The organism is Candidatus Polarisedimenticolaceae bacterium (genome assembly GCA_036275915.1).
Taxonomy (GTDB): domain Bacteria; phylum Acidobacteriota; class Polarisedimenticolia; order Polarisedimenticolales; family DASRJG01; genus DASRJG01.
Genome location: DASUCV010000011.1, coordinates 1 through 56951, shown reverse-complemented (window position 1 = coordinate 56951; position 56951 = coordinate 1). Strand labels below are relative to the sequence as shown.

General features: G+C 68.1%; 49 protein-coding genes (1 of these 49 running past the window's edge). 21 read left to right on the top strand and 28 right to left on the bottom strand.

Annotation, left to right across the window (positions count from 1 at the left end; genetic code table 11):
- On the bottom strand, window positions 1-570 hold the start of the coding sequence (locus VFV19_09830) for a hypothetical protein (GenBank protein HEX4824604.1). 1800 nt of this gene lie to the left of the window's left edge; the window shows 570 of its 2370 coding nt (coding positions 1-570); the start codon lies at window positions 568-570; its stop codon lies beyond the left edge, outside the window.
- 352 nt (window positions 571-922) lie between these two features.
- Between VFV19_09830 and dprA the strand changes: the two genes are divergently transcribed.
- Together dprA and topA are read left to right on the top strand one after the other, a co-directional pair.
- Entirely contained in the window at window positions 923-1888 is a 966-nt protein-coding gene (gene dprA, locus VFV19_09825; protein HEX4824603.1) for a DNA-processing protein DprA, read from the top strand.
- Between the two features lie 11 nt (window positions 1889-1899).
- The gene (topA, locus tag VFV19_09820; protein HEX4824602.1) at window positions 1900-4485 is read left to right on the top strand and encodes a type I DNA topoisomerase; all 2586 of its coding nucleotides are present in this window, start codon (window positions 1900-1902) and stop codon (window positions 4483-4485) included.
- Between the two features lie 62 nt (window positions 4486-4547).
- Here topA and VFV19_09815 read toward each other — a convergent pair whose 3' ends face one another.
- Both VFV19_09815 and VFV19_09810 read right to left on the bottom strand, forming a co-directional pair.
- Entirely contained in the window at window positions 4548-7523 is a 2976-nt protein-coding gene (locus tag VFV19_09815) for a discoidin domain-containing protein (GenBank protein ID HEX4824601.1), read from the bottom strand.
- A gap of 286 nt (window positions 7524-7809) precedes the next feature.
- A complete protein-coding gene (locus VFV19_09810; protein ID HEX4824600.1) occupies window positions 7810-8286 on the bottom strand; it encodes a UPF0158 family protein in 477 nt (158 codons plus the stop codon).
- A gap of 68 nt (window positions 8287-8354) precedes the next feature.
- Between VFV19_09810 and VFV19_09805 the strand changes: the two genes are divergently transcribed.
- Window positions 8355-9035, top strand: a complete 681-nt coding sequence (locus tag VFV19_09805) for a class I SAM-dependent methyltransferase (GenBank protein HEX4824599.1) — start codon at window positions 8355-8357, stop codon at window positions 9033-9035.
- Between the two features lie 74 nt (window positions 9036-9109).
- Here the strand turns inward: VFV19_09805 and alr are convergent, their stop codons facing one another.
- Both alr and VFV19_09795 read right to left on the bottom strand, forming a co-directional pair.
- Window positions 9110-10249, bottom strand: coding sequence for an alanine racemase (gene alr / locus VFV19_09800; protein HEX4824598.1), 1140 nt, complete (start codon window positions 10247-10249; stop codon window positions 9110-9112).
- A 7-nt stretch (window positions 10250-10256) separates the two neighbouring features.
- Window positions 10257-11360, bottom strand: coding sequence for a hypothetical protein (locus VFV19_09795; protein HEX4824597.1), 1104 nt, complete (start codon window positions 11358-11360; stop codon window positions 10257-10259).
- Between the two features lie 54 nt (window positions 11361-11414).
- Here VFV19_09795 and rfbB point away from each other — a divergent pair, with 54 nt between their 5' ends.
- From rfbB to VFV19_09780, 3 genes are read left to right on the top strand one after another with little or no spacing between them, the layout of a single operon-like run.
- Entirely contained in the window at window positions 11415-12443 is a 1029-nt protein-coding gene (rfbB, locus tag VFV19_09790) for a dTDP-glucose 4,6-dehydratase (protein HEX4824596.1), read from the top strand.
- Window positions 12440-13315: a glucose-1-phosphate thymidylyltransferase RfbA gene (gene rfbA / locus VFV19_09785; protein ID HEX4824595.1), complete on the top strand. Its 876-nt coding sequence runs from the start codon at window positions 12440-12442 to the stop codon at window positions 13313-13315. Before rfbB ends, rfbA begins: the two co-directional genes overlap by 4 nt.
- Before the next feature lie 35 nt (window positions 13316-13350).
- Entirely contained in the window at window positions 13351-14211 is an 861-nt protein-coding gene (locus VFV19_09780; protein HEX4824594.1) for a DMT family transporter, read from the top strand.
- Between the two features lie 36 nt (window positions 14212-14247).
- Here the strand turns inward: VFV19_09780 and VFV19_09775 are convergent, their stop codons facing one another.
- Entirely contained in the window at window positions 14248-14661 is a 414-nt protein-coding gene (locus tag VFV19_09775) for a hypothetical protein (GenBank protein ID HEX4824593.1), read from the bottom strand.
- A 97-nt stretch (window positions 14662-14758) separates the two neighbouring features.
- Between VFV19_09775 and VFV19_09770 the strand changes: the two genes are divergently transcribed.
- Window positions 14759-16186: a hypothetical protein gene (locus VFV19_09770; GenBank protein HEX4824592.1), complete on the top strand. Its 1428-nt coding sequence runs from the start codon at window positions 14759-14761 to the stop codon at window positions 16184-16186.
- 36 nt (window positions 16187-16222) lie between these two features.
- Window positions 16223-16867, top strand: a complete 645-nt coding sequence (locus VFV19_09765) for an ankyrin repeat domain-containing protein (GenBank protein ID HEX4824591.1) — start codon at window positions 16223-16225, stop codon at window positions 16865-16867.
- Here VFV19_09765 and VFV19_09760 read toward each other — a convergent pair.
- The 6 genes from VFV19_09760 to VFV19_09735 are packed head-to-tail and all read right to left on the bottom strand — an operon-like array spanning window position 16864 to window position 22738.
- The gene (locus VFV19_09760; GenBank protein ID HEX4824590.1) at window positions 16864-18273 is read right to left on the bottom strand and encodes a M23 family metallopeptidase; all 1410 of its coding nucleotides are present in this window, start codon (window positions 18271-18273) and stop codon (window positions 16864-16866) included. The genes VFV19_09765 and VFV19_09760 overlap by 4 nt on opposite strands.
- Window positions 18270-19397: a hypothetical protein gene (locus VFV19_09755; GenBank protein HEX4824589.1), complete on the bottom strand. Its 1128-nt coding sequence runs from the start codon at window positions 19395-19397 to the stop codon at window positions 18270-18272. Before VFV19_09755 ends, VFV19_09760 begins: the two co-directional genes overlap by 4 nt.
- The gene (locus VFV19_09750) at window positions 19394-20500 is read right to left on the bottom strand and encodes a 5-(carboxyamino)imidazole ribonucleotide synthase (GenBank protein ID HEX4824588.1); all 1107 of its coding nucleotides are present in this window, start codon (window positions 20498-20500) and stop codon (window positions 19394-19396) included. Before VFV19_09750 ends, VFV19_09755 begins: the two co-directional genes overlap by 4 nt.
- Window positions 20497-21012 (bottom strand): 5-(carboxyamino)imidazole ribonucleotide mutase, encoded by a 516-nt coding sequence (purE, locus tag VFV19_09745; protein ID HEX4824587.1) that lies wholly within the window; start codon window positions 21010-21012, stop codon window positions 20497-20499. Before purE ends, VFV19_09750 begins: the two co-directional genes overlap by 4 nt.
- Window positions 21009-22040 carry an MBL fold metallo-hydrolase gene (locus VFV19_09740; protein HEX4824586.1) on the bottom strand — a complete coding sequence of 344 codons (1032 nt, stop codon included), beginning with the start codon at window positions 22038-22040 and terminating at the stop codon, window positions 21009-21011. Before VFV19_09740 ends, purE begins: the two co-directional genes overlap by 4 nt.
- Window positions 22040-22738: a hypothetical protein gene (locus VFV19_09735; protein ID HEX4824585.1), complete on the bottom strand. Its 699-nt coding sequence runs from the start codon at window positions 22736-22738 to the stop codon at window positions 22040-22042. The genes VFV19_09740 and VFV19_09735 overlap by 1 nt, the downstream gene beginning before the upstream one ends.
- A 152-nt stretch (window positions 22739-22890) precedes the next feature.
- Between VFV19_09735 and VFV19_09730 the strand changes: the two genes are divergently transcribed.
- The 4 genes from VFV19_09730 to VFV19_09715 all read left to right on the top strand — a co-directional run bounded on the left by VFV19_09730 (window position 22891) and on the right by VFV19_09715 (window position 29017).
- Complete coding sequence (locus VFV19_09730) at window positions 22891-23259, top strand: hypothetical protein (protein ID HEX4824584.1); 369 nt, start codon at window positions 22891-22893, stop codon at window positions 23257-23259.
- A gap of 75 nt (window positions 23260-23334) precedes the next feature.
- Window positions 23335-24582 carry a TolC family protein gene (locus VFV19_09725; GenBank protein HEX4824583.1) on the top strand — a complete coding sequence of 416 codons (1248 nt, stop codon included), beginning with the start codon at window positions 23335-23337 and terminating at the stop codon, window positions 24580-24582.
- A complete protein-coding gene (locus VFV19_09720) occupies window positions 24579-25847 on the top strand; it encodes an efflux RND transporter periplasmic adaptor subunit (GenBank protein HEX4824582.1) in 1269 nt (422 codons plus the stop codon). Before VFV19_09725 ends, VFV19_09720 begins: the two co-directional genes overlap by 4 nt.
- Window positions 25844-29017 (top strand): CusA/CzcA family heavy metal efflux RND transporter, encoded by a 3174-nt coding sequence (locus VFV19_09715; protein HEX4824581.1) that lies wholly within the window; start codon window positions 25844-25846, stop codon window positions 29015-29017. The genes VFV19_09720 and VFV19_09715 overlap by 4 nt, the downstream gene beginning before the upstream one ends.
- On the opposite strand, the gene VFV19_09710 is transcribed toward VFV19_09715, so the two are convergent.
- A complete protein-coding gene (locus VFV19_09710) occupies window positions 29018-29500 on the bottom strand; it encodes a PDZ domain-containing protein (protein HEX4824580.1) in 483 nt (160 codons plus the stop codon).
- A 150-nt stretch (window positions 29501-29650) separates the two neighbouring features.
- On the opposite strand from VFV19_09710, the gene VFV19_09705 reads away from it, so the two are divergent.
- Both VFV19_09705 and VFV19_09700 read left to right on the top strand, forming a co-directional pair.
- Window positions 29651-31270 (top strand): HAMP domain-containing sensor histidine kinase, encoded by a 1620-nt coding sequence (locus VFV19_09705; GenBank protein HEX4824579.1) that lies wholly within the window; start codon window positions 29651-29653, stop codon window positions 31268-31270.
- Complete coding sequence (locus tag VFV19_09700; protein ID HEX4824578.1) at window positions 31270-31950, top strand: response regulator transcription factor; 681 nt, start codon at window positions 31270-31272, stop codon at window positions 31948-31950. The genes VFV19_09705 and VFV19_09700 overlap by 1 nt, the downstream gene beginning before the upstream one ends.
- An 81-nt stretch (window positions 31951-32031) precedes the next feature.
- Here VFV19_09700 and VFV19_09695 read toward each other — a convergent pair whose 3' ends face one another.
- The 3 genes from VFV19_09695 to VFV19_09685 form a co-directional block, all read right to left on the bottom strand.
- Window positions 32032-32529 carry a PDZ domain-containing protein gene (locus VFV19_09695; protein HEX4824577.1) on the bottom strand — a complete coding sequence of 166 codons (498 nt, stop codon included), beginning with the start codon at window positions 32527-32529 and terminating at the stop codon, window positions 32032-32034.
- Window positions 32530-32687: 158 nt separating this feature from the next.
- Window positions 32688-33770: an AI-2E family transporter gene (locus VFV19_09690; GenBank protein ID HEX4824576.1), complete on the bottom strand. Its 1083-nt coding sequence runs from the start codon at window positions 33768-33770 to the stop codon at window positions 32688-32690.
- 23 nt (window positions 33771-33793) lie between these two features.
- Window positions 33794-34327 (bottom strand): thermonuclease family protein, encoded by a 534-nt coding sequence (locus tag VFV19_09685; protein ID HEX4824575.1) that lies wholly within the window; start codon window positions 34325-34327, stop codon window positions 33794-33796.
- Window positions 34328-34382: 55 nt separating this feature from the next.
- Between VFV19_09685 and VFV19_09680 the strand changes: the two genes are divergently transcribed.
- Window positions 34383-34916: a hypothetical protein gene (locus VFV19_09680; protein HEX4824574.1), complete on the top strand. Its 534-nt coding sequence runs from the start codon at window positions 34383-34385 to the stop codon at window positions 34914-34916.
- On the opposite strand, the gene VFV19_09675 is transcribed toward VFV19_09680, so the two are convergent.
- On the bottom strand, window positions 34913-35341 hold the full coding sequence (locus VFV19_09675; protein ID HEX4824573.1) for a hypothetical protein: 429 nt from the start codon (window positions 35339-35341) through the stop codon (window positions 34913-34915). The two genes, VFV19_09680 and VFV19_09675, sit on opposite strands and share 4 nt — an antisense overlap.
- A 175-nt stretch (window positions 35342-35516) precedes the next feature.
- On the opposite strand from VFV19_09675, the gene VFV19_09670 reads away from it, so the two are divergent.
- The 3 genes from VFV19_09670 to VFV19_09660 all read left to right on the top strand — a co-directional run bounded on the left by VFV19_09670 (window position 35517) and on the right by VFV19_09660 (window position 40370).
- Window positions 35517-36743 carry a helix-turn-helix transcriptional regulator gene (locus VFV19_09670; protein HEX4824572.1) on the top strand — a complete coding sequence of 409 codons (1227 nt, stop codon included), beginning with the start codon at window positions 35517-35519 and terminating at the stop codon, window positions 36741-36743.
- A 424-nt stretch (window positions 36744-37167) separates the two neighbouring features.
- Entirely contained in the window at window positions 37168-38604 is a 1437-nt protein-coding gene (locus tag VFV19_09665) for a TM0106 family RecB-like putative nuclease (GenBank protein HEX4824571.1), read from the top strand.
- Window positions 38601-40370, top strand: coding sequence for an AAA domain-containing protein (locus VFV19_09660; GenBank protein ID HEX4824570.1), 1770 nt, complete (start codon window positions 38601-38603; stop codon window positions 40368-40370). Before VFV19_09665 ends, VFV19_09660 begins: the two co-directional genes overlap by 4 nt.
- A gap of 56 nt (window positions 40371-40426) precedes the next feature.
- On the opposite strand, the gene VFV19_09655 is transcribed toward VFV19_09660, so the two are convergent.
- A complete protein-coding gene (locus tag VFV19_09655) occupies window positions 40427-41551 on the bottom strand; it encodes a thioredoxin domain-containing protein (protein ID HEX4824569.1) in 1125 nt (374 codons plus the stop codon).
- A gap of 183 nt (window positions 41552-41734) precedes the next feature.
- Between VFV19_09655 and trmFO the strand changes: the two genes are divergently transcribed.
- The 3 genes from trmFO to VFV19_09640 are packed head-to-tail and all read left to right on the top strand — an operon-like array spanning window position 41735 to window position 44759.
- Window positions 41735-43054: a methylenetetrahydrofolate--tRNA-(uracil(54)-C(5))-methyltransferase (FADH(2)-oxidizing) TrmFO gene (trmFO, locus tag VFV19_09650; protein ID HEX4824568.1), complete on the top strand. Its 1320-nt coding sequence runs from the start codon at window positions 41735-41737 to the stop codon at window positions 43052-43054.
- Entirely contained in the window at window positions 43051-43983 is a 933-nt protein-coding gene (xerC, locus tag VFV19_09645) for a tyrosine recombinase XerC (protein ID HEX4824567.1), read from the top strand. The genes trmFO and xerC overlap by 4 nt, the downstream gene beginning before the upstream one ends.
- Window positions 43980-44759, top strand: coding sequence for an inositol monophosphatase family protein (locus VFV19_09640; protein ID HEX4824566.1), 780 nt, complete (start codon window positions 43980-43982; stop codon window positions 44757-44759). The genes xerC and VFV19_09640 overlap by 4 nt, the downstream gene beginning before the upstream one ends.
- A 16-nt stretch (window positions 44760-44775) precedes the next feature.
- Here the strand turns inward: VFV19_09640 and VFV19_09635 are convergent, their stop codons facing one another.
- The 10 genes from VFV19_09635 to atpA form a co-directional block, all read right to left on the bottom strand.
- Complete coding sequence (locus VFV19_09635) at window positions 44776-45201, bottom strand: RNA chaperone Hfq (GenBank protein ID HEX4824565.1); 426 nt, start codon at window positions 45199-45201, stop codon at window positions 44776-44778.
- 73 nt (window positions 45202-45274) lie between these two features.
- The gene (locus VFV19_09630) at window positions 45275-46267 is read right to left on the bottom strand and encodes a peptidyl-prolyl cis-trans isomerase (protein ID HEX4824564.1); all 993 of its coding nucleotides are present in this window, start codon (window positions 46265-46267) and stop codon (window positions 45275-45277) included.
- A 4-nt stretch (window positions 46268-46271) separates the two neighbouring features.
- Window positions 46272-47195, bottom strand: coding sequence for a SurA N-terminal domain-containing protein (locus VFV19_09625; protein HEX4824563.1), 924 nt, complete (start codon window positions 47193-47195; stop codon window positions 46272-46274).
- 14 nt (window positions 47196-47209) lie between these two features.
- On the bottom strand, window positions 47210-50659 hold the full coding sequence (mfd, locus tag VFV19_09620; protein ID HEX4824562.1) for a transcription-repair coupling factor: 3450 nt from the start codon (window positions 50657-50659) through the stop codon (window positions 47210-47212).
- The gene (locus VFV19_09615) at window positions 50656-51429 is read right to left on the bottom strand and encodes a dolichyl-phosphate beta-glucosyltransferase (GenBank protein ID HEX4824561.1); all 774 of its coding nucleotides are present in this window, start codon (window positions 51427-51429) and stop codon (window positions 50656-50658) included. Before VFV19_09615 ends, mfd begins: the two co-directional genes overlap by 4 nt.
- Window positions 51426-52571: an ABC transporter substrate-binding protein gene (locus VFV19_09610; GenBank protein HEX4824560.1), complete on the bottom strand. Its 1146-nt coding sequence runs from the start codon at window positions 52569-52571 to the stop codon at window positions 51426-51428. The genes VFV19_09615 and VFV19_09610 overlap by 4 nt, the downstream gene beginning before the upstream one ends.
- Before the next feature lie 7 nt (window positions 52572-52578).
- Window positions 52579-53001 carry a F0F1 ATP synthase subunit epsilon gene (locus VFV19_09605; protein HEX4824559.1) on the bottom strand — a complete coding sequence of 141 codons (423 nt, stop codon included), beginning with the start codon at window positions 52999-53001 and terminating at the stop codon, window positions 52579-52581.
- Entirely contained in the window at window positions 52998-54440 is a 1443-nt protein-coding gene (gene atpD, locus VFV19_09600) for a F0F1 ATP synthase subunit beta (protein HEX4824558.1), read from the bottom strand. Before atpD ends, VFV19_09605 begins: the two co-directional genes overlap by 4 nt.
- 11 nt (window positions 54441-54451) lie before the next feature.
- Entirely contained in the window at window positions 54452-55309 is an 858-nt protein-coding gene (atpG, locus tag VFV19_09595; GenBank protein HEX4824557.1) for an ATP synthase F1 subunit gamma, read from the bottom strand.
- Between the two features lie 7 nt (window positions 55310-55316).
- Complete coding sequence (gene atpA / locus VFV19_09590) at window positions 55317-56882, bottom strand: F0F1 ATP synthase subunit alpha (GenBank protein HEX4824556.1); 1566 nt, start codon at window positions 56880-56882, stop codon at window positions 55317-55319.
- Window positions 56883-56951: the final 69 nt, after the last annotated feature.

Here is a 56951-nt window from a genome sequence, read left to right as displayed (position 1 = left end):
CCAGAGCCTCCGCGCGCCCGCGAGCGCGTTGTGCGTCGAGAGCGCGCTGTAGAACTCCGGCGGCATGAGCGTGTAGACGCGGACCACGTTGCCGCCGAGCTCGGCGATCGTGTCGAACCACTTGAGATAGAGCGAGAGATCGCGAGGGAACTCGGTGGGGTACTTCCCGGGGAGCGCGGCGCCGAGATTGACCCCCTTGATGAAGATCGGCTCGTACGCGCCGGACGAGGTACGAACCTCGAAGACGTCCTTGAGCGCGCGCGCAGGGACCGCGATCGGCCTCGCCGGGTCGGCGTCGCGCTCGAATCGCAGCTCTTCGACCGGCTCGCGCAGCGCGGCGAGGGCCAGACCGTGCCGCGCGTCCTTCTCGTCCGGATGGAGCTTCAGGATCCCGCGGAACCGCGCGCGTGCGGCTTCGACCTGGCCGAGCTGGAGGGCGGCGTACGCGCCGCCGACGGAGAGGGGATCGGAACCGAACGCCTCGGCAGCGTCCTGGAAGTCACCCGCGCGGTAGAGGCACCAGCCGCGGTCATCGCCGTGCAGCTGCGCGCAGGGCGTTTCGGCCGCCATGGAAAAAAGGCCTCCAGTGACGAATATGTACAATGTCATTATTTCCATATGCATCTTGCTTTGAACAGCATTGGGGAACGTTCGGCGCATTGGGTTCATTGGCTGCAACGGACGTTCGGCCCCCGCGCCTTGATCTTACGGCGAGGCGATCCGATAGTGGTGGTGCCTCCTCCGGAGGTTCTTTCGATTGCCCCCGGAGCGTTTGATCCCCTGGTTAGCCCTTCATCTCCTGCCGGGCATCGGGCCTCTGACGGCCCGGCGCGTTGTCGAACTCAGTGGAGATCCCCTCGATGCTGCCCTCAACTGGTCACCGTCGGCTTGGAGGGAGCTGGGAGTCGACGGTGCGAAGATCGTGGAGAAGCGCCCCAAGCTTCTCGACGAGATTGCGAACGAGTGGGAGGCTGCCGTTCGCGCGAACGTCAGCATCCTATCGCGGGACGACCCTGACTACCCGCCGCTTCTGGCCGAGCTTCCCGACGCGCCGCTCGTGCTCTACGTGCGTGGATCGCTCCCGGCGGCCCGGGTCCGGGTCGCGATGGTGGGATCCCGGCGCTCGACCTTCTACGGCAAATTCGCCGCCGGACGCCTTGCCGCAGGCCTCGCTGCCGTCGGCGTCGAGATCGTCTCGGGAGGCGCGCGCGGCATCGACACTCTCTCGCATCGCGGCGCGCTCGACGCCGGGGGGACGACGGTCGCGGTCATGGGAAACGGCCTGGGGCGCGTCTATCCGCCCGAAAATGGGTCGTTGTTCGAAAAGATCGCCGAGAACGGTGCGCTTGTGAGCGAATTTCCGATGGAGATGGCCTCGCATCCCGAGAACTTCCCGCAGAGGAACCGGCTCATCGCCGGCCTCTCGGCGGCGACGGTCATCGTCGAGGCTGCGGGTCGTTCGGGGTCGCTCATCACCGCGCGCTTCGCGCTCGAGCAGGGGCGCGAGGTCATGGCCGTCCCGGGCCGGATCGACTCCGAGCAGTCCACGGGCTGCCACCGCCTGATCCAGGCGGGGGCGAAGCTGGTTCAGTCACCCGAAGAGATCCTGGAGGAGCTGTCCCCGATGTACCGGAACGTGCTGCCCCAATCCGAGGCCGCTCAGGTCGACGACACGCCCCTGACCCCGGACGAGCTGGCCGTTCTGGGCCTTTTCGCCGGCCATGACGAAGTCCACGTCGACATTTTGGCCGACGCGGCACCTTTCGGAATCGCCCGGCTCCAGGCCGCGCTCTTCGGCCTGGCGGTCCGCCGGCGTATTGATCCCTTGCAGGGTGGGTACTATGTTGCGCGGCCCCGAGTCCCCGGGCACGGGCCGCAAGAAAGGTGAGGAACGGACCCATGGCACGGTCGCTCGTGATCGTCGAGTCCCCCGCGAAGGCGAAGACGATCAACAAATTCCTCGGACGCGGCTTCGTCGTGAAGGCCTCGATGGGCCACGTCCGCGATTTGCCCAAGCGCACGCTCGGGGTCGACGAGAAAACCTTCGAGCCCACGTACGTCGCCCTGGCGGAAAAGAAGAAGACCCTCACCGAGCTGAAGAAGGCGGCCAAGGAAGCCGACACGATCTTCCTCGCCGCCGACCCCGATCGCGAAGGCGAAGCGATCTGCTGGCACCTCAAGGAAGAGCTCGAAAAGGACGCGAAGGTTCCGTTCCAGCGCGTCCTCTTCAACGAGATCACGAAGAAGGCGATCCTGGAAGCCTTCGAGCATCCGCGCGAGATCGACGAGCACAAGGTCGACGCCCAACAGGCGCGCCGCATCCTCGACCGCTTCGTGGGCTACAAGATCAGCCCGCTCCTCTGGGACAAGGTGCGCCGTGGGCTCTCCGCCGGCCGCGTCCAGAGCGTCGCGATGCGGATCATCGTCGAGCGCGAGCGCGAGATCCAAGCGTTCGTCCCGAAGGAGTACTGGTCGCTCACGGCGCAGGTCGCCGCCTCGGAGCCGCCGCCGTTCGGCGCGAAGCTCATCGCCAAGGGCGGGAAGAAGGTCGAGGTTGTCTCGCAGGACGAGATGACGTCGGTCCTCCGCGAGCTCGGCTGGGAAGTCGCGGCCGCGCGCCCGGCGGGTGAAGACACGACGGCGCTCGTCCTCGACGTGCGCGCGGCGCGGCCCGACCCGACGCCGTTCAAGGTCGTGAAGATCACGGCGCAGGAAAAGAAGAAGAACCCGGCGCCGCCGTTCATCACGTCGAAGCTCCAGCAAGACGCCGCGCGCCAGCTCGGCTTCCCGGTCGCAAAGACGATGCGCTTGGCGCAGGGCCTCTACGAAGGCCGCGAGATCGGCGACGCGGGCACGGTCGGCCTCATCACCTACATGCGTACCGACTCCACGCGGACGTCCGAGGAAGCCCTCGCCGCCGTGCGGGAGTACGTCGAGGCGACCTACGGCGCGAAGGCTCTCCCTCAAGAGATCCGCCGCTTCAAGGTCGGCAAGGCCGCGCAGGAAGCGCACGAGGCGATCCGTCCGACGTCGCTCGACTACGCGCCCGACCGCGTCAAGGATTTCCTTGGCCGCGACGAGTTCCGTCTCTACCAGCTCATCTGGAACCGGTTCGTGGCGTCGCAGATGGAAGCGGCGGTCTTCGACACGACGCGCGCCGACATCGACGCCGGCCCGTACACGTTCCGCGCGACCGGCTCCGTCCTCAAGTCGGCCGGCTGGCTCGCCGTGTACCAAGAGGGCAAGGACGAAGACGCCCCCAAGGAAGACACCCGTGTCGCCGACCAAGAATCGGACGACGAGGAGGAGCGCCGGCTCCCGCGCCTCAAGGAGGGCGACGAGCTCGACCTGAAGTCGCTCCTCCCGCGCCAGCACTTCACGCAGCCGCCGCCGCGCTTCTCCGAAGCGACGCTCGTCAAGGAGCTGGAAGAGAACGGCATCGGCCGCCCGTCGACGTACGCGGCGATCATCAGCACGATCGTCGACCGCAACTACGCCGACAAGGAGAAGGGCCGCTTCCACCCGACCGAGCTCGGCTTCCTCGTGAACGACCTCATGGTCGCGTCGTTCGGCGATATCGTCGACGTCGGCTACACCGCGCGGATGGAAGAAGAGCTGGACGAGATCGAGGAAGGGCGCCTCAACTGGATTCAGGCGCTCAAGGAATTCCAGAAGAAGTTCGAGTCCGACCTGAAGCGCGCGAAGAAGGAGATGCGCGACGTCAAGCGCGAGGCGATCCCGACCGACCAGATCTGCGACAAGTGCGGCAAGCCGATGGTCCTCAAGTGGGGCCGTTTCGGCCAGTTCCTCGCATGCTCGGGATACCCGGAGTGCAAGAACACGCGCGAGATCGGCGGCGTCGCGGATCCGTCGGCGCCGACCCCGGATGCGTCGGTCCCCGCCGCCGCGAAGACCGCGAAGATCAAGGCCGCCGCCCCCGACCCGATCGAGACCGAAGCCGAGCCGTGCCAGAAGTGCGGCCGGCCGATGGTCCTGAAGCGCGGGCGTTTCGGCGCCTTCCTCGCGTGCTCCGGTTATCCGGAGTGCAAGACCACGCGCAAGATCGTCGTCGGCAAGGAAGGCAAGGCCGAGGCGAAGGCCGAAGTGCTCCTCGACGAGCTCTGTCCGAAGTGCGGCAACAAGCTCGCCGTCAAGCAGGGCCGCTTCGGCGAGTTCACCTCATGCTCGAACTACCCGAAGTGCCGCTACATCAAGATGAAGGAAACCGGCGTCGACTGCCCCGAGTGCGGCAAGGGCAAGATCGTCGAGCGCAAAAGCAAGCGCGGCAAACTCTTCTTCGGCTGCGACCGGTATCCCGACTGCGCCTTCGTCCTGTGGAACCGCCCTGTTGCCAAAGCATGCCCCGAGTGCAAAGCCCCCTACCTCGTCGAGAAGGTCACCAAGAAAGACGGGCGACGCTTGATGTGCGAGCAGGAAGGGTGCGGCTACGTCGAGCAGGTCGAGGAGACGCCGGCGACGGCGTAGCGGACGGACAGGCGGGGTCCCGCGAGCGCACGCGCGAGACCCCGCATCGAAACTGACCTAGCTCAGTAGCAGCACCACAAGGACATTCCCGGTCCGCACCGGGTCTCGCCCGTCCTGTCGCAGATCACGCACTGGTTCCTGGGAATGTTGACGGTGGTGTACTGGCAGTCCTGCGGACAGCTGTCGCACCATTCGCCTTCATCGGGCTCGCAGATTCCGTTCCCGCACGTCGACGGCCCCATCACCTTGACTTCATAGAGCGACAGGTAGACGACGGTCGTCGTCTCGACCTTGACGTAGCGGGCCAATCGGCCGGTGGGAACCGTCAGCCCGCTCGGGCTGGTCGTGTCCGCCATGAAGTAGTCGAACCAGCTCACCCCATCACGCGAGAGCCGCAGCTTGAGGTTCTGCGCCTGCGTCAGCGCCGTGTCGCGCCGTCCGTACACGATCACGCTGTTCACGCTCTTGAGCTCGCCGAGGTCGATCTGGAAGAAGTTCCCGACCGCTTGGGCGTGGCCGGGGTCGCAGGCGATGGCGCAGTACCCTTGCGCCCCCTCGCACGTCGACGTCGTTCCCGTGTTGTTGTCGTTGAGTTTCGTCGCGGGGCTGTTCGTCGGATCCCAGAGACCGGAATCGCTGACCGGCTTGCCAAGGGCGAGGTCGGCGCAGCCCGATCCGCAATCGACGTAGCCGACGTCGACCGGAAGGGTGGCCGTGCCGGTCGAGCCGTTGGCGCCCTGGGCTTCGAGCTTGATGCAGAAATCGGAGGTGGCCGAGGTCGAGAAGGTCGCCGACGTCGAACGAAGGGTCCACGTCCCTTGGCAGGAATACGGTCCCGTATACCACCGGAAGGCGTAGGGGGCCGTTCCGCCGCTCGCGGCGCCGTTCCAGCTCGCCGTGACACCCGTGGCGATTCCCGGCGGGCCGGTGATCGCCGGAGCAGGAGCCTCGGGCCAAACCGCTTGGGCCAACGGGACGGACTCGCCGGTCGCGTTGTACGCGACCACGACATAGCTCTGGGCCGTCCGGTCGTTCAGCGTGTGGCTGAAGGTCGTCACGTTGGAACCGGTCGTGCCCACCAGCGTGTAGCCGGTCAGCGTGCCGTCCCAGGTGCCGCCCCCCGCCTTTCGGTAGACGTGGAATCCGCTCTCGTTGTTCTGATCGGGGTAGACCGTGTAGCAGGAATACGGCACCGATGCCGGCGACGTGTCGTCGCTCCAGGTCAGGGTCCGCGCGAGGTCCGATCCGCTCACGGCGACGGTCGACGGGGTCGCCGAGTACGGGGGCGAAGAGGACGCGCCGATGAAGTAGTTGTACATCGCCTGTACCGACGGCGCCCAACGCGATCCCAGCGCGGATTGCATCCGACTGTTGAACGCCGCGACCATGTTCGTGCAGAGGCTCGTCTGGACGTTGCAGCTGTCGAACTCCGCGGCATTCCACGCCGACAGGATCGTGCTCCCGGATGCGCCGATGTTGTCGTTGTCGCCGCGATAGCCGGGATGTCGCGGCGAGACCTTGTCGTAGAGGTTGAACGCGAACGACGCGATCGCGCCTTCCACCGTCTTCCGATCGACGCCGGTCGGCAGGATCGACTGGGTGTCCTCGAGGAACTGGTATTCCTTTCCGTACACGTTGCTGTACTCGATGTACGCCGGCTGCTCGACCCCCGCCCAGTAGAGCTGCGCCGCCGCGTTGTAGAACTCCGCCCAGCCTTCGACCCAGGCGGTCTTCTGCGTGGTCGACAGCTCGAACCAGTGCGCGCCGCCGTCGGTCGGGATGTGGTACTGGTTGTACCAGTCCACGAAGTGTCCCTGCTCGTGATAGGCGAGGTCCGCGTTGGGGGTGTAGTTGAAGAGAATGTAGGGAACGCCGGGGCTGGGGCCGCCGGGGCACCCGCTGCCGGCGCCGCAGAAGTACGACGTCGACGCGCTTTCTCGAATGTAATAGCGGTTCTGATTCGACGTCGACCATCCCATCTCGGCGCTGCAGAACAGACGCACGCGATAGAGGTAGCGCAACGCACCGCCGTCGGGCGCCCAGACGTTGACGTTCGCCGCGCCGTCGCTGATCGAATCCACCGCTTGGGCGATGTTCACGTAGTAGTAGGACGGGAAGTAGAGCCCGACGTCGTCGCCGTTGTAGGCGTGCCCGTTGTACTTACCCGCGTAGACGCGAATGATGTCCGAATAGGCGCTCGCGGGCACGCTGCTCGTGAAATGGAAATAAAAGTAGTAAGAGCCGTCCATCGCCGTGTCGTCGTAGCCGGCGTGCCGGATGTTGTCGGCGAAGTAGGGCGTGTAGCCGGTCGTGGTGTCATGGTCGTAGTCCCAATCGAGGTACACGCGCGAATTCGGAACGCCCTGGTACGGGTCCCCGGCGCACGGCCCGTCACCCTGGGGAAACTGGATCCTGCCCGCGATGTAGACGTAGATGTCGTACGAGGCCAGCGATCCGGGCTGGGTGATCGTCTTCTGCTGGATTCGCACCACGGTGTCCTTGGGATCCGACCGAACGGGAGCGGCCGAGGACTTCGAGAACTCCTTGCGATCGAGGATCCGCAGCGGCTCCTTGAGCTTGGGATTGGGCGCGTTGTCCTGCCACCTGATCGAGCCCTGGTCCATTTCGACGTACAGCGCGAACGTTTGGAACCCCACGAACTCGCGCGTCGCGATCGGCGCGTCCTGCGGAACCCGCAGGAGTGCCTGAAGGAAGTACTCACCCTTGGCCGGCAACGCCACGCTCCACGTCGCTTTGATCCGGGCGGGCGTGGCAAAAGAGGACTGCATGTCCTTTGCGACGATTCCGACGTCCTTCGGAACATCCAAGTCGAGCGTCGCGCTTCCGGGCGCGAGCACGTCCACCTCGATTGAGACGTCGGCCATCCCCTTGACGGGCTGGCCGACCGAGAACGAGACGAGAGTCGCCGGGGATCTCAGGTTCTCTTGCGCCGCCGCCGTTCCGGCGACGAGCGGCACGATCAAGAGCGGCAGGAGCGCTGGCGGAGCGAAGCGACGCAGCCATGTGCGGGCACTCATGGAACCACCTCCTGGGTAGGCGGGCGTGGTGACGGCCTCGTCCTACTAGTCGGTGGAGATCCGGGGATCTGACGAAATCAGGGGCAGCTGGTGCGGTGGCTCCCGAGGCCGCACGTGGTGATCGAAGGTGGCCGCTCGTTGTTTGAAGAGTCGGTCCCGTAGCTGCCCTCACGCGTGAGGTCGAGGGGTAAGACGAGGGAGTAGCTTCCGGCGGGGCGGTTGAGGCCGCGTGATGTCGGTGGAGGGACGGTTCGGAGGGGGTCGGCTTAACCGACTCTGCGCTGCTTCACTTCCAGGGCGGCTTACTCGCCGGGTTCACCTTGTGCTCGTCGAGCCAGGCGTCCATGACCTCGTGGAGGCGCTCGGTGCGGAAGAGGAACCAGCGGTCGCGCACCTCGGCGTGGTTCCGGAGGCCGTCCTTGAACGCCTGCGGTGATTCCTGGGTGACGCACTCGATGAGCTTGTCCTTGAGACCGTCTTCGAGCTTGCCGTCGCCTTCGAGGAACTCGTCCATCCAGTCGAGCTCGTCGTCGTTCGTGAAGGTCACGACGTAGAGGCGCGTCACCTGGGGACGGTTGGTGCCGTTGCCTTCGTCGACGGCTTCGTCCATCTCATCGTCATCGTCGAAGTGGGCGTCTTCGCCTTCCCCTTCGAGGACGATCTGGCCGGTGACGAGGTCGAGGTAGTAGACGAGGTCGTCGCTGCGGTTCTCGAACGCAGCTTCCAACTCGTCCCAATTGATGTGGAGGGGCTTGTGCTTCATGCCGCCCGGAATTTAACGCTGTCCGTGGATGAGAATCAAGCCGGATAGAATGGCGCGGCGGAGGGGCGATGGTCGGTTTCGACGATTTGTACCGTCAGGGCGGCGCGGTCACGTGGCAGGCGGGCAAGGAAGACGTGGTCCGCCAGGTCGTCGATCTGCTGATGGGGCTGTCGCCTTCGGCGAGGGTTCTCGATTTCGGGTGCGGGACGGGGTGGACCGCCCCGATCCTGACGGCGAGCGGCGCCCGTTACCTGGGTGTCGATCCTTCGAGCGAGGGGATCGCTCAGGCCCAGAAGCGCTCGGCCGGGGTCCCGCACGCTCGGTTCCATCGGATCGAGATGGGACAATCGTTGACGGACGCTCTTCACGGGGCGAAGTTCACGCACGTTTTCGCGCTCGATGCTCTCTACTTCGTGCCGAACCTCGAGTCGACGCTCCTCGCCTTGGCCGAGGCCCTCGAGCCGGGCGGCCTGCTGTGCTCGATCTCTCACATCTACCGGGAGAGCCGTGTCGCCGACTCGTTGATCGACGATGTGACGCGCGAGCACGGTTACCCGCAGTTCCTGTCGGGGGTGCAGTGGCAGCTGCTCCTCGACAGGGCCGGCCTCAAGGACGTGCATCGTTATCGTTTCTACGATCGCCGGCCGTTCAACCCTGCCGCCTTCCTGGGCCAACCGTGGTCGGCGATCCGCCTAGCGCGCGAACTGTACGAGCGCGAGGGCGCGTTGGTGGTGACGGCGAGGCACTAAGAGGGCGTGCGCGCATTGCGGATCCCATCCTCGTTCTCCAGCTCGGCGCACGGGACGATGTAAGAAAAACCCGGTTACTGTCCCACTAGAACTCTCGGCAAGCTGGGGTGGATGCGCGAGACGATCTCGTAGGAGATCGTGCCGCACCAGGCGGCGAGTTGCTCGGCGGTGAGCTTTTCGTCGCCTTGTTTGCCCAGGAGCACGACCTCGTCTTCCAGTGATGCGCTCGGGATGTCGGTCACGTCAACCATGCACATGTTCATGCAGATGCGGCCGCGGATCGGGGCGCGCTTGCCGCGCACGAGAACGTGGGCGAGGCCAGAGAGCTCGCGGTTGAAGCCTTCGTAGTAGCCGACGGGGAGGACGGCGATCCTCGTCGGGCGCGTGGCGCGCCAGGTGAGGCCGTAGCCGACGTAGCCGCCTTCGGGGACGTCTTTCACCTGGGCGATGCGCGTCTTCCAGGTGAGGACCGGCTTCAAGTCGAGCGAGGCCTTGCCGCGCTCGAGGCACGAAACGTAGGTCTCTTTCGAAGGCCACAGGCCGTAGAGCGAGATGCCGACGCGGGCGAGGTCGAGGTGGGTGCGGTTGAAGAGGAGGACGGCCGCGGAGCAGGCCGAATGGCGCAGGAGCGGCCACGCGCCGATCACGGAGATGCTCTCGAGGATGCGCGTGTAGGCGGCGATCTGCTGCTCGGCGAAGCCGTGGTCGGTCGTGTCCTCGATGTTGGCGAAGTGCGTGGAGACGCCGGCGAGCGTCAGGGCGTTGCTCTTTTGGATTCGCTTCACGAAGGCCGGGACATCTCTTTCCAGCACCCCTTGGCGGTGCGTTCCGGTCTCGACCTTGACGTGGACGCCGATCTTCTTTCTCGCGGCGGCGGCCAGCGCTTCGAGCTTGTCCAGCGTCTCATCGTTGTAGACGATGGGATCGAGCTGGTTCTCGACGACGGCGTGGAGCGACGCGAGCTCGACGTAGCCCATGATGAGGATCGGCAGCTTCGTGCCGGTGGCGCGGAGCGCGACCCCTTCGTCGATGTTGTTGACGCAGAGCCAGTCGGCGCCCGCGCTCTCGACGATGCCTGCGACCTCGCGCATGCCGTGGCCGTAGGCGTTCGACTTCACGACCGCGCCGAACTTCGGGCCCGTGCCGAGGCGCCGCCTGAACTCCGCGACGTTGTTCGTGAGGGCCGCCGCGTCGACCTCGACCCAGTTCAGCACGTCGCTCCTACCACAGGACGTACGCTCCATCCCTGATGATCGAGATTCGGTTGCCGTTCGCCTCGACAAGGTCGGCGCGCTTCACCGCGATCGGGCTGTCCTTGGCGTAGACGATGTCCTGGTGGACGAGGTTCGCCGGCGACTTGAAGTCCTTGATGCCGATCTTGCCGCCCAAGTGGTCGCTCCGGCCGTACGCCCAGTGGAAGCCGGCTTTCTCGTCTTCGAGGACGTTGCCGGTGACGCGCGCGTCGTCGTTGCAGCCGAACGCCATCTCGGCGACGTTCGCGCGTGCGGCGTCCAGCGCGAAGAACTCGCGGTAGCGCTCGGCCGCTTTCCCAGTCCCCTTCACCTCGACGATCTTGTTGCCGGCCACGAGGAAGACGAGCTGCTCACCGTCTTCGTGAACGGGAAGCTCGCCGGCGGTGCGCGACGCGTCGCCGGCGATCTCGCCTTCGTAGGGGACCTGGAAGGTCTCGCCGCTCGGGAGGTTGATCACCGGGATGTCGTCGTCCTTGTCGCGGTGCAGGTAGCCGTCGTCGGCTTCGCAGACGCGGTGGCGGAGGTCGAAAAGGCACTTGTGTCCGGTCGAGAACTCGACCTCGGCGTGATCGGCCTTGAGGAACGCTTGCTTCAAGAGGCGGCAGCGTTTCGCGACCACGTTGTAGTCGGCGGCGAGCGACGTCTCCTCCATCCACTTTTGGACACCGGGCATGCTCGCCGAGCGGAAGACGTGCGCGCCGGGCCGCCGCGCGCAGACGTCGCAGAGGGCGGCGGTCATCGAGTATTCGGTGAGGACGAGGAGGAGGCTCGTCCCGTCGAGAACATCGGCCATCTTCGCGGCCTTGCCGCCGATCTCGCCGATCTCGGGAAAATCGGCGCCGCTCGTCCCGTTGCACGGGAAGGTGACGAGCGGGAGGGTCTCGAAGCCGATCTTCTTGCCGAGCTTCTCGAGGCCGTCGCGCCACTCCGCCGCCATCGCGCGCCGTTCCTTCCAGGCCGGGTTGTCGGGCGTCTTCGCCGTCGGCGTGTCGATCACGACGCCGGTCTTCTCGCCCGCGACCGGCGCGAAGACGTCGATGAGGAACTTCTCGAGATCGAACGCGTGCTTCATGAGAACCTCGATTCGGGGCGGCAGTCTACAATGCCCGGCCTCAGGGAGGCTGGGGTGGACTGCTGGCTGATCACGGGCGGCGCGGGTTTCATCGGCTGCCACTTCGTCAGGGCCGCCCTCCGTGAGCCCTCCCGCCGCGTCGTCGTCCTGGACAAGCTCACCTACGCGGGCAACAAGCTGAACCTTTCCGACGTGAGCGGCGACTCCCGCTTCACGTTCGTCGAAGGCGACATCGCGGACGGCGCTCTCGTCGAGAAGCTCCTGGCGGAGCACACGCCGTCGGCGGTCGTGAACTTCGCCGCCGAGAGCCACGTCGATCGGTCGATCGACGGGCCGAGAAACTTCGTCGCGACGAACGTCGTCGGTACGTTCGAGCTGCTCGAGGCGATGCGCCGCCGGCATCCGGCGGTACGCTTCGTCCACGTCTCGACCGACGAGGTGTACGGCGCGCTCGGCGACGATGGGTCGTTCCTGGAGTCGACCCCTTATGCGCCGAACTCGCCGTACGCGGCGACGAAGGCGGCGGCCGACCACCTCGTGCGCGCCTACGCACGGACCTACGGCCTCTCTGCGGTCATCACGAACGGGAGCAACACGTACGGTCCGTATCAGTTTCCCGAGAAGCTCATCCCACTGACGATCCTGAACGCGCTCGACGGGCGTCCGCTGCCGATCTACGGCGACGGGCTCTACGTGCGCGATTGGCTGCATGTCGAGGATCACGTCGCGGGGATCCTCGCCGCGCTCGATCGCGGCAAGGCGGGCGAGCGCTACAACATCGGCGGTGGGAACGAGCGGACGAACCTCGCGCTCGTCGACATGATCTGCGGCGCGCTCGAGTCGATCGTGCCGTCGGGCAAGCGTCCGTACCGCGAGCTCAAGACGCACGTCGTCGATCGCAGCGCGCACGACCGCCGCTACGCCGTGGATTCCAAGAAAGCGCGTCGCGAGCTCGGCTGGGCGCCGTCGCGCGAGTTCGCCGCGGGTCTGGCCGAGACCGTTCGCTGGTACGTCGAGAATCGCGCATGGGTGGATGCGGTGCAGGCCAAGGCGCAGTACACGCGGGAGCGGCTCGGCGCATGAAGGGCATCGTCCTCGCCGGCGGCGCGGGCACGCGCCTGTACCCGGTGACCCGCGGGATCAGCAAGCAGCTCTTGCCGGTCTACGACAAGCCGATGGTCTATTACCCGCTCTCGGCGCTCATGCTCGCCGGGATCCGCGACATCCTCGTCATCACAACGCCCGAGGATCGGCCATCGTTCGAGCGTCTGCTCGAAGACGGGCGATCGCTCGGCCTCCGCATCGCGTACGCCGTCCAGCCGCGGCCCGAGGGGCTGGCGCAGGCGTTCTTGATCGGGCGCGCGTTCGTGGGGAGCGATGCGGTCGCGCTCGCGCTCGGCGACAACATCTTCTACGGTCAGGGGTTCGCCGCCGTCCTGAAGCGCGCCGCGGCGCGCACGTCGGGAGCGACGGTCTTCGCCTACCGCGTCCGTGATCCCGAACGGTACGGCGTCGTCAGCTTCGATCGCGACGGCCGGGCGCTCGCCATCGAGGAGAAGCCGGCCCACCCGCGTTCGAGCTTCGCGGTGACCGGTCTCTACTTCTACGACAACGACGTCGTGAAGATCGCGGAGCGGCTGAAGCCGTCGCCGCGCGGCGAGCTCGAGATCACCGACGTCAACCGCGCGTACCTCGAGGCGGGCACCCTCCAGGTCGAGATCCTCGGCCGCGGGTTCGCGTGGCTCGACACCGGCACGCACGACTCGCTGCTCCAGGCGTCGAACTTCATCCAGACGCTGCAGGAGCGGCAAGGGCTCCGCGTCGCATGCCTCGAGGAGGTCGCGTTCAAGATGGGGTTCATCGACCGCGCCGCGGTGTCCCGGCTCGCCGAGCGGATGGGCGCGGGCGCGTACGCCGACTACCTCCGCCGCATGCTGGACGAGGAGAGCGCCTGAACCCCGGCCGCCGCGTCGTCGCGGCCGTCTTCACCGTGCTCACGCTGGTCTGGGGAACGACGTGGGCCGCGATCCGTGTCGGTCTCGCGGGGCTTCCGCCGTTCACCGCGGTCGCGATCCGGTTCGCGATCGCCACGACGATCCTGCTCGCGATAGCCCGAGCCTCGAAGGTCGAGCTCGGGAGGCAGCCGCACGAGAAGACGCTGTGGTTCGTCAACGGCCTGCTGTTCTTCTCGGTCTCCTACGGCGTCGTCTACTGGAGCGAGCTGTACGTGCCCTCCGCGCTCGCGTCGATCCTCTTCGCGACCTTCCCCCTGCTCGTCACCCTCTTCGCGCACTGGATTCTGCCGCACGAGCCGCTCAGGGCCGCCGCCGGCGTCGGCGCGGTCGTCGCGTTCGCGGGGATCGTGGTGATCTTCTCCGAGGACCTCGCGAAGATCGGCGGTCCGAAGGCGGCCCACGCCGCGGCCGTCCTCTTGCTCTCCCCTCTCGTGTCGTCGCTGTCGAGCGTGCTCGTCAAACGCTACGGTGCCGCGATCCATCCGATCTCGCTGGCCGCGGTTCCGATGGCGATCGCGGCTGCGGTCATGGGAGCGCTGGCCCTCATCTTCGAGCGCGGACAGCCCATCGCCTGGACGCCTGCGACGATCGGATCGCTGGCGTACCTCTCCGTGTGCGGATCGGCGGTCACCTTCACGCTGTATTACTGGCTGCTCCGCCACGTGCGCGCGAACCGCGTCGCGCTCATCGCCTATCTGACGCCCGTCATCGCGGTCGTCACCGGCGTCGTGGCGCTCCACGAGCATTTCACGGTGCGTTTCCTGATCGGGGGGCTGCTCGTCATCGCCGGGGTCGCGGTCGCGGCGAAATCGCCGCCGGTGCCGATCAAGAGCTGACCGGCACCAGCGGCACCCCCAGTCCTTCGACGGCCCTTATTGGATCTCGTCCGGGCCCGGCACGATCGCGCGATCGTGCTCTCCGGGGACGAGTCGCAAGCTTTTCCCGTCGCCGATCGCGACGCGGCGCATGTCCGCGCTCTTGCGCTCGAGCGAATCGCGCAGCGCGCGCAGGCGCCCGAGCTGGCCCTGGAACGATTCCCCCATCTCGGCGAGGTTGGTGTGGAGCTTCACGAGCGAGGCGCGCGCGTCGTCGAGCTGCTGCCGCAGGCTCGCATGGCGGCGGAAAGCATCGACGAGGGCGTGCGTGTAAGGCTCCGAGCTGTCTTCGAGATCGATCCCGCGACCGAGGAACAGCGCGCGCACCTTCTCGACGAACGATTCCGAAGCGCCGGTCTCTCTCGCGAGACGCGCGATCGATTCTTCGAGCGTGATCTTCCGCGCCGCCATGGATCTGATGTACGGTGAATCGACTTTCCGTCAAGCGGGCGCGCATCTTCTACGTCGCGCCTGCCCGTTGCCGAAAACGCCGACCCATAATGCGCGCATGAGCGTCCCGGTATCCCGGATCAGGAAGGAGAACGAGGCACCCGTGCGGCCCGAGCGCGCGTTCGTTCTCTACTGGATGATCGCCGCGCGCCGAACCCGCTCGAATTTCGGCCTGGAGCGCGCGATCGAGGCCGCGCTCGCGATCGGGAAGCCTCTCCTCGTGCTCGAGCCGCTTCGCTGCGGGTACCGATGGGCGAGCGACCGCTTTCACAATTTCGTCATCGACGGGATGGCCGACAACGGCAAGCGGTTCGGCGCTGCCGGGATCACGTATCACCCGTATGTCGAGCCCGTGCCCGGAGATGGGTCGGACCTCTTGCCCACGCTCGCGCGTGACGCCGCTCTCGTCGTCACCGACCGATATCCCTGCTTCTTCCTGCCACGGATGATCCGGCGCGCGGCGGAGCGGCTCGACGTGTCGCTGGAATCGATCGACTCGACCGGCCTGCTGCCTCTCGACGATGCCGAGAAGGAATTCCCGACGGCGTATGCGTTCCGGCGCCATCTTCAGAAGCGGCTTCCCGAGCGCCTCCACGAGCTCCCGGCGGGCGACCCTTTGGCACGCGCGGCCCGTGTGCGCGGGGCATCGATCCCGAAGGAGATCCTCGCGCGATGGCCGGCGGGAGGAGCTCCGAAGTTGAACGGCGTTCCACCGGTCGAGGATTTCCGCGGCGGTGCGGAGAGCGCGCGAGCACGCCTCGAGCTGTTCATCGAGGAGAAGCTCGACCGCTACGCCGACGACCGGAACGACGTCAATCTCGACGTCTCGAGCCGGCTCTCGCCGTACCTCCACTTCGGCCACCTCTCGATCCACGAGGTCTTGACGGCGATCGCGGCGCGCGAGCAGTGGACGCCCGATCGTCTCGGCAGGGAGCGCGCCGGAAAGCGCGAGGGCTTCTGGGGCATGTCACGATCGGCCGAGGCGTTCCTCGACGAGGCGGTCACGTGGCGCGAGCTGGGCTACCACTTCTGCGCGCGCCGGGACGATTACGATCGCTTCGAGGCTCTGCCGCCTTGGGCGCTGCGGACGCTCGCCGAGCATGCGAGCGACCCGCGCGACGCGACGTACACGCTGGACGCGTTCGAGGCGGCATCGACGCACGATCCGCTCTGGAACGCGGCGCAGCGCCAGCTCGTTCGCGAGGGACGGATTCACAACTACCTGCGCATGCTGTGGGGGAAGAAGATCCTCGAATGGACCCCCGATCCCGAGACGGCGCTCTCGGTCCTCATCGAGCTGAACAACAAGTACGCGCTCGACGGCCGCGACCCGAACTCGTACTCGGGGATCTTCTGGGTGCTCGGCCGGTTCGACCGGCCGTGGGGCCCCGAGCGGCCGGTCTTCGGCGTCGTGCGGTTCATGAGCTCCCGGTCCACCGCCCGGAAGATGGACGTGAAGCCGTACTTACGAAACTTTGCATCGTAAAGTAGTTTGCAGTATGTTGGCCGCGGAGGAACGGCCATGAACATCCGCACGCTCGCCTTGCTCGCCCTCGCGGGGTCCCTCACCTTCGGCTGCCGCGCCACGCCCCTCGGCGGCGCCGCCGCCGGCGGCGATCTCACAGCGATGAAGACCCTTCTCGACGCCGGCGCCGACCCGAACGCCGGGGGACATTTCACGATCTCCCCGCTCGCGCTCGCCGCCCGCACGGGACACGTCGATGCGATCGAGCTGCTCCTCGCCCGCGGCGCCGATCCGCACCGCGGCAGCGGCGTGAACGGCTGGACGCCGCTCCTTCACGCCCTTCACAAGGGCCAGATGCCCGCGGCGATCCGCCTCGCGGCGACCTGCACCGCGCCCTCGCACGAGCTGGACCAAGCGCTCTTCATGGCGGCCGGGTACGCCGAGGCCGAAGCGGTCCAGGCGCTCCTCGCACGCGGCGCCGATCCTCACTACGCCAAGGACGGCGAGACACCGCTGTCGGTCGCAACCGCCGGCGCCTTCGACATCGACTACGCGTACGGCTCGTGCGAGGCGCACGTCGCGACCGTCAAGGCGCTCCTCCGCGCGGCACCCGACCTCGCGCTCACCGGCGAGGCCGGCAAGAAGGCACGCCGCGCCGCCGAGCAGCGCGGATGCTCCGACCTGCTCGCGCTCGTCCGCTAGGAGCCGAGCGGGAAGCCGCGCCCCAGCTTCCGGGCGATGCGGTCCTGGAGCCAGTGCGGGTCCCACCACTCCACCGGGCTGACGGGGAGCCCCTGCAGAAGAATGGCGAAGTGGAGATGATCGCCGGCGGCGAGGCCGGTGTCGCCGCTGTGGCCGAGCACCTGGCCGCGGGTCACGGTCTGGCCCTCCTTGACGTCGATCGACGAGAGGTGGCCGTAGAGCGACATGAGCCCGTAGCCGTGGTCGATGACGACGGCGTTGCCGTAGATCCCGAGGAAGCTCGCGAGCACGACGACGCCGTCGTTCGCCGCAGGCACGGGCGCGCGCGAGACCCCCGCGAGGTCGAGCCCGAGATGGTCCTGCTGATCGACGCTCTTGCCCTTGTACACGTAGCTGCGGCGGTCGGCGAAGTGCGCCATGACCTTGGTCGAGCCCATCGCCTGGAACGGCTTGTTCCAGAGGAACTTCGCCTGCGATCCCTTCGCGAGCTCGATGAGCTTGGCGTTGTCGATCTTCCGCAGGTTGCGGTTGATCTCGAGGTAGTTGTCGAGCGGGTTGCCCTTGTCGGCGAGCTCGGGGGTCTGCGACATGATCGGCCCCACGACCTTGGCGAGGAACTTGTCGTCGAGCGGGATCGTGTCGCGGTGGAGCGGCTTCGCGAAGAACTTGTCGATGAAGGCGACGTGCGACGCATTGCCGACTTCGTCCTCGGCGGTCAGGCGCACTTCCGACGCGTCGCCGAGATCGTAGGGAACGGCGAAGAACGCGAACCGGTCGTCCTTGCCGCCCCCGGGAAGCGGGAATCCGGGGAAGAACCATGACCCGGCGACGACACCGTCCTTGACCGATGTCTCTCCGACCCGGTAGACGACCGCCTCGCAGCCGCCCTGATTGATGTAGGTGAACGACGAGACGACCGCGAGCGACGGCGGCGTGAGACGGACCGGGAGCGTGACCTCCTGGCTGACTGCCTCGGGGTGGCGGAGCCAGCTCCCGGCGCGGGAGGCGGTCACGCGGACCGTCGCATTGCCGGCCTTGAGCCCCTTCTGGGCATCGCGCCCCAGCTCCAGCTTGAACGTGTCCTCCGGGGTCTTGGCGCCGCCGAACGACCACGCCGCCTCCGGAACGTACGTTTTTTCCGCGAGGACGTCTTTCCGGTCCCCTTGAACGAACTCGATCTTCACGCCGGTCAGGCCGCGCGCCGGCTCCTTCACCGTCACCGTGACCGGAGTCTTGGCGCCGATCGCTTTGGCGGCCGGCACGATCGCGATCTCCGGAACGCCGCCGGTGCGCACTGCGCCGCGCACGCCGAGCACCAGGCCCGCGAGCAGGATGAGGACGAGGAGAACCTTGGGCAGGAGGCCGCCGCCGCGCGAGCGGCGATCGTAGGAGGAGCGTCGTTTCATCGCGCGGCCTGCGCGTCGCGAAGAATCGCTTGCATCATCGGCACGTAGAACCTCCAGTAGAACGCGGTCTCGGACGGTGCCAACTTCATCCCCTCGGCGAAACGCCGGAAGACCGTGTACCCGAGGAACGGGACGGGCCTCGGGTCCATCGGATTGTCGGCGAAGTCGCCGGCAAAGTACCAGGCCGTTCCCATCCGGGTCACGGCGGGAAAGCGCGCGGGGAGCTTCCGCGCCGCCAGCCGGCTCCTCCCCGCCTCGGTGAGATGCCATTGGAACGAGGCCAGGCGCGTGGCGCCGCGCTCCTCGACAACGTCGAACCAGTAGGGGTACGGGACGAGATCGGCGGCGTGGTCGAGCGTGCCTTTCTTCTCATCGCGCTCGATCGTGAGGCCGATCGCCTCGGCCTCCGGGCCGATCCGCAGGACCTCGCAGTGCTCGTCGTCCTGCATGAGGACGTAGCCGGGCCCTTCGAATTGCCACGGCTTCTTCCACTCGCGCTCGTAGTCCTCCCTCATCCACTGCGGCACCTCGGCGCGATCGTCGAGATGCGGGAAATACCGGCCGATCCAGCGCGTCCACCTCACCCCGAGTGCCGACTCGAGGATGCCGCGTGCGTCCGCGCCGGTCGGGCTTCCGAGCGTGTTGAACTCCGCGACGAGCGTCTTTCCCTGCCGCGGCGCCTCGGCCGCGGCCTCGGCCTCGGCCGTCGTGAGCCCGCCGTAGATCTTCGGGCTGCGCTCGAGGGCCGCCGCCATACGGGCTCCGCTCCTGAGATCGTCCCGGTAGACGCCGTAGGTGTCGGCGAGATAGACGAGGCGGGCGCCGCGGACGTCCTCGGCGGCAAGGTCACGCGTCCGCTCGGGTGGGTCGCCCGCCAGGGGCGGTGGATGAGCCCCGAGATAATCGCGATCGAAGGCGTACGGTGTGCCGTCGGCGTGGACGATCCGGTCGTGCTCGAGCAGCCAGAACAGCGAACGGTGCTCGATCCAGTTACGGAACGGCACGGTCTTGTCGAGGACGACGAGCGGGAGCGGCCGTGCCGGGCGCCACTCGTACCCGGCCCAGGGGATCAGCACCGCGAGGGCGACCGCCAGGAGCGGCCAGATCCACCGGAGGGCACTCATCGAGACAACGAGGGCTCGTCCACCACGCTCGCGACGCGCGCGAGCGCCGCGCCAAGCGCCGTGCGATCGGGCTCGACCAGGGTCACGTGGCCGAGCTTCCGTCCGGGTCGCGCGGGCTTCCCGTAGAGATGGAGATGCGAGCCCTCGATCTCAAGGAGCGAGGCCGGGTCCGGGGTCTCCCCGATCAGGTTCACCATGGCGGCGACGCCGTTCATCGCGGTGTCGCCCAGGGGAAGGCCGAGGAGCGCGCGCAGGTGGTTCTCGAACTGGCTCGTGCGCGAGCCCTCGATCGTCCAGTGCCCCGAGTTGTGGACGCGCGGAGCCATCTCGTTCGCGACGAGGCGCCCCTCGTGCTCGAACAGCTCGATCGCGACGACGCCGACGTAGTCGAGCGCCTCGAGCGCGCGACCGGCGAGGCCCATCGCGCTCTCTGCGAGCGTCGGGGCGACCTGTGCCGGCGCGACCGAGAGGCGCAGGATGCCGTCGCGGTGGACGTTCTCGACGAGCGGCCAGAAGGCGGTATCGCCGTTCCGCCCGCGCGCGGCGAGGATCGACAGCTCGCGCGTGAACGGAATGAACCCCTCGAGGATGAGCGGCCGACCTCCGAGCGCCGCGAACGCGGGGTCGAGGTCGCTCGGGCGGCGGAGCACGCGCTGGCCCTTGCCGTCGTACCCCTCGGTGCGCGTTTTCAAGACGGCGGGAAGTCCGAGCGCCTCCACCGCACGGGAGAGATCGTCGCGCGTGTCGACGGGGGCGAACGGCGCCGTTCCGAAGCCGAGGTCGCGGAAGAGGTGCTTCTCCTTGAGACGATCCTGCGCGACCTCGAGCGCCCGCGGCGACGGGTGCACGGGAACGCGCTCGGCCAACCGGCTCGCGACCGCGACCGGGACGTTCTCGAATTCGTAGGTCACGAGATCGACCTCGCCGGCGAACGCGACCAGCGCGTCGTGATCGTCCCACGACGACGAGCGAAGCTCGGCGAGATGGCCCGCGGGAGCTTCGGCGCTCGGGTCGTAGAAGACGAAGCGCAAGCCGAGGGGATACCCCGCCAGGGCCAGCATCCTTCCGAGCTGACCCGCGCCGAGCACGCCGACAACCGTCATGTCGTTCTTCGGGCCTGGCCTTCCGGCTGGCGCGGGTCCGGGCTGTCGAGGACGCGCTCGGTCTGCGCGACGCGGAAGTTCTTGAGCGCCGCGCGGATCTCGGGGTGGTGATTGCCGAGAATCGCCGCGGCGAGGAGCGCCGCGTTCACGGCGCCGGATCTCCCGATCGCGAGCGTCCCCACGGGCACGCCGGCCGGCATCTGGACGATCGAGAGGAGCGAGTCGACCCCCTTGAGCGTCTTCGACTCGATCGGGACGCCGAGGACCGGGAGCGAGGTCTTCGAGGCGGTCATGCCGGGAAGATGGGCCGCCCCACCCGCGCCCGCGATGATGACCTCGAGCCCGCGCGCCTCGGCGGACCCGGCGTACTCGAACAGGAGATCGGGAGTGCGGTGGGCCGAGACGACCTTCACCTCGTGGGCGATGCCGAGCCGCTCCAAGGTCTCCGCCGCTTCCTGCAGAGTCTCCCAATCGGAGCGCGAACCCATGATCAGGCCCACGAGCGGCTTCATGCGCGGATTGTAGCAGCCGGAACGACCGGCATTTCGAGGGTCGGGGCCCCGAACGCCTCGGCGGCTTCGTCGAAGAGATCGCGCTCCCGCCCTTCGTAGCGCGGCGAGAGATGGAAGATCGCGAGGCGCTTCGCGCCCGCGTCCCGCGCGAGCCGTCCCGCCTGGGCGGCGGTGAGGTGATGCCGCTCCGATGCGAGATCGCGATCGGCATCGAGGAACGCCGCCTCGCAGAGGAGGAGGTCGACGTCGCGGACGAGCTCGGCGGCGCGCGCCAGGTTCACCTCGGTCCCCGCCAGATCGGTGAGGTAGCCCAGCGCCTGGCCCGGCCCGCGCCGCACGACCTCCGGGCCGATCTCGCCGAGGGACAGCGTGACGGAGGTCCCATCGTCGCGCTCGGCGGCGATCGGGGTGTCGCCGGCTTCGCCGCGGCGGATCGCGTCCTTGAGGCGCGCGAGCCACGGCCCCGGCACGAGCCCCCGGCGATCGAGCCGGTCGCGATCGACCGCGAGGTGCTCGACCTCGCGTACCGCGATCCCGAGGACGGGAAGACCGTGATCGAGCGTCGCGACGTCGACGCGAAAGGCCCGCTCGGCGTGCACGGTCCCCGTGAACGGGACGTCGGGGAGCGGCTCCGGCCGCATCTCCGAGGCGCCGGAGTACTCCTCGGCGCGGAGGACGGCGCCCGCGACCTCCTGAACGCGCAGGCGGACGGGATAGCTCGCGATGAGGTTCCACGCGTATGCCGCGACGCGCCCGCGTACGCTCGAGAGAAATCCCTCGGGGCCGGTGACCGTGAGCAGGTCCTCCCGGCGGAGCGCGATGCGGAGGAGATGATCGAAGCCGACGAAGTGATCCATGTGCGTGTGAGTGACGACGGCGTGGGCCACACGGAGCAGCTTGCGGTGCGTCACGTGGGTGAGAGCGGGGAGGTCGAGGAGGAGCGCGCGCCCCTCGTCGGGCATGTCGACCCAGACGCCCGGGTCGCCGGTCGGCGGGTGCAGGAACGCCGGATGGAAGAGCCCGCGCATCACTCGAGGTGGAGCGCCAGCGTCGGCTGGACGAAGCGGTTCTCTCGCGCGGCGGCGAGATCGATCGACGAGGCGAGCGCGCGACCGAGCGGGCGCGAGAGCGCGAGCTTCAGCGTGAGATCGAGGACGGCGCCGGCGGCGCCCGCGATCGCCAGCCCTCGCATGGCGGCGGCGTCGACGCGGAACGAGAGGAAGCGCAGGACGAGCGAGCCCCCCGCCGCTCCGAGCGCGATGTAGGCGGCGACGCGCACGACGCTCCAGACGTTCCACGCGAGCGCGGCGGCGCGGAGAGGCCTCGTGGCGGCGCGCACGATCGTGGCGACGTACGCGTTCATGTAGTTGAGGAGGATCGCGCCCATGACGAGCGCGCCGAGGTTCGCGGTCATGACGGCCGCGGCGACGTACCAGATCAGCTCGCGCGTGTGCCTGGCGAGCGTCTCGAGCGGCCGCGCCTCGGGGCCGCGACCCGACTCGAGCCACGTCAGCATCTCCTCGCGGTACGGCTTGGCGCGGAGGACGCGATCGTCCACCTCGGTGGCATTGCGAAAGAATACGTAGGTCGACGCGACCGACGTTCCCACCGCCCAGGCGCCGACCGCCGCGGCCGACCACGCCGTTCCGAGGAACGACCCGGCGGCGAGATAGGCGACCCACCCGAGGACCCCCTGGGACAGGGGAAGGGCCGCGCGGCTGTTCATGCGCCATCCCATCCTGAATCCGACGACCCCACAAAGGAACGAAAACGCGAGGAAATACGGGGGTGACAGGGTCCAGGAGCCGGCCATGACGCCGATTGTCCCACGCTCGCGCGCTTGCCCCCGGCGGGGGGACGCCGGTATCTTCCCTCTCGATGCCGCGCTCCCGATGGCTCGCCGCGCTCCTCCTGTCGTGCGTGCTCGTCCCCACGCTGGCGGCGGCGCGTCCCGCATGCTGCCTCAAGCTTCAGACGCCGAAGCGTCCCGCATGCTGCGCGACCACGGCGGCGTCCCCCATGCCGAAGGGTTGCTGCAAGGCTCCGGCGACCCCGCGGCCCGCGGCGCGCGCCAAGGACACCCTTGCCGGGCTCGCGGCCGCGGCGACGTCGGCTCCCGTCACGATGATCTCGTTCACGATCACGCCGACGGAGGCCGCGCGTCTTGCGCGCCGCAGCCACCGCGCCGCTTCGCCCGACGATTCCCCGCCCGATCTCCTGAGCCTGAACCGCTCCCTCCTGATCTGACCCCTCGCGCGAGACCCGTGAGCCGCGCGGACGCCGCCGTCCGCGAGACCGTGTCGTCCGTGGAGGAGTCGATCCATGAGAGTCGTTGCCGCAATCCTGTTCGCCACGTCGCTCGGCCATGCCGCCGATCCGCCGCCCGCGAATCTCGCCGCGATGCTCGCCGAGCTCGACGCAGCGAATCCCGACCTGCTCGCGGGAATCGCGCGCGCGCAGGGCGCGCGGGAAGTGCCCGAGAGGCGGCAAGCGCTCCCGGAGCCGAAGCTCTCGGTCTCGTACACGAACGACAGTCTCGATCGGCTGACGCTCGGCAGCTCGGAGTTCTCGAACGTCACGGTCGGCTGGGAGCAGGACGTCCCGCGGAGGAGCGTGCGCGACGCGGCGTCGGGTGTCGCGAAGGCGGACGCCACGATCGCGAGCCTGTCGGTCGAGTCGATGCGTGCACGTCTTCGGGCGCGCGTGATCGGCCTGTACGCCGATCTTTACCGGCTCGATCGGACGGCGGCTTTTCTCGGGGAGACGGGAGAGATCCTCGCGACCGAGCTTGCGGCGGCGAGGGCACGCTACGAGTCGGGAATGGGGACGCAGGAGAGCCTGTTGCGCGCGCAGACCGCGAAGCGCCGGCTGGATGTGCAGCTCGAAGAGACCGCCCGTGACCGGCGCGATGTCGAGCTGGAGCTCTGCGCGACCCTCGGGCGCGACGCTGGAGCCGCCATCGGTGCGGCGGCGTCGCTGCCTTCCGCGACGCTCCCCGCGGATGCGACGTCGCTCGCGAATGCGGGGTCGGACTCCTCGCCCTTCGTCCGCGAAGCCGCGGGGCGGACCGCGCGTGCCGAGGCGGCGTTGACCGAAGCCAAGTCCGCCGGGAAGCCCGAGCTCTCCTGGCTCGCCGCGTACCAGTACCGCGGCGGGCTCGATCCGATGGTCGTCGGCGGGATCTCCTTGCGCCTCCCGGTGTGGAAGTCGCGGGACCAGGCACGCGGGATCGTCCAGTCCGAGGCCGATCTGACCGCCGCGCGCCACGACCGCGACGCGGCCGCCCTCAGGGCCCGCGCCGAGACGCTCGCGGCGGTCAACGACGTCGCCTCGGCCGACCGACGCCTCGTCCTCTACCGCGAGGCGTTGATTCCCGAGGACGTGGCAGGGCTCGAGGCCGCGCGCGCGCAGCTTTCGGCGGGGCGGTCCGAGCTGGGCGTGGTCCTCGATGCCCTCAACCGTCTTCTCGCCGACCGCCGCGACGCGACCGATCTCGAAGCGGCGCGCCTTCAGACTTTGGCGCGTCTCGAAGCGGCGACGGGAACCACGATCGTCGAGGTGACGCCATGAGGAAGCTCGGGGTCGCGCTGGCCGTGGTGGCCGCCCTCGGTGCGGGCGCTCTCGGCGGGTATCGCTACGCGGTCGCGCATCGCGCCGGTGGGACGGTCGAGCAGGCGAGCTCCGCCAAGGCGCTCTATCACTGCCCGATGCACCCGAGCGTCGTCTCCGACCGTCCCGGGGCCTGTCCGATCTGCGGGATGACGCTCGTCGCCAACGCGACGAGCGATGCCGCTTCAGCGGGCGTCCCGGTCGCGGGCCGGGTCCCCGTCACGATCTCCGAGACGGGGCGGCGTCTGATCGGCGCGCGCACCGAGACGGTCGTGACCATGCCGCTCTCCCGCACGATCCGGACGGTCGGAAAGGTGTCTTACGACGAGACGCGGATGTTCCACGTCCACACGAAGATCCAGGGCTGGATCGAGCACGTCTTCGCCGGCGCCGCGGGGGACGCCGTCCAGCGGGGCGATCCGCTCCTCGAGATCTACAGCCCCGAGCTGCTCGCGAGCCAGCAGGAATACCTGGTCGCGCTCGATCACCGCTCCCGCGCGGTGACGTCGTCGGTCCCGGGCGTGCGCGAGGACGCCGAGCGGCTCGTCGACGCCGCGCGCAAGCGCCTCGTGCTCCAGGACATGACCGAGGGGCAGATCGAAGACCTCGTCCGTACGCGGCAAGCGCAGCGGACCGTCATCCTCTATTCGCCCCTCACCGGAACCATCACCGCGAGGAACGTCAGCCACGGCGAGAGGATCGAATCCGAGACGAGCCTCCTCGACATCGCCGACCTCTCCTCGGTGTGGCTGCAGGCCGCGATCTACGAGTCCGATCTCCCGTTCGTGCGGGCGGGCCAGCCGGCCACGATCACGCTTTCCTTCCTGCCGGGAAGGACGTATCGCGGGCGCGTCGAGCTGGTCTCGCCGCTCGTCGACGAGCCGACGCGGACCGTCGCCGCGCGCATCGTCCTCGACAATCGCGATCTCGCCTTGAAGCCGGGGATGTTCGCGGACGTTGCGCTCTCCGGCGATCTGGGAGCGCGGCTCACCGTCCCGAAGGACGCCGTCCTCAGGACCGGAGAGCGCGATCTCGTCTTCGTGAGCCCGTCCGCCGATCAGTTCGACCCGCGGGAGGTCAAGCTGGGCATCGCGCTCGCCGACCGTTACGAGGTCGTGTCGGGTTTGAAGGCAGGCGAGCGCGTCCTCGCCGCGGCGAGCTTCTTCGTCGACTCGGAGTCGCGGCTGCGATCGGCGTTCCAGGCCGCAGGCGGCCCCACGCCATGATCGCGCGCGTCATCGCATGGTCGGCGAGGAACAAGCTGCTCGTCATCCTCCTGACCCTGGTCGCGGTCGGCTTCGCCGTCCAGGCGGTGAAGACGATCCCGCTCGACGCGATCCCGGACCTCTCGGACACGCAGGTCATCGTCTACTCCCGATGGGACCGGAGCCCCGACGTCCTCGAGGACCAGGTGACCTACCCGATCGTCACGTCGCTCCTCGGCGCGCCGAAGGTGAAGGCGATCCGAGGGTTCTCCGACTTCGGCTACTCGTTCGTCTACATCATCTTCGAGGACGGGACCGACCTCTATTGGGCGCGGAGCCGCGTCGTCGAGTACTTGAGCAAGATCCTGCCGCGCCTCCCCGAGGGGGTGCGGACGGAGATCGGCCCCGACGCGACCGGCGTCGGGTGGGTTTACCAGTACGCGCTCGTCGACCGCACGGGCCGCCACGACCTCGCCGAGCTGCGCTCGTTCCAGGACTGGTACCTGCGCTACTGGCTCCAGAGCGTCCCCGGCGTCGCCGAGGTCGCGTCGATCGGCGGATACCAAAAGCAGTACCAGGTCCAGGTGCGGCCCGAGCGGCTTCGGGCCTACGGGGTCTCGCTGGAGCGCGTGATCGAGGCGGTGCGTGACGGGAACGCCGAGACCAGCGGGCGTCTCGTGGAGATCGCGGGGTCCGAGTTCACGGTCCGCGGCCGCGGCTACGCGAAGAGCGTCGCCGATCTCGAGTCGATCGCGCTCGGCGCTTCCGCGTCCGGGACTCCGATCCTCGTCCGCGACGTCGCGGAGGTCTCGATCGGACCGGAGATGCGGCGCGGGATCGCCGATCTCGACGGTCGCGGCGACGCCGTCGGCGGCATCGTCGTCATGCGTAGCGGTGAGAACGCGCTCAACGTCATCGAGCGAGTCAAGTCGAAGATGCGCGACGTCCACGCCTCGCTGCCGGAAGGGGTCGAGATCGTCCCGACCTACGACCGCTCGGGGCTGATCGTGCGCTCGATCCACACGCTCGAGCACGAGCTGATCCTGGCCCTCGTCATCGTGAGCCTCGTCGTCCTGATCTTCCTCTGGCACATCCCCTCGGCGATCGTGCCGATCGTCACGATCCCCATCTCCGTCCTGCTCGCGTTCATCCCGATGTCCCTCCTCGGCGTGACGTCGAACATCATGTCGCTCGCGGGGATCGCGATCTCGATCGGCGTGCTCGTGGACGGCGCGATCGTCGAGGTCGAGAACGCTTACAAGAAGCTCGAGATCTGGCAGCACGGCGGGGGGAAGGGCGACTTTCACGCGATCCGCCTCGCCGCACTCCAGGAAGTGGGGCCGTCGGTCTTCTTCTCGCTCCTCGTGATCGCGGTCGCGTTCCTTCCGATCTTCACGCTCGTCGATCAGGAGGGGCGCCTCTTCAAGCCGCTCGCCTACACGAAGAACCTCGCCATGGCGATCGCGGCGATCCTGGCGATCACCTTCGATCCCGCCGTCCGGATGATGTTCACGCGGATGCACGAGTCGGTCTTCCGTCCGCGGTGGGCGGCGTGGCTGTGGAACAGGGTCACTGTGGGAACCTATTACCCCGAGGAGCGGCATCCGGTCAGCCGTGTCCTGTTCGCCGTGTACGAGCCGGTCTGCGACTTCGTTCTCCGTTGGCGCAAGACCACGATTGCCGCCGCGCTCCTGCTCGTCGCGATCACGGTGCCGGCCTACTTCAAGCTCGGCCGCGAATTCATGCCTCCCCTCGACGAGGGCGACCTCGTCTACATGCCGATCACGCTTCCCGGTGTGTCGGTCACGGAGATGGAGCGCGTCCTCCAGCGCATGGACGCGCTCCTCGCCGACACGCCGGAGGTGATCCGGGTCTACGGGAAGGCCGGACGAGCGGAGACCTCGACCGATCCTGCGCCTCTCTCGATGGTCGAGACGACGGTCATGCTGAAGCCGATGTCCCGGTGGCGGCCCGGGATGACTCGCGAGAAGCTCGAGGCCGAGCTGCACGCCAAGCTCCAGCTCCCGGGGGTGACGAACGCCTGGGTCATGCCGATCCGCAACCGCATCGACATGCTCTCCACCGGCATCCGGACGCCGATCGGCGTCAAGATCTTCGGGGGTGACCTGGCCGTCATCGAAGAGGTCGGCGCGTCCGTCGAGGCGGCGTTGCGCGACGTGCCGGGGACCCGCAGTGTCTTCGCCGAGCGGACGACCGGGGGGAACTTTCTCGACTTCGATCTGAAGCGCGACGCTCTCGCGCGCTTCGGCCTCTCGGTGAGACAGGCGGAGACCGCCATCACCTCCGCCATCGGCGGGGAGCCGGTGACGACGATCCTCGCCGGGCGCGAGCGGTACGGCGTGAGCGTCCGTTATCCGCGCGAGCTGCGCGACGACCCGTCCGCGATGCGGCAGGTCTTGATCTCGCTCCCCTCGGGGGGCTCGGTGCCGCTCGAGCAGATCGCCGAGATCCGGACACGCACCGGCCCGGCGATGATCCGCGACGAGAACGGCCTGCTCGCCGGCTACGTCTTCGTCGACGTCGCGGGCCGCGACATCGGCGGATACGTCGAGGAGGCGAAGCGGCGCGTTGCGGCCTCCGTCCACCCTCCGGCCGGCACCTCGCTCCAGTGGAGCGGGCAGTACGAGAACATGGAGCGCGTGAAATCGCGCCTGAAGCTCGTCGTCCCGCTGACGCTCGCCGTCATCATCGTGCTGCTCTACCTCAACACGAAGTCGGCGGCGAAGACGACGATCGTCATGCTCGCGGTCCCGTTTTCCGCCGTCGGCGCCGTGTGGCTCCTGGCCGCGCTCGGCTACAACGTCTCGATCGCGACTTGGGTCGGCCTCATCGCGCTCATGGGGCTCGACGCCGAGACCGGCGTGTTCATGCTGCTCTTCCTCGACCTGGCGTACGACGAGCGCGTCGCCGCGGGGACGATGCGGACGAAGGCCGACCTGCGGGAGGCGATCATCCAGGGTGCCGTCAAGCGTGTCCGGCCGAAGCTGATGACGGTGACCGCCGCCTTCGCGGGACTGTTGCCGATCATGTTCTCGACGGGGACGGGCGCCGACATGATGAAGCGGGTCGCGGCGCCGATGATCGGCGGCCTCGTGACCTCGTTCATCCTCGAGCTTCTGGTCTATCCGCCGGTGTACGCGATGTGGCGCGGGAAGTCGCTGCCGGCGTAGCTACTTCGAAGCGACGTTGTTCGCCGCCACGTGCTCCATCATGTGCTCGCCGATCCACTTCGCCATGATGTCGGCGGGCATGGGAGCGAGCGTGAGCGTGATGTCGCGGTCCTGACCCTGCCGCTTCACCGTGTACGTCACCGACTGTCCCGGCTTCCATCCCTGCCGCACCTTCTGGAGCGCGGCCTCGTTGTCCGTCGCGAGGCGGACGCCGTTCAAGGCGGTGAGCACGTCGCCGGGCTGCAGGCCCGCCTTTTCGGCGGGGCTTCCCGGGACGACCTTGTTCACGTAGTAGCCGCCGGCGGCGCTGGTGCCGGGCTCGTACTCGATGCCGACCCAGCCGCTCTGTTTGAGGACCGACGACATGTGATTCAGGCACTCCTGGATCGGGACGTTGCACTTCGCCCCGGAGCCTCCGGCGCGCGCGACACCCGCCGCGATGACGATCGTTCCAAGGGCCAGGAGGGCCCTGCGCATGGTCATGACTCGACCTCCGGCTCGCCGCTCATCGTAAGGCCGAAGGAAACCGAATGCCTCCCCCGCCCTGTAAAAACATGTGCGAGTTGTCAAAGCGCTGTAAAGACGTGGGCGCGCGGGGCTGCCCGGGCCGGAAGTCGAGGCTATAGTCCGTCGATGGGGTTCGGCGCATTCCTCAAGCGGCATACCCTCGTCGCGGGACTCCTCGCCGTCGTCCTGCCCCTCGTCGTCCTCCTGGGCGTGCAGTTCGTCTGGCTCGTGCGCCTGGAGCGCGCGCAAGCGATCGCGCACGAGGCGGCGCTCGAGAGCTTCCTCGGGTCGGTCGGAACGCAGATCGAATACGCGTACCGGGAGACCGCCGAGCGCAGCCTCAACCTGCCGGCGAGCCTCTTCACCCAGGACCACGTGGCGAAGGCGGCGTACTACTGGAAGCAGCGGCCCGCGAAGGGCGCGAAGCGCCTCTTCCTCGTCGACTTCACGCAGGAAGAATTCGGCCACTTCCTTGCCTTCGACCCCGACCAGGCGAGCCTCTACACGCCGGTCGCCTCGGACGAATCGCTCGCGATGATCCTGGCGGCGAACCCGCTGCACATGCTCAACATGCGCCAGCACGGGATGGAGTCGGCGGCGCTCACCGTCTACGAGAGCAATCCGGACTACCGCATCGTGCTGAATCCGATCCTCGACGACGCCGGGCGCGTGGTCGGGCTCGCGGGGATGATCCTCGACGAGGACTACTTCCGGACGACGCTCCTCCCCGCGGCGATCGACAAGGCGATCGCCGCCTACTTCCCGTCGGCGCGCGACGAGCTGGCAGTGATGGTGAAGGACGGCAAGGGGCAGCCGGTCGTGTGCGTCGGCGATGCGAACGGCCGGAAGGTCGTCGCGAAGACGCGCCTGGGGTTCGTCTTCACCGATTGGGAGATGGCGCTGTACAGCCCGCGCGCGACGCCGGAGCAGTGGGCGCGCGCCGGGTTCCTCTTCAACGCGTCCCTCGCCGGCCTCCTCGCGGCGGCGCTCCTGGCGGGCGTCGGCCTCGCGCTCCGGGCCGCGGATCGCGCGGTGAAGCTCTCCGCGATGAAATCCGATTTCGTCTCGAACGTCAGCCACGAGCTGCGGACGCCGGTCGCCTCGATTCGCGTCTTCGGCGAGCTCCTGCGCACCGGGCGCGCGCAGACGGCGGAGAAGATCCGCGAGTACGGCGAGTACATCGAGGCCGAGAGTCGCCGCCTCTCGCGGCTGATCGACAACATCCTCGACTTTTCCCGCATCGAGTCGGGCCGCAAGGAGTACCGGTTCGAGGAGTCCGACCTGCGCGCGATCGTCGACGACGTCGTCCGCACGTTCGAGGTGCGGCTCGCGCCTCTCGGCTTCACGATCTCCGTGACCGTGGAGACGGAGCCGTTGCCCCCGGTCAGGCTCGATCCGGATGCGATCGCGCAGGCGTTCCACAACCTTCTCGACAACGCGGTCAAGTACTCGGGCGAGTCCAAGAGCGTCCTCGTCCGCCTCGGGCGCGAGGGCGCCGCGGTCTCGATCGCGGTGCAGGATTTCGGCATCGGCATCGCACCGGAGGAGCAGCGCAAGGTCTTCGAGCGCTTTCACCGCGTCGGGACGGGCCTCGTGCACGACGTCAAGGGCAGCGGCCTCGGACTCTCCCTCATACGCCACATCGTCCAGGCGCACGGGGGTTCGGTCGAGGTCGCGAGCAAGCCCGGCGACGGCAGTGTCTTCACGATGCGCCTGCCCATCTCGGGGCCGAAGGGGCGCGTCTGATGGCGAAGATCCTGATCGTGGAAGACGACGAGGCGATGGGCACCGCCCTCCGCGACGGGTTCGCGTTCGAGGGGCACGAGGTCCTCCACGCGAAGGACGGCGAGGCGGCGCTCGGCCTCGCGCGCGAGCGCACCGCGGACCTCGTCATCCTCGACGTCATGCTGCCGAAGCTCTCGGGGCTCGACGTGCTTCAGCGTTTGAGAGCGGAAGGCAGCGCGATCCCGGTCATCATGCTCACCGCGCGCGGGCAGGAGATCGACAAGGTGCTCGGCCTCAAGCTCGGCGCCGACGACTACGTCACGAAACCGTTCGGCTTCATGGAGCTGCTCGCGCGGGTCGAAGCGCTGCTCCGCCGCGTCGCCGGCGCCGGCCGGCATGCCGACGTCTGCTCGTTCGGCGACGTCGTCGTCGACTTCAAGAAGGGTGAGCTCCGCAAGGCAGGCGCGCTCGTCGAGATCACGGCGCGCGAATTGAAGCTTCTCGAGTTCTTCATCGCCCACCGCGGCGAGGTCGTCGCGCGGGAGCGCCTGCTCGACCGCGTCTGGGAGTACGACGGCGCACCCTTGACCCGCACCGTCGACATGCACGTCGCGAAGCTGCGGAAGAAGATCGAGACCGATCCCGCGGACCCGAAGCACATCGTGACCGTCCACCGGATGGGCTACAAGTTCACCGGATAACGGAAACGGCCTCCGGAGCGGGCGCACCGGAGGCCGTTCGTGTTTTCGCCTAGAGCAGGGAAAGAGGATCGTTGGGGCGGCTCACTTCGCCGCGACGTCGACGTGCTCCTTCATGTGCTCGGTGACCATCGCCTGATAGACATCGTCGGGCATCTTGCCGAGGGTGGCGCTCACGTCCTTGGAATAGCCGTTCCGCTTGATCGAGTAGGTCACGTTCGAGCCGGGCCAGAGGTCCTTGCGGGCGGCCGCGAGCTTGTCCTTGTTCGCGTCGGTGAGCGCGATGCCGTTCAACGCGGTGAGGACGTCGCCCTTCGCGAACCCGGCCTTCTCCGCCGGGCTGCCTGAAACGACCTTCCCGATGACCATGTTGCCGTTCTCGGTCTGGTCGTACTCGATGCCGAGCCAGCCGTGGTTGCGGGCATCCTGCATGTACTTCATGCACTCTTCCTTGCTGGCCGTGCAGTGCTTGTGATCCATCCCGGCGGTCTGGGCCGCCTTCTGGCACTCGGCGCCGCCGGCGAGAGCCGGGGCGGCCAGGGCGAACATCGCGAGCGGGGCGAGCAACAACGCGTGGCGCATCGGGATCCTCCTTACGTTCGCGACCCGCGTCGTTGCGAATCGCGCGTGCGAGAACGAGGCTACCGAGCGCCCTCGTAAATGTCGCACGGGGCTCCGTAAAGAAGGGTCAAACTTGTCAACGAGTCGTAAACGGAATTGGGGACAGTCCCCATTTTCTTTCAGAGCTTCGAAGCGGTGACGTCCTGGCCGGCCGGCGCGTAGATGTCGCGACGGAGGATCGCGACCAGCTCGCGCGTCATGTAGAGCGCGATCGGTCCGAGGAAGAGCCCGACGAGACCGAACGAGATCATCCCGCCGAACATCCCGAGGAAGAGGATGACGCCCGGGAGCTTCACGCCTTTACCCGCGAGAAGGGGCCGGAGCACGTTGTCGATCGTTCCGACGACCCCGGCGCCCCACGCGACCATGAGAATCGCCTTGACGGTATGACCGTCGGACGCGAGCCAGATCGCGCACGGAATCCAGATCAGGCCCGGGCCTCCCGGAATCAGCGCGGCGAAGAAGGTCGCGGCGGCGAGCGGGATGACGCTCGGCACGCCCAGCACGAGGAGCGCGAGCCCCATCAGCGCCGCTTGCACCGCGGCGGTCACCCCGACGCTGATGAAGACGGTGCGCGTCATGTCCCGCAGCTCGGCGAGAATGCGCAGCGCGTCGTTCTCAGGGACCGGCAGCGCCTCGAAGATCGCGCGGGAGAACCGCTGCCCGTGCACGAAGAAGAGCGGCATCCCTCCCAGCATGACCAGGAACGACCACGCCATGTTGAACGCGCTCCCCATGAGCGCCGGGCCCTGCACGGCGGCGAACTGCGCCACCTTCTTGAGCGCGTTCACTCCCAGCGCGTTCAAGTCGACGTTCGCCAGCCCGACGAGATCCTTGGCCCTCGTGACGAGGTCGTTGAGCCAAGGCCAGCGATCGGTGAGCCCGAGGTCGGTCCCACTCGCCTGGTAGTTCGTCATGATCCACTGATAGGCCGCCACCGCGCCCTGCGTCGCTTGCGTCGCCGCCATGACGAGCGGCACCACGACGAACGCCGCCGCGAGAATCGTCACGATGGCGGAGGCGATCCACCGCCGCCCGCCGAACTTCTTCGCCAACCATTCATGGAATGGGCGGAACGTGACGACGAGCACCGCCGCCCAGGTGAACCCCGCGATGAACGGTCCGATGACCTTGAGGGCGGACCAGAAGACGGCCGCGAGGATGACGACGAACAGGAGCCGGACGCTCGGATCTCGATTCATGGGGCGTGCCTCCGCGGGCGTCGTCATGGTGTTCGCGGCGGCGAGGCCGGCGTCTGCCGCGGCTTGCCCGGCGGCAGCGCCCAGACGCCGATGTGCTCGCGCTTCGCCTCCGCCTCCGACCGCTTGAACTGCGACTTCATCGTGAAAGAGAAACGATCATAGACGCGGGCGTAGCCCTTGCGGACCAGCTCGTCGTTGAAATCAGTGCCGTCCGGCAGGATCACGTAGCGCAACAGGCGCCCGTAGTCGTCCCGGTCGCCCTGATGTCCGTCGCGCTCGAGGGAGATCGACTTGCCCTTGAGCCGAAGCCTCACGAACTCGCGCGCGGCCACCGCCTCGTCGCGATATGCGTCGCGCTCGTCGTCGAGCTCCGGCGTGTCGATCCCGACGAGGCGGACCTTCTCCGTCCGGCCGTCGGTCTTCACGGTGATCGTGTCGCCGTCGTGCACCGAGACGACCCGGACGTCGGTCTCGAGCGGAAAGCCCGTACCGTCGGGCGACGCCAGACGCACCGGATCTCCGGCGAGACCGGTCGCGAGCAGAAGTGCCGCGAACATGCGCGCAGTATAGCGACCACTGGACGCGATCACGGCGTGATGTGAGGATGAAGGGATGCCGATCACCCCTTTTCACTTCGGACCCGGCTTGCTCGGGAAATCGCTCGCGATTCGCCGGCTGTCATTCACCGGATTCGTCGCCAGCCAGATCGTCATCGATGCGGAAACCGCGACGAACATCCTCCGCCATCACTGGCCCGCGCACGGACCGTTCCACTCGCTGCTCGGCGGCACCGCCGTCGGCGTGGCAACCGCCGCGCTGACTTGGCTCGCGATCAAACCGCTTCGAAAGTCGATCGAGAAGTTCAGACCGTCTTCACCGGCCCTCAAGGATGCGGTCGATTCAGATCTCACCCTCGACGCGATGCTGCTCGGCGGCGCCTTCGGCGGCGCCAGCCATTCCATCATCGACGGCGCGATGCACTTCGACGTCCACCCGTTCTGGCCGTTTTCGAAGGCCCAGCCGTGGTTCGGCTACATCTCCGGCGGCAGCGTGATGATCGTCTGCGTCATCTGCGCCATCCTCGGCTTGATGATCCTGTGGGCGAATCTCGGCACGAAGCGAACGACGGAGACGGAGCCGACTTAGACGCGGCCGCGCGCGCTCGCTCGATACCAGAGCCCGCCCAGCCATGCGCACGGCAACGCGGTGATCCAGATCGCGACCGGATACCACAGTGGTCCCGGCTTCTGCGCCATCATCATCGTGCCCGCGACACCCAGCCCGCTCAGCAGGAAGCCGACGATTCCGACGATCATCGCGTGCTTCATCGGCCGCCGCGGCGCCAACCGCGCGGCGAGATACGCACCGAACGTGTCGTAAACGAGGCGATACGACAAGGCGAGCGCGTTCAGATGTGGACTCCACATCGGCTCTCCCCAGGGCGGATAGACGTTCGCGATGTGGAACACTTCGTCGGTGAGCAGCGACAGCGCGATGACCGAGAGCATGCCCGCCAGCACCGCCAAGACGCTGCGTCCGAGATTCCGCTGCCCGTCGTCGATCGCGGCCATCGTCGCCCCCTGTGTCGATCCGTACGTCGGTCGGAGTGCGGAGACACTGCCACGGATCACACTTCGATCCAAGAGCTAATGCCTTTCTTGACTTCAGCCGTTGCTTCCATGCAACCCACTCCGATTCCTCCCCTACCCCGTTGCGGCTAGACTTCCGTCAGAGAGGGCGGGACTGATGGCCGAGAAAATGCTCCTCGCCTTCGGGCGCTACCTGAAGCTCGTGCGCGAGCGGCGCAAGCTCTCGCTCGAAGACGTCGCCACCCTCACGAAGTCCTACCCCGAGCCGATCAACAAGGGCTACCTCTCGCGCGTCGAGCGCGGCCTCGCCCGCGTCGGCTTCTCGAAGATGGTCGCCCTCTCCCACGCGTACGAGATGTCGCTCGATGCGTTCGGCGAGAAGCTCGCGCTCGACTTGGAAGTTGACCGGATGCGGGATGCGCCGGAGACGAAGGGGAAGACGTTTGGGGAGTTGACCGACCTCGCGATCAACTTTGATCGGCGGGGACTGAGGTGGCACAAGTACGTTTGCTTGCGGGATGCGCTTCCAAGGGCGGAACGTGACTCTCTTTATGGCAACTTCAAATCGAGCGCTGCGCAGTCAATCGCGGGCACCCTCTCCTTTGGCTCGTCTTCCGTGGGACTGGGCCGATATTCGCTCGGCCTTTCGGAGTTGGGTCACGTCGCGTCGCGCATTGAGGAGCTGCCGGAGGAAAACCGTCCGACTGTTTATCAACAGCTTGCGACCGTTTGCGTTCATACCGGAAGAATCTCTGAGGCGAAGCTACATGCCGGAAAAGCTGTGATGTTGGCGGAGAATGCACCAAAGCGGTTCTACCTGGGCGGTGCAATCGAGACACAGGCAATCATCGCAGGCCGCGAGGGGAACTTCGCGCTCGCTATCGAACTTGAAAAGAAGGCATTTGCGGCTTACAAGGTCAGCGGCCGTCGCGTTGATTGCGCGCGCGCTCTAAACAACCTCGCCCAGAGCTACTTCGATCTTCGCCGGTTCCAAGCTGCACGCCGCGCACTACGGTCCGCTGATCGGCTCGCGGCCACACTCGATGCGGATTCGATCCGCTCACGTTCGCGCATCCTGTTGGGAGAGATAGAGCTTCTCGAGAATCGCCCGGCCCGCGCGTCCGCGTTGTGGCACGAGGCACTTGAAATAGCGAGGACAACGCGAGATGCAGTTGTGCATTTCAAGGCTGAGTTTCAGCTATTCAAGCTCGCGATAGAGCACGACAACAAGACGGTGCTTTACGCACTAGGTCGCCGACTCGACCGAATGGCTCCGTGGATCTCACCAAGCGAGCCAGAGGTCCCTGAGTTCAAGCGACTCTACGCGATTCACCGTAAGCCAAAACAGCGGAGCGTTGCCGGCTCGCAACATCGCGAGTCCTAGTTCGCAACCCATCGTCCTGTGAGCAATTGCTGAAGCGACACGCAGGTCGTATTCCCTTCTGTGGTTGTGGAGGGATGCGTCATGTATCGAGTCCGCATCGGGCCGCTCTTTGCATCGCTGGTGGTGACAATCGGCGTAACTGCCGCAAGCGCATCACAGGGATCTTGTGTCCACGATCCGACGCCCGGACCGCCGCCAGAAGGACCATTGGTGGCATGCCAAATCACCGACGATGAGATCCCGGTAACTGTTACGAACCCCGTCCGCCACTGGTACCGTCTTGTTTGGCTTCGTGTAGTTGCCGAAGCGACTCGGTTCGCACGAGTAGCGACGCAACGAAGTTAACCCCCCAACGGGAGCGTAGCCGGACACCACCCACACGCACGCACTGGCCCCCCAATGTCCGTGCTACGCTCCCGGCCTCATGGCGTCGCCGACACGCACTGACGCGACGATCCTCGCTCATCATCTCTACGACTTCGCCGAGTGCGAGCATCGGATCACGCTCGACACGCGGCTCGACAAGTCTCGACGCACGCCGCCCGATGCGGCGATGGAGCTGCTGTTCGAGCGCGGACGGCGGTTCGAGCGTGAGGTCGTCGAGCCGCTCGGGTATCCCGCGGTCGACGTGCGGGGCGGCGAATGGGATGAGGCGTTCGAGCGCACGGTGGCGCTCATGCGCGAGGGCGTCGACGGGATCGACCAAGGCGTGCTCATCGATGGGCCGCGGCTCGCGCGGCCGGACCTCCTGGAGCGCGTGAGCGGGGCATCGGCGCTGGGTGAGCATCACTACCGCCCGGGTGACGTGAAGTCGGCTCGCATGGCTCGAAGCGATGCCGTACTCCAGGTGGGTTTCGCGGCGCTGTTGCTCGAGACCATCCAGGGTCGGCGGCCGGAGAGCGGGTTTCTCATTCTCGGCGATAGGCGGCGAGAGGAGCTCGATCTCGAGGCGATCCGCTGCACGATCGACGATGCGGTGGAGCGCGCCGAGGCGATCGCGCGGGGTGAAGCGGAAACGACCGCGTCGTACTCGACCGTATGCGCACGTTGCCGGTGGCGCGGCGAGTGTCTGCCGGTCTTGCAGGACGCGCACGACGTGTCGTTCGTTCATGGGCTGACGCGCGCGCGGCAGCGCGTGCTTCGGCGGCACGGGATCGGCTCGATCGATGCGCTGGCGGGAGCGGATCTCGGCGCGCTCATCGATGCGGGCGTGCCGGCCGACGGCCTCGAGCGCGCTCAAGCGCAGGCTCGCGCGATGCTCGATGGGCAGCCGCGGCTTCATCGGGTTCGGTTGCCGCGCGGGGTGCGACGCGAGGCCTATCTCAAGATCGAGATCGATCCGCTCGAGGGCGGCGAGCCGTGGTTGATGGCGTGGGCCGAAGCGGCTTCGGATGCACGAGCAGTCGGTGAGGTGAGCGTCGCCGGTGTTGCCGCGCCTGCCGATCGCGCGCCCGCGTTCGAACGTCTCATGCGCTTCCTCGAATCTCCGGCGGTTCGCGAAGCACCGGTGTTCACGTACGGGTCCACCGGCGTGCGCGCCTTCGATGCGTTGGCCGAGGCCAATGGCGTGTCGCCGCAGCGCGCCGGCGAGATCGGTGCGCGCTTCGTCGACTTGGCACCTTGGGTCAGGCGCGCGGGCGTGCTGCCCGTCTTCCACTATCGCTTCGACGAGGTCGTGGCGGTGGCGCGCGGCGGCGCGCGGCCCGCGCCGGGTGCGGCGGAAGACGCAGGCTTCGTTCGGTTGCAGGCGTGGCGCGAGCGCATCGCCTCCGGCGAGACGGTGGAGTTCCCGTTCGATGCTCTCGGTCGCGAGGCGGTGGAGTCGTTGTTCCTCGTTCGCGCTTGGTTGACCGGGCGATGAGCGCCGGCTTGCTCGATCGCCTCGAGGCGCTGCTCCATCGCGAGCACTACGCGATCCACACGGGACACCGCGAGCTGATGGCGATGCCGATCGACGAGCGGGTCGATCGAGGCGACAGCCTGAGCGAGCTCGTGTGGGACGGCGAGGCCGACGGCGAGATCCGCCTTCGGTGCGGGGACAACCTCGCCAAGTACCGCAGCGGCGATCCGCTGCGCCTCGCGAACGTCGATGCGGAGGAGCGGGGTGCGGGCGCCGGCGTCGTCTACGCATCGTTCCATGACGCTTCGGGAACACTGATCGTTCGCCGCGATCCGTTCCGCCCGGGCGGGACGTTCGATCCGTTGCGGCCGCTGCGGCTTGACCCGGAAGTGCAGTCGCTCACGGCGCTCGCGCTCGAAGCGCTGGGCCGTGTTCGAGGGGGACGGAGCGGTGCTTCGATCACGGCGCGCGCCGTCCTCGAAGGCGCGGCCGAGCGCGTCGTGGATGAGAACGCGCGCACCCGTGCGCTCGCCGCTGCGGGAGCGGCCGGCGGCTCGCTCGACGCGAGCCAGCGGGAGGCGTTCGTCGAGGCGATGAGCGCGAGACCGGTCGCCCTCGTGCAAGGACCACCCGGCACCGGGAAGACACACGTGCTGGCGCGGATCGTTCGCGCGTTCGCCGATTCGGGACGGCGCGTGCTCGTCACCGCCTACACGCACCGCGCCGTGAATCAGGCACTCCGCAAGATCGTGGAGACGGGGACCGAGGTGCCGGTGATCAAGGCCGGGAAGTCGGACGGCGCCGACGACCTCCGCGGGACGCGCGTCGTCCCCGTCCCGTCGATGAAGAAGGTGCCAAAGCCGAACGGCCGCGGGCAGATCGTCGGGACGACGATCTTCGGCGCTCGGGCGGCATGGGAAGCCGGGACGTACGACGTGGTCGTCGTCGACGAAGCGGCGCAGGTGCCTCTGACCTTCGCCGCTTGCGCGCTCCTCGCCGCCGAGCGGTACGTCCTCATCGGCGACCATCGCCAGCTCGGACCGATCGTCCAGGGGCGGCACGCGGATCCGCTCGCCGGGTCGTCGCTCTTCGGTCATGCGGCCGCGTCGTATCCACCGGTGGTTCTCGAGACGACCTACCGCATGAACGAGGCGTTGAACGCGTTCCCGAGCAGGATGTTCTACGGAGGCCGGCTCGTGGCGTCACCGGCCACGGCCGCCGCGCGTTTTCCGGCGACGGCCGGCGGGCCGTTCGACGACCTGTTCGATCCCGAGCGCCCCGCGGTCCTGGCACTCGTGAGCCACGAAGGGTTTCGCATGCGGTGTCCGGCGGAGGCGCGGCTCGTCGCGGATCTCGTCCTCGACCGGATCGTGCGCCAGCGTGGGGATCCACGGCAGATGGCGGTCGTCTCTCCTTACCGCGCACAGCTTCGTCTGATCCGGACGCTGATCCGCCGCGGACTCGACGCGGCCGGCGTGCGATGCGTCCTCCCGGTCATCGACACGGTCGAGCGGATCCAGGGGCAGGAGCGCGAGCTCGTGATCGTGTCGCTCGCCGGCTCCGATCCCGATTACCTCGGGGGCGACGCGGCGTCTTTCTTCTTCGCGCCTGCGCGCTTGAACGTCACGCTCACGCGCGCGCGGACGAAGCTGATCGTCGTCGGCAGCCCGCTCGCGTTCGAGGCGTTTCCCAAGACGCTCGCCGGCCTCGCCGGCGTCGAGCGCTTTCGCCGCCTCCGGCGGGAGCTGCCCGCGGTCGACTGCACGGCGCGGGCGACGCCGGCCTGAAACGAAAACGCCGCCCTTGCGGGCGGCGTCGTCTTCGTTCGTGCGTTAGATAGCGATCAGTTCGTGCCGGCCGTCGCGGCGGGCGCCTTCGGAACGGGAAGGCCCTTGCGCTCGAGCTCGTCGTTGATGACGCCGCGGAACGTATCGACCGGCTGAGCGCCGACGAGCATGCGGCCGTTGATGAAGAACGCGGGAGTGCCCGTCACGCCCACCGCGGCGCCGTCGTTGTAGGCGGCGTTGATGAGCGCTTCCGGCTTCTTCGCGTCCATGCAGGCACCGAACGCCTTCGAGTCGAGGCCGAGATCGGTCGCGCGCTTGGTGAGGTCGGCCTGGCTGAGATCGCCCGGGTTGTTGAAGAGGTTGTTGTGATAGTCCCAGAACTTGCCCTGCTCTTCCGCGCAGTGCGCCGCGATCGAGGACGGCATCGCCTGCTGGTGGAACGGGAGCGGGTAGTCGCGGTACACGAAGCGGATCTTGCCCTTGTACTCGCTCAGGATCTGCTCGACGGTCGGCGCCGCCCGCTTGCAGAAGGGGCACTGATAGTCCGACCACTCGACCATGACGATCGGCGCGTCCGCGGGGCCCATCGAGGGCGCGGTCGGCGGGATCGCGAGCGCGACGCGCGGCGGGTCGAGGAGGATCTTGACCTCGTTCTTGCTCGCGAGCTCCCTGAGGAATTGCGCCTTGCGGTCGTTCTGCTTCTGCATCCCGAGCGCGCGCTCGACGTCGGGCTTCGCGTCTTCGAGGGTCTTGTTGCCGAGACGGGGCTTCATCTTCTCGTAGTACTGCGCGATCTCGTCCTGCGTCGGCGCGGGCGTCTTGTCGACGACCTCGGCCTTGAGGAGATCGTCCTGCGAGACCTTGCGCGCGGCCGCTTCATCGTCGAGGAGCTTGTTCTGGATGAGATCTTCGAGGATGTCCATCTTGACCTGGTATTCCTGCTGCTTGATGCGCATGAGGGGGTTGGCGGCGGCTTTGTTGAGCTCGTCCACCGTGATCTTCGTGCTCCCCACCGTCGCGGCGAGATCGGTGCCGGCCGGAGTTGCGGCTGCGGCGGGGGCCGCTGCCGTCGTCGTGGAGGCCGCCGGTGCCGGGTCGGCCTTCTTGTCCTTCTTCGCGAACGCGGGCGCCGCGACCGCCGCCAAGACAAGCAGAATCGCCGTGGACTTGTTGAGCTTCATCGGTCCTGTTCTCCCATGCCGGGGTGCTCGCGATCGTACGGGTCGACGATCCGGTCCCGAAATCCCTCTTAATGTACACGGCGAACCATGTGTCGTCCACGCGTGGCGGCCCGCCCTCGTCGCTGCGCTATCATCGGCGTCCGGGCGCAGTTTGGCGCCATTTTTTCGGAGGTCGGGAGGATCTTGGACCCGGTCATCGTCGTGGGCGGCGGCCTTGCGGGCAGCGAGGCCGCCTGGCAGATCGCCCGCCGCGGCGTGCCGGTCCGGCTCTTCGAGATGCGCCCCGCCGTGGCGACCCCGGCGCACCGGACCGCCGATTGCGCCGAGCTCGTCTGCTCGAACTCGCTGAAGTCGACCGACCTGTCGAACGCGCACGGCCTCCTCAAGGCGGAGCTCGCGGAGCTCGGCTCGTTGATCGTGGAAGAGGCGCTCGCCCATAGCGTCCCGGCCGGCGCCGCGCTCGCGGTCGATCGCGAAGCGTTCTCCCGCGCGGTCACCGCTCGTCTCGAGGCACACTCCGCGATCGAGATCGTGCGCGAGGAGGTGCGATCGATCCCGCAGGACGGCCTGGTGATCCTCGCCGTCGGGCCGCTCGTCTCGGAGGCGCTGTCGGCATCGATCGCCGCATTCACGGGCGAGGGGCACCTCCACTTCTTCGACGCGATCGCTCCGGTCGTGGAAGCGGACACCCTCGACCGGAGCGTCGTCTTCGCGGCGTCGCGGTACGGGAAGGGCGAAGGAGCGGACTATCTCAACTGCCCGATGACCGAGGAGGAGTACGTTCGCTTCGTCGACGCGCTCATGGCCGGCGAGAAGGCGCCGCTGCACGAGTTCGATCGGACGCCGTTCTTCGAGGGGTGCCTCCCGATCGAGGAGATGGCGCGCCGCGGGCGCGACACGCTCAGATTCGGTCCGATGAAGCCGGTCGGGCTCGTCGATCCCCGCGATGGCCGGCGGCCGCACGCCGTCGTCCAGCTCCGCCAGGACAATCTCGCCGCCGAGCACTACTCCATGGTCGGGTTCCAGACGCAGCTCCGGTGGCCGGAGCAGAAGCGGATCTTCACGACGATCCCCGGTCTCGCCGGGGCCGAGTTCGTGAGGCTGGGCCAGATCCACCGGAACTGTTACATCAACGCGCCGCGCATCCTGAGACCGACCCTTCAGACGCGGGAGCGCGCGGGTCTCTTCTTCGCGGGACAGATCTCCGGCGTCGAGGGTTACACCGAGTCCGCGGCGACGGGGCTCCTCGCCGGAATCAACGCCGCTCGCCTCGCCGCCGGCGAGACACCGATCGTCCTCCCGGAGGACACGATGCTCGGCGCGCTCGCACGCTACGTCTCGAGCGCGGATCCGTCCGGCTATCAGCCGATGAACGCGGCATTCGGCCTGCTCCCCGACGTCGAACTGCCGAAGCAGCGCAAGCGCGAGCGCCGGGAGGCCCGCGCCCGGATCGCGCTCGCGTCGCTCCGGAAGTTTCTCGAGGCCGAGGTGCCGGCCCGATGAGCGATTTCGACGAGGGCGTCGCCCGCTTCCTCGCCGCTCTTCGCGACCAGAGGCACGTCTCGCCCGAGACCTACCGGGCCTACGCGAGCGACCTCGACCAGTTCCGCGCGCACCTCGCCGAGCGGCACGGCGGCGACCTTCCCTCGATCGAAGCGCTCGATGCGCTCGCGGTGCGCGGCTTCGTCGCGCGCCTCCACACGCAGGGGATCGCGAAGAGCTCCGTCGCGCGGAAGCTCTCCGCCGTTCGGTCGTTCTTGCGGCACGCGGTGCGAGAGGGCCGCATCGAGACGAGCCCCGCCGCCGGGATCCCCACCCCGAAGCGGCCGAAGCTCCTTCCGAAGAACCTGACCGTCGACGAGGTGTTCGCGCTTCTCGACGGGATCGGCGACGCCGATCCGGCCGCGCTCCGCGACCGCGCGCTCCTCGAGTTCCTCTACGCCACGGGCCTGCGCGTCGGCGAGCTCGAGCGGCTCGACCTCGAGGACATCGATCTTTCGGGAGGCCTCGTGCGCGTTCTCGGAAAAGGGAACAAGGAGCGGATCGTGCCGTTCGGTGGGAAGGCGGCCGCCGCGCTCAGGCGCTGGCTCTCCGCTTCGGAGCCGATCCGCCGGCCGGGTCGTGACGCGGCCGCGGTGTTCTTGAGCTTGCGAGGCTCGCGCCTGACGGCGCGCAGCGTCCGCCGGATCCTCGACCGCCGATTGCGCGACGCCGCGATCGCCGCACGAGTCTCGCCGCACGCCCTCCGGCACACGTTCGCGACGCACATGCTCGGCGCCGGCGCCGACCTGCGCGCGATCCAGGAGCTCTTGGGACACGCGTCGCTCTCGACGACCCAGCGCTACACCCATGTCGGCGTCGAAGGGCTCATGGCGGTGTACGACGCCGCCCACCCGCGCGCGCGCCGACGCGCCAGGGAGCACGAACGTTGAGCTCCGAAGAGGTCGCCCTCGAGGCCGCGGCCGCGGGCGGCGAGGTGCTGCGGCGGCGCTTCGCCGAGCACCGGGGTCTCACGATCGAGACGAAGGCGCGGCACGACTACGTGACCGAGGTCGATCGCGAGGCGGAGGCGGCGATCGTCGAGGTGCTGAGGCGGAGAACGCCCGGTCACGCCATTCTCGCGGAGGAAGGATCGCTCGGCGCGAAGGACTCCGAGCACCGCTGGATCGTCGATCCGCTCGACGGAACGACGAACTTCATCCACGGCGTTCCCACCTTCGCGGTCTCGATCGGCCTGACCGACGCGAACGGCCTTCTCGCCGGTGTCGTCCTCGATCCGTGCCGCGACGAGACGTTCCACGCCGTCCGCGGCGGAGGTGCGTTCCTGAACGGCGTTCCCATCCGGTGCGCGGCGACGCCCGGCCTGGAGTCGGCGCTCCTCGCGACCGGGTTTCCGTTCCGCGAGATGTCGAACTTGCCGGGGTACCTCGCGGCGTTCGAGAGGTTCGTCCGTGTCACCGCGGGTCTGAGGCGCGCCGGCTCGGCCTCGCTCGATCTCGCCTACACCGCGTGCGGACGCTACGACGGCTTCTTCGAGGTCGGCCTCTTTCCGTGGGACCTCGCGGGCGGTTGCCTCCTCGTCGTCGAGGCGGGCGGGATCGTGAGCGATGTGCACGGGGGAGCGGACGCTCTTGCGGCCGGGTCGGTCGTCGCCGCGGGCGCGGCTCTCCACGCGGCGATGCTCGAGGTGACGCTGCGGACGCTGTGAGGGGGGAGGCGGGTGCTCAGCGCGCCTGGGTTTCTTCTTCCTGCTTGTACATGTAGCGGATGGCGTGCTTGTAGACGAGGAGGTTCGGCGCCCCCTCCCGATTGACCTTGATGCAGTTCCGGTCGTACCACTCGATGTGGCCGCGAAGCTCTGTACCGTTGTCGAGGATCACGACCATCGGCGTGCGGCCGGTCATCTGCTTGACGTAGTAGAACGCCTCTGCGCTCGTGTTCTCCGGCGGGACCTGGCGCCGCTTGTGCTGGTCGCGCGGCCCGCCTTGAGGGGCCCCGGGGCCGGGAGCGCTCGCCGGAGCATGCTCCGGCGCGTCGCGCTCGGGAACGGGCACACCCGCCGGCGCCGCCACACCTTGCGGCGGACGGGGCGGGGCGAAGCGCTCTTTCATCTCCGCCAAGTTGGGACGTACGAGCTTTCGGTTGACCATCGGAGTTGTGGTTAATGTAGCCTCGCGGGCCGGGGCTCGCAAGGGGTTTGGCCTCGGTCGAATTTACGAAGCGTTAATCTGCGGGGGCGAGCCGCGCCTCGTACTTCGGGGAGACCCAGATCGTCGCCTGAGTCCACGCCTTCTGAAGATAGACCTTCGACTCGGCCTCGAACCGCTGGTTCCGCAGCTTCGTCTCGATCTCGTCTTTCACGTCGTCGAACGGCTTCTTCCCGGCCTCGGTGCGCGCATCGACTTTGAGGATGAAGAAGTTGCCTTCGACCTCGATGACGGGGCTGATCGATCCGACCGGCTGCGAGAACGCCGCCGACTCGAGCGGTGCGGCGAGGTCGCCGTGCTTGATCGTTCCGAGGAGGCCTCCGGACGCTTTCGTTCCCGCCTCCGACAGCTCGGACGTGAGCGCGTTGAAATCCGCCCCCGGCGCCGTCACCTTGTCGTGCGCGGCGGCGGCGCGGGCGCGGGCCGCCTCGGCGTTCGAGCCGCCGGTGATGACGATCTCCCGCACCGTCGCCACGGCCGGCACCGCGAAGTCGTCGGCATGGGCGTCGTAATAGGCGCGAGTGTCGGCCTCGGAGATCGCGATGTGATCGCCGACCTCCGCCCGTAGGACTTCTTTCGGCGCGAAGTACTCGACGAGCTTCTGCTTCCACTCGGCGAGGGTCATCCCCTCCTGCGACAGCATCTTCTCGAGGTCCTTCTCGCTCTTGATGTTCTGCTGGCTCATGAACTGCTGGAGGTAGAAGTCCTTCATCTTGGTGGTGTCGAAGAGGTGGCTCGCCTGCTGGAGGAGGACCTTCCGGTCGATGAGCTGGCGGAGCACGAGCTTCTTCGCCTTGGCGACCTGCGCGTCGAGCTCCGCGCCGGAGAGGCTCCGGTAGAGCTCCTGGAGGATCCCCTGCTCCTCGGTGTCGAGGTCTGATTTCGTGACGACGTCGTCGTTGATCTTCGCGACGATCTCTTCGATCACTTCGGCACGCGGCCGGCCCGACGCCAGCAAGGCGACGGCGATCGCCGGGACGAGCGCGCGGCGGAGGCCGGAGCGGATCATCCCCTCATTGTGCACGGGCGGCGGAGCCTTCCGCCACATAGGGGAACGGGAGCCGGTCCGCGTGCCGGACGACCGGGGTCGTCTTCCGGAGATCCTCCAGGAGCGCGTCCGCGATCTTCTCGGACTCGTCGAGGGAAATCGCCTGCCGCGCCTGCTCGCGCCGGCGCTCTTCCGCCTCGGCGGGATCTTGCGGCGGATCCAGGAGAAAGAGCAGGACGCTCGACTCGAACGGGAGCGGCTGGCTGACCTGACCGGGAGCCAGCGCCTTGACCGCGGTGGCGATGTGGTCGGGAAAGGCGCCGAGATCGACGGCATGGTCGATGTCCGAGAGGGAGTCGGCGCCGTACGCCTCTTCCGCCTGCTCGAGCGAGAGCTTCTTGCCGACGATCTCCGAGCGGACCCGTGCCGCCTCGGGGTACGAGGCGAAGCGCAGCGTCCGCAGCGTTCCGCTCTGGCCTTCTCCCTCGGCAAGCGGATGCAAGGCCAACCAGCGGCCGACCCGCTCGTCATCGACGCGGAGCTGCGCTCGAACGACCGACTCGCGGAGCTTCTGGATCGTGAGGTCGCGGAGCGCGAGCGCGCGGCCCTCGGGCGTCGCCGGCGATTCGGGCGTTTCCGGCGTCAGGTAATCGGCGAGCTCGGCGTCCGAGACGGCGATGCCGCGGCGCTGCGCTTCCTGGTAGAGGAGCTCGCCGTCGAGGTAGTCGTCGAAGAGCCGGCTCTTGACCCGGGCGAGGTCGCCGGGAGGCAGCGGCTCGGCCGCCGGGTCTTGAAGGAGGTTTTCGGCGAGGAAGGCGTCGAGCTGGGCGGCCGAGACCGGCTTGCCGCCGACCTCGGCGATGATCCGCTTCGCGGGGTCCTCGCCGGCACCTCGGCAACCGAGCGTCACGGCGAGGCATGCGACGGCGAAGACGTCCCGGGCGCTCACGGCGCCATGGTAGATCAGGCCGGCGGGGCGACGGCGTCCTGAAGCACGTCGCGAATCGCGCGGATGCGATCGGCCGCCTTGTCCGGCGCCGGCAGCGTCACCATCCCCGACGGGGTCAAGGCACCCCGGCGGCGCGCCACGAGGTCGACGAGGCGCGCGGGGTCGACGGGTGCCTCGGCCAGGAACCGCACCTGCAGCTTCGCGTCGACGACGTCGACGCTCTTGACCCCCGCGCTCTCGGCGACGAGGCGGAGACGCGTGAGGTCGAAGAGGTTCTTCCCGGCGACGGGGAGATGACCCCAACGATCTTCGGTCTCCGCCTGGAGGCGGTCGACGTCCGCGGGCTCGCGCGTCGCCGACAGACGTTTGTAGAGCGAGAGCCGGTCGCCGACGTCGGACATGAACGAGTCGGGGATCTTGATGTCGATGCCGAGGTGGAGCGACACCGGTGGCCTCGTGGGGGCGACCTCCCCGGTGAGCGCCGCGACCGCCTGCTCGAGCATGCGGCAATAGAGGTCGAACCCGAGCGATGCGATGTGCCCATGCTGGCGCGAGCCCAGGAACTCCCCCGCCCCGCGGATCTCGAGATCCGCGGCGGCGAGCCGGAAACCCGAGCCCAGCTCGCTGAACTCCTGGAGCGCCTTGAGCCGCTTGCGGGCCGATTCGGAGAGACCCTGGCGGCCCGGGATGAGGAAGTAGGCGTAGGCGTGCTGGTCGCTTCGTCCGACGCGTCCGCGAAGCTGGTAGAGCTGGGCGAGCCCGAGACGGTCCGCGCGGTTGACCAGGATCGTATTCGCGCGCGGGATGTCGAGCCCGTTCTCGATGAGCGTCGTCGTCACGAGCACGTCGAACTCGTCGTGGACGAAGCGGAGCATCACGCGCTCGAGCTCGCGCTCGGGCATCTGCCCGTGCGCGACGACGAGGCGGGCCTCGGGAACGAGCTCCCTGAGCGCGCGCACGAGCGACGGGATCGTCTCGACGCGGTTGTGCACGAAGAAGACCTGGCCCGAGCGGCGCATCTCCTGGCGGATCGCCTGTGCGATGACGTTCTTGCGGAACGGCACGAGGTACGTCTGGATCGCCGAGCGGCCCGGCGGCGGCGTCTCGATGACCGAGAGGTCGCGCACGCCGGCGAGCGACATCTGGAGCGTGCGCGGGATCGGCGTCGCGGTCATCGAGAGGACGTCGACGCCGAGGACGAGCTGCTTCAATCGTTCCTTCGCCGCGACGCCGAAGCGTTGCTCCTCGTCGACGATCATGAGCCCCAGGTTCTTGAAGGCGACGTCCTGCGACAGCATGCGGTGGGTGCCGACGATCATGTCGACCTCGCCTGCTGCGAGCGCGCGGAGGAGGATCCTCGTCTCGTCTGCGCTCCTGAAGCGCGACACCATCCCGACCTTGACCGGAAACGGCGCGAATCGTTCGCGGATCGTCTCGAAGTGCTGCGCGGCGAGCACCGTCGTCGGCGCCAGGAGCGCGACCTGCTTCCCGTCCATGATCGCCTTGAACGCGGCGCGCACCGCGACCTCGGTCTTGCCGAAGCCGACGTCGCCGACGAGGAGACGGTCCATCGGCTTCGCCCGCTCCATGTCCCCCTTTACCTCGCCCAAAGCCCGTTCCTGATCGGGCGTCAGCTCGAACGGGAAGCCCGACTCGAGCTCGGCCTGCCACGGACCGTCGGGCGCGAAGGCGTGACCGCTCGCCGCCTGGCGGCGCGCGTACAGCTCGAGCAGCTCCTTCGCCATCGACTCCACGGCCTTGCGGACGCGGCTCTTGACCTTCTCCCACCCGGTGCCGCCAAGCCTGTCGAGCGCGGGCTCGTGCCCGGCGACGCCGCTGTACTTCTGCACGAGGTCGAGGCGGTCCGTGGGGACGAAGAGGCGATCGCCGCCCTGGAACTCCAGGATCATGAAGTCGCGGTTGAGGCTCCCGCCCTTCGGGCGCCCGAGCCCGGCGTATCGCGCGACGCCGTGGTCGACGTGAACCACGTGATCGCCGATCTTGAGATCGCGGAAGTCGGAGAGGAACGAAGCGCGGCCCTTCGACTTCCGCTCCGAGGTCGCGCGCTCCTCACCGAAGATCTCGCGCTCCGTGTAGACGGTGAACGCCTGCTCCGGCAGCTCGAACCCCTCGCGGAGGCCGGCGACCGCGACGACGACCCCCGCGGACGCGGTCCGATCCTGCGTCGCTGCGACGTCGTACTCGCCGAAGATCTCGACGAGCCGCTTGGCCGCGCCGGCCGCACGGAGCACGCAGAGCACGCGTCCCGGGCTCTCTTTGAGCTCGCGGGCGAACTCGGCCATGCGTCCCGCGAAGGTGCGCGCACGGCGTGCAGGCCACGCGACCGTCCGGGGCCCGGACTCCTCCGTGAGGAGCTCGCGAAACGAGAGGCTGGCCTCGCGCAGCGCCTCGACGACGTCACCTTCGGGTATGAAGAGCTCGGCGGGCGGCGGAAGGACGCGATCGCCGCTCTGCTCGTACGACGCACGCATCTCGTACCCGGCCCGGGCCAGCTCCTCCTCGATGCGCTCCGGCTCGTCGAGCACGAGGGCGAGCGCCTTCGCGTGCTCGAGAACGCCGGTGGGACGCGCCGCGGTGAGCTTGGCCAGCGCCTCGATGCCGGGCAGATGCCCCCCCTCGCGCAGCGCGTCGAGCTTCGCACGGAACGGCCCGACCGGGGCGTCGGCCTCACGCGCACGAAGCAGGCCGCCTTCGAGATACGTGCCGAGGCGAGCCATCGCGTCGTCGGTCGCCGCGTTCTCGATCGCCGGGCCGATGACGGCGCGGGAGAGGACCCCCGTCGAGCGCTGGTGATCCGGGTCAAAGCTCCGGATCGACTCGACCGTGTCGCCGAACCACTCGATCCGCACCGGCTCGTCGGACTCGGGCGGAAAGACGTCGACGATGCCGCCGCGGCGCGAGATCTCGCCGGGTGCGGCCACGGCGTCGACGCGGCGATAGCCCGCATGGAGCGCCTCGAGCACGAAGCGGTCCGGGGCGATGTCGTCGCCGGCGCTGAGGACGCGTGCGGTCGCCGCGATCTCCTCCGGCGAGCGGAGCCAGGAGAGGAGCGCCCTCGCGGGAACGATGAGGAGATCGAGCTCGCCCCGCCGCAGGCGGCCGAGCGCCCGCAGGCGCTCGCGCTCGACTTCGGGGTGCGGCGGGATGTCGTCGTACGGATCCGCATCGAGCGCCGGCAGCGTGACGATCCCCTGCGGATCCCGTCCCGAGAGCGCGGCGAACGCCGCGAGATCGCGGTGCCACGCGGCGAGCGCCGCATCGTCCGGCACGACGAGGAGCGCCTTCCTCCGCGTCCGGTGCACCCCGAGCGTGAGCGCCGCGGCGCGCGCCGCTCCGGTGAGCCCCGTCACTGCGGCGGGGGCGTCTCCGGTCAACGCGCCTTCGAGCGCCGCGAAGGCGGGCACCCCGGCGAGCGGCGCCAGGACGGCGGGGCCGGTGCTCATCGCGCGGGCGCGCTCTCCGCCGCCTCCGGGTTGTAGAGGCCTCGACGGAAACGCCAGCGGATGCGTGCGACGTCGAGGAGCATGTGGACCGGATCGCCGACGAGCGACACCTTGGAGCCGGGCGCGTCGCGCCACGTCACCGGTATCTCCTTCACCGCGAGCCCGAACCGTCGGCAGAGGAAGAGCAGCTCGACGTCGAATGCGAAGCCGTCGACGACCATTTTCTCGGCGATCGGGCGCACGCGCTCGCGATCCATGAGCTTGAAGCCGCACTGGGTGTCAAGGAACGGCAAGCCCGTCGTGCTCCGGATGATCCGGTTGAAGGTGCGGCCCATCGTCTGTCGCACGCGGCCCTGACGCACTTGCACGTCCGACGAGGGGAGGCCGCGCGAGCCGATGGCGACGTCGAGGTCGGCGTCGCGGACCGCCGCCGCGAGCTTCGCGTGCTCCTCGATCGGTGTCGAGAGATCGGCGTCGGTGACGAGCACGAAGCGTCCCTGCGCCTCGAGGATCCCCGTGCGGACCGCGTGTCCCTTGCCGCGGTTCTCGGCGTTCTTGAGGACGCGGCCCCGGCGCCCCGCGAGGCTCGCCGCCGCCAGCTCCGCCGTACGGTCCTTCGAGCCGTCGTCGCAGACGAGGATCTCCGCCTCGGTGCCCGAGGCGTCGAGGTAGCTCGCGATCCGGGCCATCGTCGCCGGGAGCCGGGCCTCCTCGTTGTAGGCGGGGATCAGGACGGTGAGGAACGGACGGGAGGAGAGGCCGGCTCTCATCGGCTCGGCCTGCCCGGGATCGGGAGCGAGCCGCCGTTCTCGATGAAGCGGTCGTACGGGAGGAAGCGTCCGCCCCTCGCGACGTAGAGTCGCGGGTACTGCACGATGTCCCCGTTGCGGTCGAATGCCATGTGCCCGGTGACGCCCTCGTAGTGATCGATGCTCAAGAGCGCGTCGCGCACGTCGACGACCTCCCAGGACCCGGCGCGCTCGACGGCGGTGGCCAAGACGCGCACCGCATCATAGGCGTGGGCCGCGTAGACGTCAGGTGGCGTCCCGTATCGAGTCCGATAGGCGGAGACGAATGCTCGGACGGTGGGATCGTCGGCGTCCGGATCGAAGCTGGGCATCGGGAACACGAGATTGTCCGACGCCGGACCGGCGAGACGCACGAGATCCGGGGTGACCGTCGACGTGCCGAGGACGATCGGGTGCGACTTTCCCGAGCGGAGGAGCGTCAGCACCGTCGCCAGATCGGACGTGAGCGCCGGCACGTAGACGCCGCGCGGGTTCAACCCCGAAAGCGCCTCGACCGCGTCGCGGATCGCCGCCTGGTCGCCTTCGGGAAAGGTCAGGACCGCGACGACCCCGCCGCCCGAGGCGCGGAAGCGCTCGCCGAAGACCGATGCGAGCGAGGCCCCGTCGTCGGTGTCGACGGCGAGAACGGCGACGCGGTCGAGTCCGAGATCGCGAGCGAAGTCGGCCATCGACGCGGCCTCGAAGACGTCGGACGGGTAGGTCCGGAAGACGAAGTCCCCTGCCGAGGTGATCTGCGGCGCCGACGCCGACGGCGAGAGGAGCAGGACCTGACGGCGCTCGCAGTAAGGGGCGAGCTGGAGCGTCACGCTCGACGACACGGCGCCGAGCACGATCCGCGCGTGCTCGTGATCGACCAGGTCGCGCAGCGCCGAGAGGCCGACGTCGGGGTTCGTCGCATCGTCACGGTAGAGGAGCTCGAGCTGCCTTCCGCGGACGCCGCCGTCGGCGTTGATCTCGCCGACCGCGAGATCGAAGCCGCGGCGGACCTGCTCGCCGTACGCGGCCGCGGCGCCCGAGCGCGAGACGATCGCGCCGATGCGCGCAGGCTCGCCGCAGCCCGCGAGCGACGCGAGCAAGACGGCGAGGCGGAGCGCGCGGCTCACGCTCGTTCTAGGTGCGTATGCGGCCGGCGACGTGCAGCCGCGTGATCGCCTTCTTCAAGGAGACCTCGATCTGTAGCATCTGCTGATCGGTCATCTTGGCGACGTCCTTGATGCTCGCCTCCGCGCGGGCTTTCGCGGCACGCGCACGCTCGACGTCGATCTCCCGCGCCGGCTCGCAGATTTGGGCCAGGATCGTGACCCGATGCGGCAGGACCTCGACCAGACCGTCGGCCGCGGCGAGGTAGTGCCTGCCCGTGTCGTCGGTGTAGGACATTTCGCCGACGCCGAGGCGGGTCAAGAGCGGAGCGTGACCGGGCAGCACGCCGAAGTACCCGTCGATCCCCGGGATCTCGACGTCCTTGGCGTTCTCGACCGAGAGGATCTTCCGCTCGGGTGTCACGATCTCGAGGTCGATCGCGCCTTCGCTCACGCGGTCGCCTTCATCTTCTCCGCCGCCTCGCGCGCCTCGTCGATCGTGCCGACGTAGAGGAACGCCTGCTCGGGCATGTCGTCGCACTTACCGTCCACGATCTCCTTGAAGCCCTTGATCGTGTCCTCGATCTTGACGTACTTGCCCTTGTAGCCGGTGAACTGCTCGGCGACGTGGAACGGCTGCGAGAAGAACCGCTGGATCTTCCGCGCGCGCGCGACGGCGAGCTTGTCGTCTTCCGAGAGCTCGTCCATGCCGAGGATGGCGATGAGATCCTGGAGGTCCTTGTAGCGCTGGAGCACGCCTTGCACCTGGCGCGCGGCGTTGTAGTGCTCGTCGCCGATGATGCGGGGATCGAGGATGCGCGAGGTCGAGGCCAGGGGATCGACGGCGGGGTAGATGCCGAGCTCCGCGATCTGCCGCGAGAGGTTCGTCGACGCGTCGAGGTGCGCGAACGTCGTCGCGGGCGCCGGATCGGTGTAGTCGTCGGCGGGCACGTAGACGGCCTGCACCGACGTGATCGAGCCCTTCGTCGTCGAGGTGATGCGCTCCTGCATCTCGCCCATCTCGGTCGAGAGGGTCGGCTGGTAGCCGACGGCGGAGGGCATGCGGCCCAGGAGCGCCGACACCTCGGAGCCCGCCTGCGTGAAGCGGAAGATGTTGTCGATGAAGAGGAGCACGTCCTGGTGCTTCACGTCGCGGAAGTACTCGGCGACGGTCAGGCCCGTGAGCGCGACGCGCAGGCGCGCGCCGGGCGGCTCGGTCATCTGGCCGTAGACGAGCGCAACCTTGCTCTTCTTGAAGTCCTGCACGTTGACGACGCCGGACTCCTGCATCTCGAGCCAGAGGTCGTTCCCCTCGCGCGTCCGCTCGCCCACACCCGCGAAGACGGAATAGCCGCCGTGCTTCAGGGCGACGTTGTTGATGAGCTCCATGATGAGAACCGTCTTGCCGACACCGGCGCCGCCGAAGAGGCCTGTCTTGCCGCCCTTCATGTAGGGCTCGAGGAGGTCGATGACCTTGATCCCGGTCTCGAACATCTCGGTCTTCGTCGACTGCTCCTCGAACGGCGGCGCCTCGCGATGGATCGGCCAGCGCTCGGTCCCGGAGATGTCGCCGAGCTTGTCGACCGCCTTGCCGACGACGTTGATGACGCGCCCGAGCGTCGCCTCGCCGACGGGAACCGAGATCGCCTCGCCCGTGTCCTCCGCCGCCATTCCGCGCACCATCCCGTCGGTCGGCTCCATGGCCACCGTGCGCACGCGGTTTTCGCCGAGGTGCTGCTGAACCTCGCAGATGACGTCGACCGGCAAGCCGGTCTCCTTTCCGGCATCGACGACGCGCACCGCGTTGTAGATCGCGGGGAGGTGGTTCTCGTCGAACTCGACGTCGACGACGGGACCGATGACCTGCACGACCTTTCCGACCTTGGCTGCCATGGAGATCTCCGCTATCCGAGGGCGGCGGCGCCGGACACGACCTCGATGATCTCGGTCGTGATGGAGGCCTGGCGCACGCGATTCATGTGAAGGGTGAGCGCGTCCGTCAATTCCTTGGCGTTCTTGGTCGCCGCGTCCATCGCAGTCATGCGCGCGGCATGCTCGGCCGCGCCCGACTCGAGGAGCGCACGCCAGACCTGGTTCCGGACGTAGCCGGGAAGGATCGCCTCGAACAGCGACTCCGGGTCGGGCTCGTAGATGTAGTCCTCGCCCTGTTCGCTGCTCGTCAGCTCCGCGCGTGGAATCGGGAGGATCTGATCGATGACCGGCTTCTGCGAGACGATGTTCTTGAACTCGTTGTAGGCGACGTAGACGGCGTCGATGTCTCCGGCGACGTAGCGCGCGATGAGATCGTCGGCGATCGCGCGTGCGGTGTCGAACTGGAGGTTGCGGAAGACGTCGATCCATTCCCCCGTGATCGTGAGGCCGCGCCTACGGACGAAATCCCGGCCCCGGCGTCCGACCGACATGATGTTGAGCATCTCGGGCGGATGCTCGCGGAGGAACGCCGCACCGGTCTTGATCGCGTTCGCGTTGAACGAGCCGCACAGCCCGCGATCGGAGGTGACGAGGATCAGCTCGATCTTCTTGACCGGCCTCTGAACGAGGAGCGGATGCAGCTCGGGGTTGGCGCGCGCGGCGAGGGACGAGAGAACCTTCTTCGTCAACACGGCGAACGGTCTCGCCCCGATGATCCGGTCCTGAGCGCGGCGCAGGCGGGCGGCGGAGACCATCTTCATGGCCTTCGTGACCTGCATCGTGTTCCGGATCGAGCGGATGCGCCGCTTGAGGTCGTGAGTCTTCGCCATCGTTGCGCTACGCCGTGACGGGCCGCTGGGCCTTGAACTCGGCCTTGTACGCCTCGAGCACCTTGCCGAGCCGCCCCTTGATGGCGTCGTCGAGCGCCTTCTTCGTGGCGATTTCGTTCACGAGGTCCTTCTGGCCGAGGTCGAGGTACTTGTAGAGCCCGGCCTCGAACGCGAGGACGTCCTTCGTCTCGATGTCGTCGAGGAACCCGTTCGTGCCCGCGTAGATGATGATGACCTGCCGCTCGGCCGGAAGCGGCTGGTATTGGCCCTGCTTCAGCACCTCGACGAGCCGCTGGCCTCGCGCGAGCTGCGCCTGCGTCGCCTTGTCGAGGTCGGAGCCGAACTGGGCGAATGCCGCGAGCTCGCGGTACTGCGCCATCGACAGCCGCAGGGTGCCGGCGACCTGCTTCATCGCCTTGGTCTGGGCGTTGCCGCCGACGCGGCTGACCGAGAGGCCGACGTTGACCGCGGGGCGGACGCCGGAGAAGAACAGGTCCGACTGGAGGAAGATCTGGCCGTCGGTGATCGAGATGACATTCGTCGGGATGTACGCCGAAATGTCGCCCGCCTGGGTTTCGATGATCGGAAGCGCGGTGATCGAGCCTCCCCCGAGCTTCGCATTCAGCTTCGAGGCGCGCTCGAGCAGGCGCGAGTGCAGGTAGAAGACGTCGCCGGGATAGGCCTCGCGGCCCGGCGGACGGCGGAGCAGGAGCGACACCTCGCGGTACGACACCGCGTGCTTCGAAAGGTCGTCGTAGATGCAGAGAACGGCGCGACCCGGGTTCGCCTCCGAGGCGGGATTGCCGTCGGCCCCGTGGAACTGGAAGTACTCCCCCATCGCGCAGCCGGAGTACGGTGCGAGGTACTGGAGCGGCGCCGGAGCGGAGGCCGGGGCGGCGACGATGATCGTGTAGCCGAGGGCGCCGGCCTCCTCGAGCGTCCGGACGACCTGCGCGATCGTCGACTGCTTCTGGCCGACCGCGACGTAGATGCAGATGACGCCCGTCCCCTTCTGGTTGATGATCGTGTCGAGCGCGATCGCGGTCTTGCCGGTCTGGCGATCGCCGATGATCAGCTCGCGCTGGCCGCGGCCGATCGGGATCATCGCGTCGATCGACTTCAGGCCCGTTTGCACCGGCTGCGAAACCGACTTACGCCAGATCACGCCCGGGGCGATCTTTTCGATCGCGTCGGTCATCTTTGCGTTGACCGGGCCCTTGCCGTCGATCGGGTTGCCCAGCGAGTCGACCACGCGACCCAGCAGCTGCGTACCGACCGGCACTTCGAGGATGCGGCCCGTCGTCTTCGCGGTGTCGCCTTCGCGAAGGTGCTCGTAGTCGCCGAGGACGACCGCGCCGACCGAGTCACGCTCGAGGTTCAGCGCCAGCGCATAGGCGTTGCCCGGCAGTTCGATCATTTCGCCCTGCATCACGTCGGCCAGGCCGTGGATGCGCACGATGCCGTCGGACACCGAAGTCACGGTGCCTTCGTTGCGCGCTTCGGCGGTCAGCTTGACCTTTTCGATGCGGCTCTTGATGAGTTCGCTGATTTCGGACGGATTGAGCGTCTGCATGGGATTGTCCTGGTGTCCGGCCGGGCCGGCGCTTGGGTTCTATGAAAAAAGGGAAACGTTCGAATCAGT

What these genes read in the sequence shown, in the direction of transcription:
- topA (HEX4824602.1), top strand. Translation starts at nt 1,900, where the DNA reads ATGGCACGGTCGCTCGTGATCGTCGAGTCCCCCGCGAAGGCGAAGACG.
- VFV19_09690 (HEX4824576.1), bottom strand. Translation starts at nt 33,770, where the DNA reads ATGAATCGAGATCCGAGCGTCCGGCTCCTGTTCGTCGTCATCCTCGCG.
- VFV19_09715 (HEX4824581.1), top strand. Translation starts at nt 25,844, where the DNA reads ATGATCGCGCGCGTCATCGCATGGTCGGCGAGGAACAAGCTGCTCGTC.
- VFV19_09810 (HEX4824600.1), bottom strand. Translation starts at nt 8,286, where the DNA reads ATGAAGCACAAGCCCCTCCACATCAATTGGGACGAGTTGGAAGCTGCG.
- rfbA (HEX4824595.1), top strand. Translation starts at nt 12,440, where the DNA reads ATGAAGGGCATCGTCCTCGCCGGCGGCGCGGGCACGCGCCTGTACCCG.
- VFV19_09615 (HEX4824561.1), bottom strand. Translation starts at nt 51,429, where the DNA reads ATGAGAGCCGGCCTCTCCTCCCGTCCGTTCCTCACCGTCCTGATCCCC.
- VFV19_09770 (HEX4824592.1), top strand. Translation starts at nt 14,759, where the DNA reads ATGAGCGTCCCGGTATCCCGGATCAGGAAGGAGAACGAGGCACCCGTG.
- VFV19_09740 (HEX4824586.1), bottom strand. Translation starts at nt 22,040, where the DNA reads ATGCGCGGGCTCTTCCATCCGGCGTTCCTGCACCCGCCGACCGGCGAC.
- VFV19_09675 (HEX4824573.1), bottom strand. Translation starts at nt 35,341, where the DNA reads ATGGCCGCGATCGACGACGGGCAGCGGAATCTCGGACGCAGCGTCTTG.
- VFV19_09665 (HEX4824571.1), top strand. Translation starts at nt 37,168, where the DNA reads ATGGCGTCGCCGACACGCACTGACGCGACGATCCTCGCTCATCATCTC.
- VFV19_09795 (HEX4824597.1), bottom strand. Translation starts at nt 11,360, where the DNA reads ATGAAGCACGCGTTCGATCTCGAGAAGTTCCTCATCGACGTCTTCGCG.
- VFV19_09760 (HEX4824590.1), bottom strand. Translation starts at nt 18,273, where the DNA reads ATGAAACGACGCTCCTCCTACGATCGCCGCTCGCGCGGCGGCGGCCTC.
- VFV19_09705 (HEX4824579.1), top strand. Translation starts at nt 29,651, where the DNA reads ATGGGGTTCGGCGCATTCCTCAAGCGGCATACCCTCGTCGCGGGACTC.
- VFV19_09775 (HEX4824593.1), bottom strand. Translation starts at nt 14,661, where the DNA reads ATGGCGGCGCGGAAGATCACGCTCGAAGAATCGATCGCGCGTCTCGCG.
- VFV19_09710 (HEX4824580.1), bottom strand. Translation starts at nt 29,500, where the DNA reads ATGACCATGCGCAGGGCCCTCCTGGCCCTTGGAACGATCGTCATCGCG.
- purE (HEX4824587.1), bottom strand. Translation starts at nt 21,012, where the DNA reads ATGAAGCCGCTCGTGGGCCTGATCATGGGTTCGCGCTCCGATTGGGAG.
- mfd (HEX4824562.1), bottom strand. Translation starts at nt 50,659, where the DNA reads ATGAGCACCGGCCCCGCCGTCCTGGCGCCGCTCGCCGGGGTGCCCGCC.
- VFV19_09750 (HEX4824588.1), bottom strand. Translation starts at nt 20,500, where the DNA reads ATGACGGTTGTCGGCGTGCTCGGCGCGGGTCAGCTCGGAAGGATGCTG.
- VFV19_09670 (HEX4824572.1), top strand. Translation starts at nt 35,517, where the DNA reads ATGGCCGAGAAAATGCTCCTCGCCTTCGGGCGCTACCTGAAGCTCGTG.
- atpG (HEX4824557.1), bottom strand. Translation starts at nt 55,309, where the DNA reads ATGGCGAAGACTCACGACCTCAAGCGGCGCATCCGCTCGATCCGGAAC.
- VFV19_09735 (HEX4824585.1), bottom strand. Translation starts at nt 22,738, where the DNA reads ATGAACAGCCGCGCGGCCCTTCCCCTGTCCCAGGGGGTCCTCGGGTGG.
- VFV19_09765 (HEX4824591.1), top strand. Translation starts at nt 16,223, where the DNA reads ATGAACATCCGCACGCTCGCCTTGCTCGCCCTCGCGGGGTCCCTCACC.
- VFV19_09730 (HEX4824584.1), top strand. Translation starts at nt 22,891, where the DNA reads ATGCCGCGCTCCCGATGGCTCGCCGCGCTCCTCCTGTCGTGCGTGCTC.
- atpD (HEX4824558.1), bottom strand. Translation starts at nt 54,440, where the DNA reads ATGGCAGCCAAGGTCGGAAAGGTCGTGCAGGTCATCGGTCCCGTCGTC.
- VFV19_09755 (HEX4824589.1), bottom strand. Translation starts at nt 19,397, where the DNA reads ATGAGTGCCCTCCGGTGGATCTGGCCGCTCCTGGCGGTCGCCCTCGCG.
- VFV19_09660 (HEX4824570.1), top strand. Translation starts at nt 38,601, where the DNA reads ATGAGCGCCGGCTTGCTCGATCGCCTCGAGGCGCTGCTCCATCGCGAG.
- VFV19_09720 (HEX4824582.1), top strand. Translation starts at nt 24,579, where the DNA reads ATGAGGAAGCTCGGGGTCGCGCTGGCCGTGGTGGCCGCCCTCGGTGCG.
- VFV19_09680 (HEX4824574.1), top strand. Translation starts at nt 34,383, where the DNA reads ATGCCGATCACCCCTTTTCACTTCGGACCCGGCTTGCTCGGGAAATCG.
- VFV19_09725 (HEX4824583.1), top strand. Translation starts at nt 23,335, where the DNA reads ATGAGAGTCGTTGCCGCAATCCTGTTCGCCACGTCGCTCGGCCATGCC.
- VFV19_09635 (HEX4824565.1), bottom strand. Translation starts at nt 45,201, where the DNA reads ATGGTCAACCGAAAGCTCGTACGTCCCAACTTGGCGGAGATGAAAGAG.
- VFV19_09815 (HEX4824601.1), bottom strand. Translation starts at nt 7,523, where the DNA reads ATGAGTGCCCGCACATGGCTGCGTCGCTTCGCTCCGCCAGCGCTCCTG.
- VFV19_09805 (HEX4824599.1), top strand. Translation starts at nt 8,355, where the DNA reads ATGGTCGGTTTCGACGATTTGTACCGTCAGGGCGGCGCGGTCACGTGG.
- VFV19_09655 (HEX4824569.1), bottom strand. Translation starts at nt 41,551, where the DNA reads ATGAAGCTCAACAAGTCCACGGCGATTCTGCTTGTCTTGGCGGCGGTC.
- atpA (HEX4824556.1), bottom strand. Translation starts at nt 56,882, where the DNA reads ATGCAGACGCTCAATCCGTCCGAAATCAGCGAACTCATCAAGAGCCGC.
- VFV19_09630 (HEX4824564.1), bottom strand. Translation starts at nt 46,267, where the DNA reads ATGATCCGCTCCGGCCTCCGCCGCGCGCTCGTCCCGGCGATCGCCGTC.
- xerC (HEX4824567.1), top strand. Translation starts at nt 43,051, where the DNA reads ATGAGCGATTTCGACGAGGGCGTCGCCCGCTTCCTCGCCGCTCTTCGC.
- VFV19_09700 (HEX4824578.1), top strand. Translation starts at nt 31,270, where the DNA reads ATGGCGAAGATCCTGATCGTGGAAGACGACGAGGCGATGGGCACCGCC.
- VFV19_09695 (HEX4824577.1), bottom strand. Translation starts at nt 32,529, where the DNA reads ATGCGCCACGCGTTGTTGCTCGCCCCGCTCGCGATGTTCGCCCTGGCC.
- VFV19_09685 (HEX4824575.1), bottom strand. Translation starts at nt 34,327, where the DNA reads ATGTTCGCGGCACTTCTGCTCGCGACCGGTCTCGCCGGAGATCCGGTG.